Below are 55,853 nucleotides of genomic sequence, written 5' to 3'. Positions count from 1 at the left end.
AATTGAAGACTGCAAAAGACTTGAATCAAGTCAAAGCCAATTGGCAAGGCCCAACACTAACTCCCCAAACCCGACGCCTACCAGCACCATTGGCAGTACAGCCAGCTCTCGTTTGAGATTGAACAGCCCCACACGACGGTTCACATAAACAATTAGCACAAGTGTAGGAAACGTATGCAGCGCGACACCCCAAATTGCATATTTCACGCCGCCAACGGCCAGCAGCAGCGGCAGTAACACCCATAACGAGATGGCGCGAATAATGTTATCCATGGCCTGGTACTTCGTGAGCCCCAAGGCAAGCCAGGCTTGATGCGCCACGCCATAGCGCAAGATGAAGAAAGACAGTGAGAGCACGGCCATCATGTTGCCGGCCTCGGCATAACGCTCATCATATAACCAGTGAATGATGAGAGGGCTGATGACCCACAACAGCCCGCAAATAAACAGCAAGGCGATGTCGATAATCAGTCTGAAGCGGTCATACAAAGCGCGCAGCCGTACGGTGTCATTGCTTCTTGCCGCCTCGCTGAAAGCTGGCAACGCCACGGCGCCAACCAGCCTCTGCGCGCCGAGAGTAATAGCCCCCAGAATCAGCACGGCAATGGAATAAACACCCAGTTCGGCGGCCGACATGCTGCCGCCGAACCAGATGCGATCGCCATTCATGGCCAATACGCCCACTGCCGACGACAACAATATCCAGCGCCCGAAGACGACCAGCTCCTGGAGCGCACTGCGATCCCACTGCAGATGGTTATGCGGGCCCTTAAACCAGAAATGCCCCAGAAGCAGGCTGACCAGGGCGGAAACCAGACCCGCCCCCACCAGCGACCAGATAGACCGGGTGAAGTAGCCGATAACCAGCATCACCAGCAGGCCGGAAATCTGGGACGCAAACTCGGCGAGCACGACTTTCTTTTGCTGGAATGCACGAACGGCCACGTCGACCTTTGTCGACTGAAAACCATAGATGAGCGCGGACAAGCCAGTAACGGCCAACACCAGCGGCAACTCCGGTGCGGCATAGGTGGATCCAGGCGACCACAGATTGATGACCTGCGCAAACCAGGCCAGGCCTGCAATCAGAAGCGTCAAGGCAAAAAGGATAAAACCGCGCACGATCTGCACGGTCCAGACGGTATTGAGAAATACCGGATCGTCACCACGCGGGCTCTGGATGATGTTCTGGCGCAAGCCCACATCGGAAAGCAAATGGATAACGACCGAAACGGTGGTAGCGATAATCATGATGCCGAACATCTCCGGCATCAGCAGGCGAGCCATGATCAGGTTGCCGCCCAGGCGCACGGCTTGAGAGGTGACAAGTGCTCCGAGATTCCATGCTCCGGCGAATATCGCTCGCTTGCGCAGGCTCAACGATGGCGATAAATCAACTGAAGGCATAACATCAATCCCGGACTCTGTGGCACGAACGTTACTATAGCCGCAATCAGGCAATCCACTATGCTTCGCTCACCACTCAATAAGTTTAAAAACTCATGCCTGAGCACTTACGCGCGTTAACCGTCATTCTGGTTCTGGCCGGCATCGTTTTTACCCTTTCACGCCGGGCTGCAGCGGACCTTATCCCCTACAGCGACTTCACGCGTCGCCGCAATCTGTGGTTCGTGTTGACGCTCCTGGTCTTCGTCTCGCACAGCTTCTGGGTGTATGCAGCCGTTGCCGCCGTCATCATGACCGTCGCGGGAAAACGCGAGCGCAACCCCATCGCGCTGTTCTTCTTTCTGCTGTTTCTGGTCCCGCCGGCCTCGGCGCAGATTCCAGGCTTGGGCGTGATCAACTACTTTTTCGATCTCAACCATATTCGCCTGCTGTCCTTGTGCGTTTTGCTGCCGGCGTTTTTTGTGCTGCGCCAGCGTGCAGACACGCTGGCATTCGGGCGGACCTGGCCTGACAAACTGTTGGCCGCCAACATCCTGCTGGCGAGCCTGCTATTGCTGCGCGAAACCACGCCCACCGACACCTTGCGCCAAGTGCTCTACATGTTCATCGAAGTTTTTCTGCCGTACTACGTGGCCAGCCGGGCACTGAAAAACCTCAGCGACTTCAAGGACGCACTGTTGGCCTTTGTCCTCGCCTCCATGGTGTTGTCGATTATTGGCCTGTTCGAATTTGCCCGCAGCTGGCTGCTGTACAGCGCGTTGATCGATGCCTTGGGCATGCAATGGGAAATGTCCGGATACCTGAACCGTGGCGGTTCATTGCGCGCCAGCGCCACGACCGGCCAGGCGATTGCGCTGGGCTTCGTGATCAGCACAGCCATCGGCTTTTATATGTATCTGCAGGAAAACGTGCGCAGCAAGTTCCAGCGCCGCCTCGGCGCACTGCTGCTGGCCGGCGGGTTGTTTGCACCGCTGTCGCGCGGCCCGTGGATCGGGGCCGCCGTCATGATCGCAACCTTCATCGCCACCGGCCGCAGCGCTTTCAAACGCCTGATTCTGCTGGCGTTGGTCGGCGTGCTCGCCCTGTCCTTGCTGGCGGTCGTGCCTGGCGGGCAAAAAGTGCTGGACCTGCTACCGTTCTTAGGCACGATCGAAGTAGAGAACATCACGTACCGGCAACGCTTGATCGATAACGCAATGATCGTGATCCAGCGCAACCCCTTGTTCGGCGCTTTCGACTTCCGCAACACGCCGGAAATGCAGTCCATGATTCAGGGCCAGGGCATCATCGATATCGTGAACACCTACATCAACGTGGCGCTGCAGGTCGGGTTGATCGGGCTGACACTGTTCGTGGCTTTTTTCGCCACGGTGCTCTTCGGTCTGCGCAAGGCAATGCGTTCTTTCTCCGACAAGGACGATGAGACGCGCCGACTGGGGCGTGCGCTCTTCGCGACGCTGGCGGGCATATTGGTGACCATCGTTACCGTCAGCAGCATCACGGTAATCCCCGTGGTGTATTGGTCGGTGGCCGGGCTGGGCGTTGCCTATGTCCAGATGGTTCGCAAGCTCAGGCAAACCTCACCTGCAACCGCTGTAAGTGCCCATCCTCAACTTCGGTAATGCCAATGCCCAGCTTGTTTCGCCGCACACCTCTGCTGCTCATCGCGCTCCTGTGCGTTGCCATCTGGCCGTTCAGGAGCTGGGCGTCGGACTGGGTCGCGAGCGTGGATGAGCGCAGCGGCCTGCCGATGCTGACACGCGGTGGCAGCCCCGTCTTGGCATCGACATTCACCTTCTGGGGAAGCAACTGGGAGTGGTTGTATTTTGCGTCCCGGTTCAAGGCAAACGCCCCCCACAGTTACTCCCTGGAAGGCCAGAACAAAGACCTGGACTTCGACTTGACGGCGCAGATTCAAAAGGACGGCGAGCAAAAGCTGACCTGGAACTTTGCCCTCGATGCGCACAGCACGAAGTCGGGTGTAATGGGCGGGGGCATCGTCTTCAAGTTTGACCCGGCACTGTTCGCGGCAGAAATGGGCGAACCGGTGCTGCTCCCCGACAACAGCGGCTGGGCCTGGGGAAACGCACAAGGACGACGCATCGAGATGCGTTTTGAGCCGGCACTGGCGAGTGTCTATTTTGAACCCGGCGACCGATCCGAGGTGCGCGCTTTTTTCTACAAAAGCACGATCAGGCCCGGCCAGCAAAACATCAAAGCCACCTTGAGCGTCTCGGGTGACGTGACACTCGGCCCGACCCTGACCGAGCGCTTTGGCCTGACGGACCCGACACGTTGGCCGAACGACAACATCGACATAAAAACCTCACCGGTCGATCTGTCGTTTCTCAATGCTGGCGAAAAACCTGCGGGCAAGCGCGGTTTCGTCAAAGCGTCCGGCGAGCAGCTGATGTTCGCCGACAACACCCCGGCGCGTTTCTGGGGCACCAACATCACGTCCTACGCGCTGTTCCAAACGTCCGACGATGCAATCAAGCAGCAAGCCAAACGCCTGTCGGCACTCGGTTTCAACCTCGTGCGACTGCACCACCATGACTCACCCTGGGTCAGCCCGAACATTTTTGGCGAGCGCGACCTCACGCATGACACTCAGCAACTCAGCGCGCAGTCGCTGAAAAAAATCGACTGGTGGATCAAGTGCCTGAAAGACGAAGGTATTTATGTCTGGCTCGACATGCACGTCGAGCGAGCCCTTATGCCGAAGGACAACATTTTTGCCTTCGATGAGCTGCCAAAAAATGAGCAGAACAACGCCAGCCTCAAGGGTTACGCGTATGTAAACATCACCATTCAGCAGGCCATGAAACGCTTCACCGAAGCCTACATGACCCACGTAAACCCCTTTACCGGCCTCGCCTACAAAGACGAGCCGGCAATCGCCGCCGTCCTGATCACCAACGAAAACGACGTCACTCAACACTTCGGCAATGCCCTGTTGCGAGACAAGGGAGTTCCCAAGCACTGGAAACTCTACAAAAACCAGGCCGATGTCTTTGCCAGCCAGCACAATCTATCGCAAGGACTGACCTGGCGTTCGTGGGAGCATGGCCCCTCCAAACTGTTCCTTAACGATCTGGAACAGCGTTTCAACGTAGAGATGATTCAGCATCTGCGCGACCTCGGCGTGAAGGTGCCCATTGCCACCACCAGCAGTTGGGGAGGTGACGGCCTGAGCTCATTGCCGGCCTTGACCAGCGGTGATGTCATCGACGTTCACAGCTACGGCGGCGCGGGCCAGCTGGAGAAAAACCCGCTCACCTCCGACGGCATCATCGACTGGATCGCCGCCGGCCAGGTGACAGGCAAACCCCTGACCGTCACCGAGTGGAACAACGAACCATTCCCGACACCCGACCGCCACTCGTTGCCACTCTATGTCGCCGGCACCGCCAGCCACCAAGGCTGGGACGCGCTGATGCAATATGCCTACAGCCAGCAATCATTCGACGGCGACTGGGTAACGGCCGATAACTGGCACGCCTACAACGACCCCGCCATGCTGGCCACCCTGCCCGCCGCCGCCTTGCTCTATCGTCGCGGTGACGTCAGCGAAGCCAACACGACGTACGTCTTCGCACCGACGCCCGACACCCTGTTCAACAAACCCGTGTCACCGGCCAATTCTGCACTGCTGCGCACGGCGATGGAGATAGGCAAGCTGCAAATCGCCATGCCACAAACGCCGGAACTGGCCTGGTTGCAGCCGGGCATTATCCCGAGCACTGCCAAGGTGTTTCATGACCCTGACCAGTCGTTGCTGGACGCCAATGCCAGCGAGTCCACGACGGATACGGGCGAGCTCAAGCGCAACTGGAAACAAGGCATCTACACCATCGATACACCCCGTACCCAGGCTGTCACCGGCTGGATCGGCGGCGAATCGATCAGCCTGGGCAACATCAAGGTGCAAGTGAAAACGGCGAATGCCAGTGTGGTGGTGCAGAGCCTGGACAACGCACCCGTCGCACAATCGAAGGATTTGCTGATTTCATTGGGCACCCGCGCCATCCCCAAGGAAGACGACAAAACACCGTTTTATGTGGAGCCTCTGGAGGGCACGCTGAGCCTCCAGGCACCGCCTGGCCTGACGCTCTTTACTAACGGCACGCTCGCACAAATGAAGAAACTGCCCGCAACCTATGTTGATGGACGCTATACGATCAAGTTCGACGACCTGCAGGCGTCCAATTGGTTGTTTTTGAGAAAAAACGCCACTCGCTGACGCTGCAATCCGCTTGCACAGGAACAGTTTCCAGGAGGTCAGGATGAAGTTTTTGGTGATTGGCGGCGCAGGCTACATCGGCTCGCACATGGTGAAACAATTGCTGCGTGCGGGTCACGAGCTGGTGGTGGCAGACAACTTTTCCACCGGCTACCGCAGCGCCTTGCCGGGCGGAAAGCTGGTCGAACTGGACATCGCCGACGCGCAAGCCCTGGACGATGTTTTTGCTGCTGAACATTTTGATGCGGTGTTCCACTTCGCTTCATTTATCCAGGTCGGCGAATCCGTCACCGAGCCTGCCAAGTATTACCGGAACAACCTCGCCGCTACGCTGACGCTGCTACAAGCCATGGTGCGCGCGAAGGTCAAACACTTGGTTTTTTCCTCGACCGCCGCCGTCTATGGTGACCCGGTATACGTGCCCATCGACGAAGAACATCCCAAGGCCGCCATCAACCCTTATGGCCGCAGCAAGTGGATGGTGGAGCAGATACTGGAAGACTTCGACCGCGCCTACGGTCTTAAATCGGTGTGCCTGCGCTACTTCAATGCCGCCGGCGCCGACCCTGAAGGACAGCTGGGTGAACGCCATGAACCGGAAACCCACCTGCTGCCACTGATCCTGCAAGCGGCCTCGGGCCGACGCGAATCCATCACCGTGTTTGGTCGGGATTACGACACGCCGGACGGCACCTGTATTCGCGACTACGTCCACGTGGTCGATCTCGTTGCCGCTCACGCACTTGCCGTGGATTATCTGCTGGCCGGTGGCGCAAGCACGGCGTTCAACCTCGGTAACGGCCAAGGGTTTTCAGTACAGGAAGTGATAGACACTGTGCGTCGCGTCACCGGCCAGGACTTCTGCGTCAGTGACGCGCCCCGCCGTGCCGGCGACCCGCCACGGCTGGTGGCCGACCCCCGAAAGGCCAACGCGATACTGGGCTGGCAAACTCAATTTGCCTCGCTTGAAGAGATCGTGACGCACGCCTGGAAGTGGGAGCAGAAGCACCCTTGGCACTGACAGTCGGCGCTGGAGCATAACGCGCCGCGCGCCGAAGGGTGACGCGCTAGTAGTAAGAGCGGTTTTGTGGCTCGGCTTTGTTCAGCACCGTACCAATCAGATTGGCTGAGCCCAGGTGATGCAGGCTTTCCTCGATCTCTTTCTTGCTGTTCATGCCGTTGGCGACCACGAGCAGGACGCAGTCGAATTTCGGCAGGACGGTAATGACATCGTCCGAGCTGAGGATTGGCGGCAAGTCGAAAATCACGATACGCGAGTTGTAGCGTTCACGCAGATCACTGATCAAATGGGTCACTGCGGGCGATGACAACACCTCGGTGGAGAGAGGAATCGGCTTACGGGTCGGCAGGACGACAAAACGCGGCAAGGTCGGGTTGACCAGAACCTCTTGCAGTTCCGCTTCGTCGGCCAGGTATTCATTGAGCGATTTATCCATCGGCAGACCCAGGCAGGCACCCACTGTCGGACGGCGCAGGTCAAAATCCACCAGCAATGCAGTCTTGGTGGTGTGATGGGCGATGCTCATTGCCAGGTTGATCGCCAGGACCGTCTTGCCTGCCTCCGGCGTCGGCGAGGTGATGGCAAGCGTACGCCAGCCGTTTTCTTCCATGATTTTCAGAACTTGCGTGCGCAGCAGATCGAACGCCCCGCCCATGTTCGAGTTCTTGTTGTACGCCACAATGCGGTTACGCTCGAGATGATCCGGGCGCAAAGGCACAACTTTGGTTTGCACATAACTGAGCGCATTCAGACCTGCAGAGTGCCCGGTTGCGGTCATGGCTTTTGGCGTGGCCACGAGGGCCGAGGACGACTGTTTTTCATCATCTTCGGTATCGGTCTTGTTAAATTCCATGGCTGTATTCCTTATGCAAACCGGCCCAAAGCTTTAAAAATCAAAAGATCCAGTGGCATGTAGAGGAAGTGCACGAGCACCAGAAAGATCACGAATGCCACTATCCCACAGATGATCAAGCGCGTTCGCCACCTCTTGCGATTCGCCAGCTCCGCCTTGGTGTGAATGTAGGGAATGGCAACCAGTACACGCCGCCCCAACACGCTACCCAGGGCTTCAGCTCCGCGCACACGCTGAGTCAGCATTTCCAGGAGCATCACCAATGCGCCAGCGCCCACAGGGGCAAGCACGAAGCCCATGGCAACCACTTTCTTGCGGTTCGGCCGTACCGGTTTTTCAGGCATCAGCGGCGACTCCAGGAGAACAAAACGCTCGGCTTTGTTTTCCTGTTCCAGGCTTTCGGAAATTCTCGCATTCATCTCCTTGGCGCGCATTTCCTCGTATTTCTTTTTCGCGTTGTCATGGTCACGCATCAGCGTGATCAGGCCGCGCTCGACTTGTGGCATTTCAATAATCTGCGCTTCGTATTCGGCTATTTTCTGCTGCGTCTGCTGCTTCTGATCGGCCAGCGACTTGATACGTGCGTCGGTGGCCGCGATCCGCGCCTGAGCCTTCGCTACATCCATACTGACGGACACTACCGAACTCCCCGCCACCGACTTGTTCGCCTCAAGTGCCGCAATCTTGCGTTTCACGGCACGCACATCGGGGTGGGCTTCGGTATACAGCGTCAGCAAACGGACGTATTCCGCCTTGAGGCTGCCCAGATCCTGCGGTTTGTCAGCGGCTGCACCCGCCACGCCAGGCTTGGTCGCTACGCCGGCATTGGCGGCGACAAGCTCCAACTCATTGAAGCGCAAATCCTCACGGGCAGCCTTGTAGTCACGATCGACTTCCTTGAGGTCGTTTTCGGCGCGGGTCAACATGTTCGTGAGCAATTCCCGATTCTCGGGCAGCGATTTGCTGTGCTCCTCCTTGTATTTCGCCACGCGACTGTCCTGGGCATTCAGGGCAACCTCGAGCTTGTCCGCCTCCTGCTTTGCGAACTCTGTGTTTTCATTGGCGCGCTCGGTGCGCTGCCGGATGTTTTCATTCAGGAACAGCGTCACCAGCTCGTTGGCCACTTTGTTGGCAATCTCTGGTTGGCGGTGCTCAAAGGAAAGACGAAACGCAATCGTCACTTCCCCGCGACCCTTGACCGCGGCGCTGACCAGGGTGACCCCGATCGTATTGCGCATTTCATCGATTTTCTCGGAAACGCTCAACTGCCGGCCTTGAGAAGAGAACAAGTTGTATTTGTCGATGATCGCTAAAAGATTCTCCCGGGTCATCACACGCTGGCGAATGACTTCGATGCGCTCATCGGCAAAGGTGCCGTTGTTTGTCGCGACCAGTTCAGGCGAGATCTGCTGCGACTCGATCAGGATCGTGCCAGAGGACTCGAACGTGGGCGGCAGCGACATCGCGACCGCGATGCTCACGCCAAGTATGGCTGCGCAACTCACGATCAACAGCACGGCGTGGTGTTTGACGATGGCGATGTAGTCGTTGACCGACATTTCGTATTCAGAGGCCATATTTCTCACACAACTGAATTTCAGAGACCGGGGTAACTGTAAATCAGTGTCATCCCGACAATATTTGCGCTGGCATCCGGCAAGCCGTCCTGCTGACGCTCCTTGTACGTGAAGGATAGGCGCGCAATCCAAAAAGGCGAGAGTTCTTGACTGATCCAGGCACTGTAATTAAGCAAAGTGTTCGGCGTCTGGCCTTTGGTGTCCTGCCAGGAGGCATCAAAACCGGTGCGTCGGATCTCATCGATGGCGTAACTGAATGTTCCCTTCAGGTTATCCGCCTCGACGAACCCGCCGTCACCGCTGGCGACCGTACTGCGACCGGCGTCGACGATTGCATCAAACCGCTCGCCGGTGTATTGCAAGGTCAATCCGCCCTGCCCCTTGGGGCCGTCACCCGAACCGGAAACCTGATTGACGCCCGCGTACACCGTACCCTTGAACTGCTCGGAGAGCTGGAAGTTCACGCCGACCGTGGGTGTATAGCTGTTTGAGGAGGACGCCACTGCAGAGCCCTTCTCAGGCTCATAGCGCCTGACGCCTAAACGGGTGAACACCTCGGTCTGCTCGCTCCACGCGTAGCTCCACGTAAAGCGGGTGGCCAGTTCGTCGTAGTTGATCAGGGTCGGAATGTCGTAAGTGACATGAGTGTAGTCAGTCTCGTTGAGCAACGTACTGCGCTCGCTGAGAGCCGTATGCCAGTTGCCGCCCAAGGTATACAGCTTTTGCGTGCCGTCGGCTGCTACCACGCCGGTTTCCTGAACGGCAGTGGAGAGCGTTGAACTCTCTTCATACCTGGCCGTGAGTCCAAAACCGCCCGTTTCGGTTTCCCGCTGCCACCCCAGTTTCAATCGGGGGTCTTCACGGTCCGTCACGATGTCGGTATCGGAAGAACGCACGACGTATACACCGAGACCGAATTGAAACTCATCCCGACCGGAAGTACCGACAAGGCCGTACTCGGGAGCGATGATGGTGCGGGTCACACCCTGCTCGCCACTCGTGAGCAACAGTGGATTGCTGTCGTACTCGACAGTCGAAGGCACCGCGATTGATGATTGCCAGGTCGCCGCATGGGCCACACCGGAACACGACAGGATCAGGGTTGCAGTGGCAACCCCGGTAGTTCGAAGAGCAAGCAAGTTAATCCTTAATGCATCGCGCAAGTCTAAGGCACGACCAGCGTATCGCCGGCCTGGAGGAGAATATTGGTGGACATGTCACGCCCGGACATCAGATCGCTGTAATTGACTGGCAGGATCTGTTGCTTGGTCCCGTTGAGTCGCACGACCTTGATTTCATCCTTGTCGGCAAACTTGTCGAGCCCGCCCGCCACGCTCAAAACCTGCAGCACTGACGTTTGACCTGATAAATGGACACTGCCTGGCTTCAACACTTTGCCCTGCACGTACACGAGATTGCCATCCGTGCTGGTGACGACAACGCTCACCTGCGGATCGGGTATGTACTTTACAAGCTTGGCAGCTATTTTCTCTTCGACTGCGGTGGTATCGAGACCCGCCACATCGACTTGCCCTGCCAGCGGGAAGGTAATGCTTCCGTTGGGAAGAACGATCACGTCCTGCTTGAGCTTTTCTTCGCCCCAAACGGAAACGGCAAGCTTGTCACCCGGACTCAACCGGTATGCAGCATCGTTTGCGACGGCATTGGAAATGCTGGGCATAACTGCCAGCGCGCAGACCACAGGTAACCAGAAACGCGACATCGGGATCCCTCCGCCTAAGTAGCCTTGCCAAGAGTCTTGCATAAAAACCGGGGTAAATCACTCTTGCTCATTTTTAGGTCAAGGAAACGATCAAGGGGCTGTTTTTTGCGTTCGACGCCGTGCGGTTTTCGTCGGCCTGACGCCTCTATTGCCTGCCGGGAAACAGCTGGCGAAGGAAGTTTTTTATTTAACAATAAGTTGTCGTTAAACATATCGACCTCGATGTCTGCCTGCCAAATTAATAGCACTCTGTTTAATAGAGCCCGTCATTCAGCTAATACATCGCCAAACCCACTAGCAGATCAAATTGATATCAATCACTAGTGTCAATGCGCCACACAATCGCCAGCAAAAACAAAAAGCTAGCTACACCTTCCGCCGGTTGGCGACCATGACAAAACCGAATAACGCGGATGAAAACAACCAGGCGGCAGCTGCTAACGGAACTGCATTCGATTGATTGGTGAGGGCATCATCCCCGCCACTCAAAACTTTACTTTGCGTACCTGAATCTGCCGTTAACTTGTCAACGGCAAGTTGCGCCATTAATCCGTCACAGGAAGAACTATTGACGGTAGCGCCCACCTTGGTGGCGGATTCTATAAGGCTGTTGATTTGATTTTTTGCTGTATCAGCGAAGCTGGTATCGCTGGCCGAAGCTGCCGCACCAGGACCGTTTGCAACGGTTGAAGGGGCACCAACCTGCTCGGCGGCGGTCATGCCCGCTTTTGGACCATACGCTTGGCAAGCATCGCCCATGCGGTTAATTTCACGGGTCAAATTGGCCGTTTGTGCGGTGGCAATGGCCGCACCATTAAAGAGCACGCAGAACAAAACGGATTTGAGAACCAGTGATGAACGCATTGAAGCCCGCCTCCCTGCACACAGGGTGTTCCTGATATCGAATGAAGGATTCGTTACCCAGCTGATTGGAGCCTATAAGCACATAGCCAGCACGTCAATGGTCTGTCACAACAATAAATTAAAATAAAAATCAAGGCAGAATGGCGTCAATAAATCGACAATTAGTCCTCATCACAACAAGGGTCTCTATCTCCTTGAAACGACTCAAACATGGGCATCAGCCCTACCGAAAACGGGCCTGAACGCTTTGCTTTTTCCTCGCCGAAACACCGGCGACAAAAAACTATCTACGCTGGCCGCCATGCATCCACTCTCGTGGACTGACGCCGGTCTTGCGCCGAAATGCCCGGGCGAGCGCCGAAGGGCTTTCATACCCCACTTCATCGGCAATCAGGGCAATGGACTTGCCTTCACGCAAGCGTTTCTGGGCCAGGCTGATGCGCCAGCTCACCAGGTAATCCACCGGGGTCTGCCCCACCACCTGACGAAAGTGTTCGGCAAAACTGGCCCGGGACATGTTGGCCGCCGTCGACAACTCAGCCACAGTCCAGGACTTGCCGGGCGTGTCGTGCATCAGGCTTAACGAGCGAGCCAAGCGCGGGTCGGCGAGACCGGCCATCATGCCGGGGCTTTGTTCGCGATTGGTCAGAATGTGCCGCAGCAACTGGATCACCAGCACTTCGAACAAGCGGTCCATCATCGCTTCGCGACCGCAAATGCCGCCGAAGGCTTCGTTGAACAACCAGTCCAGCGTACCGGCCATGGTCGGCACTTCATCGAGATCAAGTACCAGGTAATCGGGCAACGCCGCCGCCAGCGCATTCCCCGCACCGCCATCGAACGTCAGCGAGGCACACACCAGTTGTGTGTCGGACGTGTCAGCGGCAATCAATCGGTGGCGGTAAGGCCGAGGGAAGAAAATCAAGGTGGGTGTGTTGAGCTCAATCGCACGCTCATCGGCCAGTTTCAGGGTCAGCTCGCCGGATTGCAGCAGATGGAGGTGCCCGCAGGCCTGATCACCGTCAAAACCGGTGGTGCCGCAAAAGGTCCCGCTGTGGAAGGTACCGGCGCTGACGCCGAAATGGCTGAGCAAGGTGGACAAGCGATCCATGGACAGGCTCCTGGCGGCATATTTGGACGATCAGTCGCATATCATCGACGATTTGCAGCCAATAGACCAGCGCTCGTCATTAGCATGGACCCCGTACCCAGCGCACACCGCGCCGTCATCTACGGAGATCCACCATGAGCCGCATCAACACCCTGAGCCTCGAACACGCCACCGACACCACTCGCCCGCTGCTGGAAGGCGTGCAGAAAAAAATCGGTTTTTTGCCCAATGTCTTCAAGACGCTGGCGCATGCTCCCGCCGTGCTGTCCTCTTATCTGCAACAGTCTGCGACCCTCGGTAAAACGTCACTGAGCGCCACCGAGAAAGAAGCGATTTTCCTCGCCACGTCCCAGGTGAATGGGTGCGACTACTGCCTCGCGGCCCACACATTGTTTGCCGGCAAGGCCGGGTTATCCGCGCAAGACATCCTCAGCGCCCGCAGCGGACAGCTCAATGCCTTTGCCACCCTCGCCCGGCAGATCACCGAAAGCCGTGGCCACCTGGGCAGCGAGCAGATCGCAGCGGCACGGGCAGCCGGGATCAACGACAGCAAGATCGTCGAAGTGATCGCTCATGTGGCCTCGCAGACCTTGACCAATTACCTCAACAACGTCGCCCTGACCGAGATCGATTTTCCGGCCATCGATGCTTGAACGACTGTCTATTCGGGAGAACCGCTGATGAACACCGTGACGCTCTATACCACTGACACTTGCCCTTATTGCCGCAACGCCAAGATTTTGCTGGCGAGCCGAGGCATTGCGGCACAGGAAATAAACGTTCAATCGGAACCTGGGAAGTTTGAGGAGATGCTCGGCCGCAGTGGTCGCCGTAGCGTGCCGCAGATTTTTATCGGTGATGTGCATGTTGGAGGGTTTGACGAGCTGGCCAAACTTGATCGTCAGGGGGGGGTGATGTCGATGCTGGCTTGAGGCCGGTGATTTTTTGGGGGTGTACATATCCGTTGTTGTGGTAACGGCTGCTATTGGTTCCGCTTTTACAGCGGGTTACTTGGAAAAGCGCCAAGTAACCAAGCGCCTGCGCCCCTGACGTACGGTGGCTCGCCAAGGCTCGCCATGCCCTCGCTCCGGTCCTGCTCCGTGGGCCCGCCGCCATCGGCCATCCCTGGCCGGGGGCGGCTAACCCGGCATCCTTGCCGGGTTGCCCACTGCGCAGAACCTCCGCTCGGCCTTCCGACGGGGCAGATCAAGATCAAAAACCAAAGCAAAGCAAAGCAAAAACGAGGCGGCCTACCAGCCGACCTGTTTCTTTGCTCGTACGCATTCCCCCTGTAGGAGCCGGCTTGCTGGCGATGGAAGCCAACGATAACGCGGGCTGTCTGAATGAACGTGTTGCCCAGACATTTTTCGCCGGCAAGCCGGCTCCTACAGGGAATCGCGTACGCTTTTGATTTCCACCACTCATCAGGTCGAGCGTTAGCTCGCCTTCAGCTTTTGATCTGAGCGCCCCCTCGAGAGGCCGAGCGCAGGTTCTGCGCAGTGGGCAACCCGGCATGGATGCCGGGTTAGCCGCCCCCGGCCAGGGATGGCCGATCGCGGCGGGCCCACGGAGCAGGACCGGAGCGAGGGCATGGCGAGCATTAGCGAGCCACCGAACGAAAGGGGCAAGAGCCCTTGGTTACTTGGGGCTTTTCCAAGTGACTCGCCGTAAGGGCGAAACCAATAGCGGCCATAACCGCAGAAATGGATATGTACACCTGAAAGAAAATAGTCGCCGGATAGACCGCTATCGCCGGCAAGCCAGCTCCTACAGGGACCGGGTACATCCGCAAGAGTCGGGGCATATGGGCAAACACACAAAGGGCGCTCTATGATTGACCCCTATGACCACGTCGATGCCGATCCGCCAACCCTGCCCGCCCGGTGCCTGCAACTGCGAGCGTGAACCGCTGCTGGAAAAAGCGGGCGCGGACCTGCGCATCCTGTTCCTGACCCGCACCGAGGAAAAACGCCTGCTCGACCGCCTGGAAAACCTCCAGAGCCTGAGCGACCTCGAACGGATGCAACAGCGGATGTTCGAACAACTGGGCATCCGGGTCGAAATCGCCCCCGGCTTCAACGAAGTCCGCACCATGCGCGGCATCGCCATCTCCATCGGCGAATTGCCGGGGCTGTGCCGCAAAACCCGCCAGGCGATCCCGGCCGCGATTCGTCGCGGGCTGGAAAAACGGCCGGAAATCGCCTACGAACTGCTCAACGCCAACGACCTGCTGCGCGACGCTTGACGGCTGAATGCCCCCCCAACAATCCCGAATGCCACGAAAGAGGATCAGCGGTCGTACGCGAATCCCGGCGCGCTGCTATGCCTTCTCAAAGGGAGAAAGACATTCAAGCCCGTCAGGATGAGGCGGGAAACAGGCGTGACCGTGGTCCCGGCGCCAGCCAGGTGCGCGAAGAGCAACAGGTGCCAATCCCTATCAGGAGGTGGCAGATGTTATTCATGGTCAGTTGGTCAATCAGTCCGCAAAACCGCAACAGCGCGATCAAGCGCTTTCTCGAGACCCAAGGTGCCCCGCCCCCCGGCGTCAAGATGCTCGGGCGCTGGCATGCCGTCGGTGGCTCGAGCGGTTTTGGCATCGCGGAAACCGACGATGCCGTACAGATTCAAAAATGGGTGCTGCAATGGAGTGACCTGATGAGCATGGAGGTTCATGCGGCACTCACCGATGAGCAGGCTGGGCCACTGCTGGCGGCGGCTGTCAGCAAGTAATAATCGTCGTGGCGGCGAGTCTTGCTCGCCGCCACGACGCAGGCGCTCTGTCAGCGTCAGGCTTTAGATCCTGCTACGTCTTGATTCCCACCCGCCGCCGCATCTCGGCAGTGATTGCCTGAGCAGCAGAGCGATACGCCGGGGGAAAATTCAATCGGGGGTTGAAACTGCCCTGACAGACGGACAGATGGCCGGGCACTGGGCACGCCGGCAAGTGAATATACTCAGCGGGAGTGGGCACATCCTCCGGAGAGCAATCATGCGAACGGTTCACGTCATCACCCCCGAAAAAACCCCGGGGCCGGTCAATGTGGTGGGTGAGGCGATCACGGTTCTCGCCGGCGGCGATCTGAGCAAACCCTTTGAAATGCACATTCAGGAAGGCGTGCAAGGGGGCGGGCCGCCGCTGCATTTCCATCCGTGGGACGAGGCTTTCTACGTTACCGACGGGCAGGTCGAAGTGACGGTCGAGGGCAAGTCCACCACCGTTTCTGCCGGCGGCTACGTGCATATTCCCGGTGGGTCGATCCATGCCTACAAAAACATCAGCGCGACCGCGAGGATGATTGGCGTGGTGTCCGATCCGCGCGGCGGCCAGTTTTTTACGGCGGTGGACCGGCTGAGGGTGCCGGAGGATTTGCCGCGAATCCTGGAGATTGCCGAAGCGCACGGGGTTACGTTTCTGATTCCGAAATCACCGCAGCCCCTGTAGGAGCCAGGCTTGCCGGCGAAGGGGCCTGTCAGTACGCCTTCGCCGGCAAGCCTGGCTCCTACAAAAAGCTGGTCAAGCGGCGCCACCTTTGGCCTGCTGCTCCAGATGCACCTGCAAATCCGGATCTATCTGCAACGCCGCCGCCAGCTCATCCAGGTAGCTGCGCTCGGCGTCTTGCTGATCGTCCACCAACATCACGCTGGCCAGGTACATTTCCGCCGCAATCGCCGGGTCCGTCGCCGACTGCGCCACATCCGCGGGATCCAGCGGCCGGGCGACTTCATCATCCAGCCATTGCTGCAGTTCCGGGTCATCGGTATGGCGGCCGATTTCAGTGCTGATCATTTGTTTCTCGGCGGCGTCGATCCGGCCATCGGCCTTCGCCGCCGCGATCAATGCGCGCAGGACCGCGTGGCTGTGGTCCTCGACTTCCGGGCCGGAGAGCAGATCCACGGTGCGCGGCGCCTGTTGCGGCGCGGCCGCCTGACTGTTTTGCCAGGCCTGATACGCCTGAAAAGCCATCATCCCCAGGGACGCCAACGCTGCGTAGTTGGTGCCCCCACCCGAGCGAGTCTGGGTCGCGCCGCCCATGCCCGAACCGCCGCCCAGCAAGCCCCCAAGCAAACCGCCCAACCCGGCGTTTGCACCGCCACCGCCACCGCCGCCCAACAGGCCACCGAGTAACCCGCCAAGACCGCCACCCATACCGCCTTGAGGTGCGCCGCCACTTTGCTGCGTCATCGAGCCCTGGCCGGCTCGCAAGAGTTGTTCGAGCAAATCGCTGGTGTTCATGACGACGTCCTCATCGGTTGGAGTTATCCAGTCAGGCAACGATAGTCCTCGTACGCCGTTGCGCCATTACCGTTTGGCTGACTTCGCTGTCTGTGGTGTTCAAGCGTTTTGGTGGGTATCCATTATTAACGCTCGGCCTGATGAGTGGCGAAAATCAAAAGCGTACGCGATTCCCTGTAGGAGCCGGCTTGCCGGCGATGGCGGAGGGTCAGTCACCTGTTGATTGGCTGCACGAACGCTATCGCCGGCAAGCCAGCTCCTACAGGGGGTTGCGGACACTCGTGAGTGAAAGGTCGGCTGGAAGGACGCCATCGCCAGCAAGCCGGCTCCTACAGGGGATCGGTGTACATGGCCGGAATGAGTGAGCGCGACGGAGAAGGAGAACATGTACGAGCAAAGAGCCAGGTCGGCTGGCAGGCCGCCTCGTTTTTGCTTTGGCTTTTGATCTTGATCTGCCCCGTCGGAAGGCCGAGCGGAGGTTCTGCGCAGTGGGCAACCCGGCAAGGATGCCGGGTTAGCCGCCCCCGGCCAGGGATGGCCGATGGCGGCGGGCCCACGGAGCAGGACCGGAGCGAGGGCATGGCGAGCCTTAGCGAGCCACCGTACGTCAGGGGCAAAGCCTTTTGGTTCCTTTTTGGCGTTTGAAAAAGGGACTCGCTGTAAGAGCGAAACCGATAGCCGCCGTTACCGCAGGAATGGATATGTACTCCCTCAAAAAAATCGCCGCCTGATACACAGCCATCGCGAGCAGGCTCACTCCCACATGGGCTCCGGCTACATCCGCAAGATCAGGACGGCTTCAGCCCCCAGAATGGACGCAAGCGCAGTCCGACAGAGGCATTCCCTTGGTGAAGGATTTCATACCCAACACCACGGTATTTTTTGACGACCCAGCTAAGATTTACAGACGGTGAACCTTATTCCCGGATTTCCGGTCGATACCTGCAACCCGACCCGGTTCGCCACCGCCCCCGATAAACGAGGGTGATGACTGGCTTGCTTCACTTTCTGGAGAACGCCCCCGTGATATCCACCCTACACATCGCCAGGCTCAAAGCATGGGGCGCCCATGGTTTTACCGCCACTGGCGTAGTCACAGCCTTCCTCGCCACCCTCGCCCTGCTGGAAAACCAGCCCACCAATTGCCTGCTGTGGCTGGGCGTCGCACTGATCGTCGACGGGCTCGACGGCGCACTGGCGCGCAAGGTCAACGTACAGTCGGTGTTACCAAGCTTCGACGGCTCGATCCTTGACCTGGTCATCGACTACCTGACGTACGTGTTTATCCCGGCACTGTTTATCTATCGTTACATCCCGTTGCCGGACTACACCCTGCTGCTGACCGTGTCGCTGATACTGGTCTCGTCGCTGTTCTGTTTCTGCAACGTCAACATGAAAAGCAAAGACAACTACTTCCAGGGCTTCCCCGCCGCGTGGAACGTGGTTGCGCTGTGCCTGTACATCATCGCCCCGTCGCCGTGGATCACCCTGCTCACCGTCATCGGCCTGGCGTTGCTGACCGTGACCCGGATGAAATTCCTGCACCCGTTTCGCGTGCGCCGGTTCATGCCGATCAACATCGCTGTGACGGCCATCTGGTTGCTGTGCAGCTTGTCGCTGGTGATCAACCATCCGGTGATCAACCCGATGGTCATGGGGCTCTGGTTGCTGATGTCGGCCTACTTCCTGGGGATTTGCATCTGGCGCACGGCGATGGAATGGTTTGACGGCTCGCGGCACCCATAAGCCATGCCTATTCATATCGTACGACTCGGCTCACCGCGCCTGCCCGATGAAGGCCTTCGGTTAGGCACCGTACGCCGCCCGCCTCGTGGCGTGCCGAAGGCTGAGTTTGCCCGCCGGGATTTTTATGATGTGTGGCAACCGCTGCTGTCCCCCAGCGCTGAATTAGTCGCCGAAGCCAAGGCGGCGGCAGATGAAAAAACCTGGGAAGCCTTCAAGCGCAAGTTCAAGGCTGAAATGAATCAGCCTGCGCCCAGCCAGTTGCTGGATCTGTTGGCAGCCCTCTCCCATCACACCTCGCTGGCCGTCGGCTGCTATTGCGAAGATGAAGCGCACTGCCATCGCTCGGTATTACGCGAACTGCTGGAAGCACGCGGCGCCAAGATTATTTAAATTCCAAAACCCCACAAATCCCCTGTAGGAGCCGGCTTGCTGGCGATGGCGTCCGTCCAGTTTCCCTTACTTTTACTGACGGACCGCCATCGCTGGCAAGCCAGCTCCTACAAGGGATCGCGTCGTTCTCAAGGTTGAAGTTCACGGCGTAATCGCCACCCTCATAACCCCGCCCCACTCCCGCCTGACCAGACGACAGGTTGATCATGGTCAATACTCAAAGGGTTGAATGCCTGTCGAATGACCCTGACGCTCGTTTACCCACGGGAGGTTTGTCATGTCTGAGCAATCACGTTTCATGCTGGTCGCCTCACCCCTGATGGAACACAGCCCCGCCTTCGACAGGGCCGCAGCGCTGGCCAAGGCCGAAGACGCGGCGCTGCACATCGTTGCGTTCGATTATCTGGAGGGCCTGGCGACCGCCAGTCTGGTCAATGAAAAGGCCCTGGAGCAGATGCGCCTGGGCTATGTCGATCGACACCGTCAATGGCTTGAGGACCAGGCGCGGCCCTTGCGCAAGATCGGGGTGCACGTCACCACTGAAGTGACGTGGGTCGAACGGCCGCTGGAGGAAATCCTGATTCACCTGAAAGAGCAGCCGATGGACGTGCTGATCAAGGCGCTGGAGCCGCATTCGATGCTCTCAAGGCTGATGTTCACGCCACTCGACGTGCATTTGCTGCGGGAATGCCCGGTGCCGCTGCACTTCGTCAGCCATGCCGCGCATGCCTTGCCGCGCAAGATCGTCGCGGCGGTCGACCCGTTCCATCGTGATGATCACTACAAAAGCTTCAACGACCGCATTCTTCACGAAGCGGCAAAACTGGCCAGCGCCTGTAATGCCGAGCTGGACGTGGTCTACGCCTATGACTTGTCATCGATCAGCGCCGATGAATTCGGCTTCGACAACGGTTCGGCGTTTTTCTCGTCGGGCAAAGCCAGGACCCTGTTCGACTACCAGGAAGCAGCCTTCAACGAACTGGCCGAACGCAACGGCATCGCGCCGCAGCAACGACACATGATCATGGGCAACCCGGTAAAGGTCCTGACCCGCTACGCCGATGCCTGCGACATCGACGTGATCGTCATGGGCCGCATCGGCCATCGCGGCCTGGGCAGGCTGATCGGCAGCACGGTGGAGCACCTGCTGTACAAAATGCCGTGCAGCGTCTGGGTGGTGTACAGCGAGCGGTTGGATGAGTAATCCGGTACGCCGCAAAACCGGAAACTCGCCACGCCCCCTGTAGGAGCTGGCTTGCCAGCGATGGCGGTCTGCCAGTTAACACGATGGTAACTGGACGGACGCTATCGCTGGCAAGCCAGCTCCTACAGGGGGCGTGGCGTTTTTCAGCGTCGGGTGATCACCACTTCAAGGTATTCACTCGGCACCACCAGCGATTTTTCACCCGTGCGGTTCAAGCGGTTGATCAGCTCGGTCAGGTCACCTTCAAGGGCCTGGGCGCCTTCGGGGGGCAGCGCCGCGAACGCCTTGTGGACCGGGCCATACCAGGTGCGGAACGTGTCGATGAAATGCGCGGCCGAACGGTAGCGGAAATTGAAAAACCGCCGTGTCACCTGAAGCAGAAACTCGTGCTCATCGAAGTGCTTATGCAGCCAGGCCTCGGAACCCCAGTTCGACGGTGGTTGTGCCCCCGGCGGAGGTGGCATGTGCCGGCCCAGGGTCTTGAACATCTGGCCGACAAAACCTTCGGGCGTCCAGTTGGCGAGGCCGATCCGGCCGCCCGGACGACAGACCCGCGCGAGCTCGGCGGCAGCCTTGGACTGGTCCGGTGCGAACATCACGCCGAAGGTCGACAGCACCGCATCGAAACTGCCGTCCTCGAACGGCAGCGCCTCGGCATCCGCCACTTGAAAGGTCACCTCCAGGCGTTCCGCCCGGGCCCGGTCTTCGCCGCGCTCCAGCAGCGCGGCGACGTAGTCGGTGGACGTGACGCGGGCACCCCGGCGCGCGGCCGCCAGTGTCGCGTTGCCGTTGCCGGCGGCGACGTCCAGCACGCGCTCGTCGCAAAGCAGGTCGCAGGCTTCGGCGAGCTGCTCGCCGACAATCTGCAAGGTGGTGCCGATCACGGCATAGTCGCCACTGGCCCAGGCGGCCATCTGACGGTTTTTCAAGGCAGTGAGATCAATGGGAGTACTCATCAAATCGCTCCGTTACGAGTTCAAACGCCCCTGGCTTATTCCGCCGTGGTGGGGTCGATGACGGTCATGACCCGGGAAATGCGGTTGGCCGGGAAACCACTCAGCCTGGCATGCTCCCGGATCAACTCTTCGTTGGGCGAGAGGTACACACAGTAGAGCTTGTCACCGGTGACATAACTCTGCTGCCACTGCACCTCCGGCAAGTCGCGCAATGCTCGGCAGGACTTTTGCGAAGCCGCTTTCAAATCCCTTTCTGACAGTGTTCCAGCACCCGGAATCTCGCGTTCAATGATGAACTTCGGCATGGCAACCTCTCATTTTTGTTATTGATGACAGGGTCGGCAGACCCTGTGCCAACTATCGCGCTGCTGACCATCGGCGTCCTGCCCGATCGTCGGCCAACCTTGCCCGATCGTCCGGAGGTTTCGCGTTGTACCGCGACAGGCTCACAATCAAAAACTGCCCGCCCACAGGGGAACACCACCATGGACGCCCTGTCCCAGACCCTGCGCGTCGTCCGCCTGGTCGGCGCGATTTTCATCAACGCCAGGTTCACTGCCCCCTGGTGTTATCAGTCACCGAGCGCGGACACCGCCGCACCGTTTCTCGAGCCCGGCGCCGAACGCGTGGTGATCTTTCACTTGATCACCGAAGGCGAGTGTTATGTCGAGCTCGGTGATGATCCTCCCCAATTGCTGACGGCTGGCGATGTGGTGGTGTTTCCGCAGGGCGATGCCCACCGCATGTGCTCCAAACCCGGTCTCGCGCCGGCCAGCGGTGCACGGCTGGACGTCGTGCTCGCGCGCCGCCCACGGCAATTGAGCTATGGCGGTGGTGGCGCGGTCACGCGCCTGGTGTGCGGTTATCTGGCGTGCGATACGCGGCTGGCGGGCATGTTGTTGACGGGGTTGCCGGCCGTGGTAAAGGTCAATGTGCGCGGCTCGAACGCCGGGATCTGGCTGGAATCTTCGGTGCGTTATGCGCTGGCCGAAGCGCGCTCGCCAAGGCCCGGTGGTGAAGGCGTACTGGCCAAGCTGGCCGAGGTGTTGTTCATCGAAGTGCTGCGTTTGTACATGCACGAACAGGCCGAAGGCCGGACCGGTTGGCTGGCGGGTGTGGGCGACCGGATCGTCGGTGCCGCCCTCAACGCGCTGCACAAAAAACCCTGTCATGCCTGGACACTGGATGAACTGGCGCGCACCGCCGGCACCTCAAGATCGGTATTGGCGGAGCGCTTTCAGCAACTGGTTGGGATTTCGCCGATGCAGTACCTGACGCAATGGCGCATGTTGCTGGCGGCCAACCTGTTACGCAGCAGTAACAGCTCATTGATGCGCATCGCCGAAGAGGTCGGTTACCAGACCGATACGGCGTTCAGCCGGGCATTTCGGCGGGAGTTCGGCGCACCGCCCGCGGCGTGGCGGCGCAGTCAGGAGAAACGAACAATGGCCCACGGCGCGGAGCCTGTGAGCCATTGAGTTGACGGGTTACGCGGCGGGGGCTTTCGCCTCTTCCAGCAACTGCTGGATCATCTTCTCCTGGGTTTCGTAGCGACCTTCACCGAAGTGGGTGAAACGCACCTGCCCCTTGGCGTCGATCAGGTAGTGAGCGGGCCAGTACTGGTTATCGAAGTTGCGCCAGATCGCGTAGTTGTTGTCGATGGCCACCGGGTAGGTGATGCCGAGCTTTTTCACCTGATCCTTGACGTTGGCGATGATGCGTTCGAAGCCGTATTCCGGGGTGTGGACGCCGATCACCACCAGGCCATCCTTCTCGTATTTCTTCGCCCAGTCCTTCACGTAAGGCAGGGTGTGCTGGCAGTTGATGCAGTCGTAGGTCCAGAAGTCCACCAGCACCACTTTGCCTTTGAGCGACTCATTGGTCAGTGCTGGTGAGTTGATCCATTCAACGGCGCCGGACAGCGACGGCATCGGACCCTGGGCATTGTCCAGGCTTGTATCGGCCTTGACCTTGCTGACCAGGTAATCGACCACTTTCGGTACGCTTTCCAGCACGCCTTTCTCGATACTGCTGACGCCCTCGGAAGAAGTGCCGGCCAGCAGGGTCTTGTCGGCGCCGGTGGAAATCACCACCGCAGCCGCCAGTACCGCAAACCCGGTACCGCGTCGCAACCAGCCGGTCACCGGAATCGACGCTTTCAAGCGATTGACCAGGCCGCGACCGGCGAAGATCAAGGTGCCCAGGGACAACGCGCTGCCCAGGCCGTACGCCACCAGCAACAGACTGGTCTGCGCGTTGGCGCCTTGCAGCATGGCGCCGGTGAGGATCACGCCGAGGATCGGCCCGGCGCACGGCGCCCAGAGCAGACCGGTGGCGACACCGATCATCACCGAACCCAACGGGCCGGACATTTTGCGGGTGTCGGGGTCGAGGCGATTGCCCAACAGCACGAACGGGCGTGCCAGCCAGCCGCCGACCCGTGCCGAAATCAGCGACAGGGCAAACAGCGCCATCACAATCAGGGCCACGTGACGACCGGTGTTGTTGGCTTGCACCACCCATTCACTGCTGACCACGGCCAGGCTGGAGATCAGGGCGAAGGTCAGGACCATGCCGCCGAGGGTGAGCAGGATCGAGGAGCGAGTGCGGTCGACCCCGGCGAACAGGAACGGCACGACCGGGAGAATGCAGGGACTGAGGACGGTCAAAATGCCGCCCAGGAAAGCGATGAGAAACATGGGGATCACCTAATGCATTAGAGGGTGGCAACGAGTCCCCTGTAGGAGCCGGCTTGCTGGCGATGGCGATTTGTCAGTCACATCAATGTCGAATGTGCTGCCGTCATCGCCAGCAAGCCGGCTCCTACAGTGGGATTGCGTGACTTCAGGCCGTTTGCTCATCCAGCAATTGGCCTTGTGGCGTGCGGCTGCCACCGTTCTCGGCAACCATCTGCCCTTGCGGCGTACGGCTCGAACCGTCCTGCACCAGCAAGTCGTTGGCGCCCTGCTCGTTCACCGGGGTCAGCTGGAAGCAGGTGCTGCTGCCGCAGGTGCTTTGTTCAACGGCGGCGTTGGCGTGAGCGGCGGCGCCGGCAAGGGCGAAGGCAGCGGCGGTCAAAAAGCGGGTTACGTTGTTCATGGCGTTCTTCCTGTATCAAAGGGGATTGGCAATCGGTCAGCGAAGGACTCAGTTGTCTTCGTTGCAGTCAGCAATTTTTCGGTAGTCCAGCACCTGGGTTTTGTTCTGGGAGTCCAGGTAAGTCAGCTGGGCATCGACAATCCCGCAGGCATTCGTGGTGTCCTGTGTCAACGACACCACTTTCTTGATGTCCAGGTGCGTGCCGTAGCTGTAGGTCCTGGCGCTGACGTCGGCTTCGGCACGGGCCGACAGGGTGCAGATGTTCAGGGCGGCAAACAGGCAAGCGGCGTAGATGGCTTTGGTGTTCATGGTGGTGTCCTCAAGGCTTCAATGGGTAGATCGTTCAATTGAGCCGAGGCGGTTGGGTTTGCCTCGATGGAACCTATTAGAAGGCCCTGAGGTATCTCGTCTGTGTCGAGAAGCGGCGCGTGTAAATCGGTACGTATCAAAGGGGCCTGCCGATACACAGCGATACAAAACCCCTGGATTTCCGGGTTTTTAAGTCCATGTGTATCCGCCGACACACCAGATACACTGCAATACAAAGGGTGGCGGGCGAGCGGGCAAAGGCTCGATAGACTGTGCGCATTCCCTATTTGAAGAGGCTTGGCCCATGGAACACGTCGATCACATCCTCATCGTGGACGATGACCGCGAGATTCGAGAGCTGGTAGGCAACTACCTGAAGAAGAACGGCCTGCGCACCACCGTCGTGGCGGACGGCCGGCAGATGCGCGCGTTCCTGGAGACCACGCCGGTGGACTTGATCGTGCTCGACATCATGATGCCGGGCGACGATGGCCTGATGCTGTGCCGCGAGATCCGCGCAGGCAAACACAAGACCACCCCGGTGCTGATGCTAACTGCGCGCAACGATGAAACCGACCGCATCATCGGCCTGGAAATGGGCGCCGACGATTACCTGGTCAAGCCGTTCGCCGCCCGTGAACTGCTGGCGCGGATCAACGCGGTGCTGCGGCGCACACGGATGCTGCCGCCCAACCTGGTGGTCACCGAAAGCGGTCGCCTGCTGGCCTTCGGTCGCTGGCGCCTGGACACCTCGGCCCGCCATCTGCTCGATGACGACGGCACCATGGTCGCGCTCAGCGGCGCGGAATATCGACTGCTGCGGGTGTTCCTCGACCATCCGCAACGGGTGCTCAACCGCGACCAGTTGCTGAACCTGACCCAGGGCCGTGATGCCGATCTGTTCGACCGTTCCATCGATTTGCTGGTCAGCCGCCTGCGTCAGCGCTTGCTCGACGACGCACGGGAACCGGCCTACATCAAAACCGTGCGCAGCGAAGGCTATGTGTTTTCGCTGCCGGTGGAAGTCCTTGGGGCGCCCGCATGAACCTTTCCCTGCGGTGGCCCCGCACCCTCGCCTCGCGCCTGTCGCTGATTTTCCTGATCGGTCTGATTCTGGCGCAAGTCCTGTCTTTCGGCGCGCAGTACTACGAGCGCTACGAAAGCGCGAAAAACACCATGCTGGGCAATCTGGAAACCGACGTTTCAACGTCCATCGCCATCCTCGACCGCTTGCCGGCCGAAGAACGCATGAGTTGGCTGCAACAACTGGATCGCCGCAACTACCGCTATTTGCTGGATGAAGGTTCGCCCGGCACAGCGATGAGCGATACGCCTATCGCGATGACCTCGATCAAGGACGCCATCGGCAAGGATTACCCGATGACGGTTACGGACATTCCCGGTCCGGTCAAACACTTCCAGGTCCATCTGAAACTGGCCGATGGCAGCCCGGTCACCATCGACGTGCGTCCGTCGATGGTGCCGTTGTCGCCCTGGTTGCCGGTCGTCTTGCTCGGCCAACTGTTGCTGATGATTCTGTGCACCTGGCTGGCCGTGAGAATCGCCATTCGCCCCCTCACCCGCCTCGCACAAGCCGTCGAAACGCTGGACCCCAACACCCACCCGGTGCACCTGGACGAAAAAGGCCCGACCGAAGTCGCCCACGCCGCCATGGCCTTCAACGCCATGCAGGCGCGTATCGCGGCGTACCTCAAAGAACGCATGCAATTGCTGGCGGCGATTTCCCACGACCTGCAAACCCCCATCACTCGGATGAAACTGCGCGCCGAGCTCATGGACGACTGCAACGAAAAAGACAAACTGTGGAACGACCTCGGCGAGATGGAGCACCTGGTGCGCGAAGGCGTGGCCTATGCCCGCAGCGTCCATGGCGCCACCGAAGAGAGCCGTCGCACCGATCTGGATTCGTTCCTCGACAGCCTGGTGTTCGACTATCAGGACATGGGCAAGGACGTTCAGCTCAGCGGAAAAAGTGACACCGTCATCGACACCCGGCCGCACGCCTTGCGCCGCGTGCTGGTGAACCTCACGGACAACGCACTCAAATTCGCCGGCGCGGCGCAACTGCAGGTGGAATCGAAACCTGGCGGCAGCTTGTCGGTGAAGGTGATGGACCGCGGCCCCGGGATTGCCGAAGAAGAACTCGCCCACGTGATGGAGCCGTTCTACCGCGTGGAGAATTCTCGCAACCGCAGCACCGGCGGCACCGGTCTCGGCCTGGCGATTGCCCAGCAACTGGCGCTGGCCCTCGGCGGGTCGTTGACGCTGAGCAACCGCGAAGGCGGCGGACTCTGCGCAGAGCTAAAGCTCCCGGCCCGCCCTTTGTAGGAGCGAGGCTTGCCCGCGAAGGCCTCGACACGGTTCTACCTGAAAACCGTGTCATCGTTCTTCGCGGGCAAGCCTCGCTCCTACAGAACCTGAACCAAGGCTAAGGAAAGCCTTTATATTGTCGGGCGCAGTCGGTGATTCGCCGCTGTGCTGTACTCGGCAACACCTCATCACTGATATGGACATTGCACATGGATGAAAACAGAAGACCCATCAAAACGCGTTCTGCGGGATGGGCCAAATACGTCACCGACCAGTTGGTGAAAAGGGACCTCTCCCCCAATCAGATCTCCGTGGCCAGCATCGCCTTCGCACTCGCTGGCATCGTCGCGCTCAATATCGACACGGGCGTCATCGGTTCGATCCTCTGCGCCCTCGGCATCCAGTTGCGCCTGTTGTGCAACCTCTTCGACGGCATGGTCGCGATTGAAGGCGGCAAGAAATCCGACATCGGCAGCCTCTACAACGAATTCCCCGACCGGATTGCCGACAGCCTGCTGATTGTCGGCCTGGGCTACGCCATCGGCTACTCTGACCTTGGCTGGTTTGCCGCGCTGGCTGCGGCATTGACGGCATACGTCAGGGTGTTTGGCGGTTCGATCGGTCTCAAGCAGAGCTTCATCGGCCCGATGGCCAAGCAGCACCGAATGGCGGTCATGACGGTCGGGCTGCTGCTGAATGCCGTCGAAGCAAGCGTTTATGCCACTCACTACGTGCTGTTGATTGCGCTGGTCATCATCGCCATCGGCTCCGCCGCGACCTGCGTCACGCGCACCCTGGCCATCTCGCGCGAACTGAAGGGGAATCCTCATGTGGATCAGTAACGCGCTGATTTCTGTTCTTCGATTCGTGATCGGCGTCACGGCCCGATGGGAAAGCCCGCCGGACCTGACACGCCAGCGTATCTATTTCGCCAATCACTCCAGCCATATGGACACCCTGGCAATCATCGCAGCCCTGCCACCGGAAGCCCGAGTGAACGTGAAACCGGTTGCGGCCGCTGACTACTGGGGAAAGAACAAATTCCTGTCATACATCTCGCAGAAAGGCCTGAATGCGGTGCTGATCGATCGCAACCCCGCGCCCGGCGTCAACGTACTGGAGCCGATTTTCGACGTGGTGCGCGCCGGCCATTCGATCATCATCTTTCCGGAAGGCACGCGCGGCAGCGAGGCGTTGCCCGGTCCTTTCAAATCGGGTCTGTTTCGCTTGGCCGAGACATTCCCTGAGGTTGACCTGGTGCCTATCTACCTGGAAAACCTGCATCGCTCCATGCCAAAAGGCAAACACGTCCCCCTGCCCATCATCTGCACGATCCGTATCGGCGATCCGCTGCAACGGATCAGCGGCGAGGAAAAACAGGTGTTTCTGGATCGGGCGCGTGACGCGATTGTGAGGTTGTCGGAATGAATCTTGATGAAAAGTTTTTGTGGTTCTTCGGCGCCATTGCCGCCCTGTTGGCGATCGCTTCGATCATCGGCCGGATACTGGCCAAGCGGGCGACGACAGAGGGCTCGGTCTCGACCATCGAAAACCTCAACCAGCGCGTAAATGCCTGGTGGGGGATGGTGATCATTTTCTTCGTGTCCTACCTGCTGGGCGGGAACGCGACGGTCATTCTGTTCGGCTTCATTTCCCTGTTCGCGCTCCGGGAATTCATCACCCTGACACCGACCCGGCCTGGCGACCATAACGCGCTGTTTTCGGCGTTTTTCATCCTGATTCCGCTGCAATACGTACTGATCGGCACCCACTGGTATTCGCTGTTCACGCTGTTGATTCCGGTGTACGCCTTCCTGCTGCTGCCGGCGATTGCGGTGCTGAGCCAGGACACCGACGCCTTCCTGGAACGGGCGGCCAAAATTCAGTGGGGGGTGATGATTTGCGTCTACTGCATCAGCCACGCGCCGGCGCTGTTACTGCTGGACCTGGAAGGCTTCCAGGGCCAGAACGCGCTGCTGCTGTTCTACCTGGTGTTCGTCGTGCAGTTGAGTGACGTGTTGCAGTACGTGTTCGGCAAGCTCTTCGGCAAGCACAAGGTTGCGCCGCTGGTGAGCCCGTCGAAAACCGTGGAAGGCCTGGTCGGCGGCGGTTTGTCGGCCACGCTGATTGGCGGCTGCATGTTCTGGATGACACCGTTCAGTTTCTGGCAGTCGCTGATGATGTCGTTCGTGATTGTGGTGATGGGTTTCCTGGGCGGCCTGGTGATGTCGGCGATCAAGCGCAGCCTCAGCGCCAAGGACTGGGGCACCATGATCAAGGGCCACGGCGGCATGCTCGACCGGATGGACTCGATCTGCTTCGCGGCACCGATCTTCTTTCACCTGACGCGGTACTTCTTCTCCGCCCAATAAAAACGCATCTCCACTGTAGGAGCCGGCTTGCCGGCGATAGCGGTAGGTCAGTCGACACATTTATCGCCTGAATGGACGCCATCGCCGGCAAGCCGGCTCCTACAAGGAATTATGCCGGGCTCACCACCCCTTCCCCGTGCATCTGCCGCAACAACGCCGCTCCGCTGTCGATGAAACCCTGCGATCCCGCCGCCCCCGCTTCGACGGCCAATCCTTCCAGCTGCTCACGTCCGTTCAGTTGGGGAAACTCGTCGATCCGCTGCAACAAGCGCCAGGCCAGCGGGCTCAGTTCGGAAAACTTCACGCTCCAGTCCTCCGCCCGGCGAACCAATAACAACGTCGGCTGAGCCGGAGGCGTTTCAGGCTGATAGTCCGGCCCCACCAACTGCACCGGCCAGGCATACGCCAACGGCCAGGCCAGTGGTGAAACCTGCAACGGTCGATCCAGCAGCAGCCCGACATCACTCGCTGGCAATGGCTCGGCGTCGGACTGTTGCAACACCATCTCGATCCACTCGTAATGCGCCAGTTCCACCATGAACGGCGGCCACGCCCCCTCGTGCAACGCAGGCGGTTCTGACGCGAGAAAGTCGACAAACTCCCTGGCGATCTCACCGAATTTCGGCGTTTGCGCACGGTGGTCCCGCAGGAAGATGCGCACCAGCGAACCCCAGCGCTCATCGCCAAGAATCTTGATCAACACCGGAAAAGTGCCGCTGAGCAAGATCGAGAGGTTATTGAAAACAAGGTCGCGATAAACCTGTGCCCGCGCCACGTCCATTCCGGCCGGCGGCGCGCAGTGATCGGGGTCGCGCAAGTAAAGCCCCAAGGTGTTTTGCTGCTGAAACAGGCTTGCGTTATCCACGGTTCGCCTCCTTGTCCTGCAAGCGGCGAATGGTCTGCAATTCGGCAACCAGTTCCGCGAATGCAGGGAAATTGAAATCCCGCTCAAGCAACGTCGGTTGCGCGCCGAACCGAGCATAGGCCTGGGCCAGCAACGACCACACCACCGGTTTCACCGAGGCGCCGTGGGTGTCGATTTTCAACGTGTCGGACTCATCGAAATGCCCGGCCACGTGCATCGCCACCACCCGGTCCGAATCGATGCCGGCCAGAAAAACCTGCGGATCAAAATCGTGGTTGATCGAGTTGACGTACACATTGTTGACGTCCAGCAACAGGTCGCAATCGGCTTCGCGCAGCACCGCGTTGGTGAACGTCAGCTCGTCCATGTCCTGTTGCGGCGCGGCGTAATACGAGACGTTTTCCACCGCCAGGCGCCGACCGAGAATGTCCTGGGACTGACGAATGCGCGCGGCGACGTGGTGCACCGCTTCTTCGGTAAAGGGCAGCGGCAACAGGTCGTACAGGTGACCGTCATCGCTGCAGTAGCTCAGGTGTTCGCTGTACAGCGGCACGTTGTACTGATCGAGAAAAACCCGCACTTCTTGCAGGAACCCGACGTCCAGCGGCGCCGGTCCGCCCAATGACAGGGACAAACCATGGCAGGACAACGGATAGCGCTCGGCCAGGCCCCGCAGTGCCGCGCCATGAGCGCCGCCGATGCCGATCCAGTTCTCCGGCGCGACTTCCAGAAAGTCGAAATCGCCCACGCGGGCGGCTTGAAGGTCTTTCATCAAACCGCGACGCAGGCCAAGTCCGACGGTGGCCTTCGTTGATGTGTTGGAAGTCTGCATGATGTCGATCTCAAAGGTTGTCAGAACGTAATCACAGTTAACCGAAACGGTGTATCGGGCCTGTGTTGCGTTCCGGCAGAAAATCGCGGCGGTTGTATCGCCGGCGGGTCTGTACACACTTCGGTACAGAGCCGCCGGTGGGCGTTACGCCAGGTCGTATTTCTCGCGCACCAGATGGCCGATGCCGATGCGATCGAGCACGTTCATCGGGCACAGGAAGGTCACGCGCACGGTGCCGGGCAAGCGGCTGATGTCGATGGAGCCGGTGATGGTCGCGCGGTTGAGCACTTCGTCATACGGCAGGCCCGTGACCGAAGCGGCACGTTTCAGGCCGTTTTCCACCGCCACGTTGAGGTTCTCGCCGCTGCCGATGAAGGTGATCGGGCCGCTCTGCTCGATCTCGGTCTGGCCCCAGCGCTCGCCCAGTTCGCGGACTTTCTGCCGTTGCAGGGCATTCATCGGTCGCGCCATCGGCGGCAGATCGTCGAGGTTTTGCAGGAGGATCGGCCCTTCCAGTGTCAGGTGCTTGATCACTTCGACCTGCACTTCGGTTTCCCCGGAGCAGTCGGTGGCATGCCCGGCGATCTCGCCGTTGCCCTGCTGGGCGTGCATGTCGCCCATGTACACACCGGCGCCCGGGACTTTCACCGGGCAGATCAATACGCAGCCTTCGCGGATCGAGTTGGTGTCCATGTGACCGTCAGTCTTGGCCGCGTGCAGTTCCTCACGCGTCATGCCGAAACGGTGCGGTGCGCCGATCAGGTATTGGCCGAAATCGGCGCAGTTGTGCGAGTCCGGCAAGTCCCGCGACGGCGTGGTGCCGATGTTGCCGAGGAACGGCCGCATGTGCGCGGCAACGCCGGGGATGTCGGCGCGGGCCAGGGACAGGATCGAATGCTGGGCGGCGAACTCCGGCAGTGCCGACATCTCGGAGGCGTTGCCCGCCAGTTGGTTGGCGATGTCCTGATTGACGGTCAGGCTGACCTGATTCTGCGCATCGAACACGATCACGTAACCGTGGCTGAAGCGGAAAGCGCTGACTTCGGCGCCGCAATTGCTGCAACGAATCGAATCTTCGCCAATGCCTTCGACGTAGCTGGCCGGGTGCTCTGTGCCGCATTTGCTACAGAATTTCGCGACGAACGGATCGCCGTTGTAGCGACCTTCAACGAAGCTCATCACGCCGGACGAGGTGGCCAGCGAGGTGACGCGCATGCTTTTGATCTTGATCGCCACGGCGTCGCCGATTTCGGCACCGGCAATGGCCACCGGTTGGGTCACTTCATGGCCGCCCTCGAAGGCCGGCGTAATCATCGGCCCCCAGCAGCCCGGCGGCGTGCCGGTGATCAGGGTGCCGCCGTCGGCCAAGGGGCCGAGCATCGGCTGGCTTGGGCCGATAAGGCCGCTGGTGTATTGGTCGACGCGCAGGCGATCAACGGGTGTGGATGTCAGGTCGGTTTCAGGCAGGAGCGTGGTCATTGTTGTCCCCTTCACGGTGTATAGGGTGCCAAGCGGCCTGTGCAGTTCATCGCAGGTTTGTATCTGGGCTGTGTTCGGCAGTGAGCCGGTTTTGCGGGAAATGTATCGAGAAGGACGTTAGATACACTCCGATACACACGTACCCGTGTAGGAGCGAGGCTTGCCCGCGAAGGCGGCGTAACAGTCAACGAGGATGTGTCTGAAATACCGCCTTCGCGGGCAAGCCTCGCTCCTACAGGGGATGTGTGTGAATCAGGCAAATGCGGGCTTTCGTCGCTCCGCCCGGCAGCCCACGGCCTGCGGACTAAACTTACTGCACGCAGGACGTACTCACCGTCCTGATCATTTCCACGACCACTGCCCAGAGGTGAATGCCTCGACAAAGAATGCCCCTGGACCGTGATCCAGCCGAAGGAGCACACGTGATGGACGAGGCCAGACTCAACGATTTCATGGGCAAACTGGTGAACGACATGGGCGGCGCGGCGATGCTCGCCAACGTCATCCTCGGCGAAGAGCTCGGGCTGTACCGGGCGATGGCCGACAGTCAGTTGATCAGCCCCGAAACACTCGCCGAGAAAACCGGCTGCAACCCCCGCCTGCTGCGCGAATGGCTCAGCGCCCACGCCGCGTCCGGTTACATGGAACACCGCGACGGCCAGTTCCGTCTGCCCGAAGAACAAGCCCTGGCGCTGGCGATCGAAGACTCACCGGTCTACGTGGCGGGCGGTATCGGGGTGGTCGCGTCGTTTTTCCATGACAAGGACAAGCTGGTCAAAGCCATGCGCGGCAACGGCGCCCTGCCCTGGGGCGAACACCATCCGTGCATGTTCAGCGGCACGGAACGGTTCTTCCGGCCCGGCTACAAGGCGCACCTGGTCGCCGAATGGCTACCGTCCCTTGAAGGCGTCGTCGCCAAACTGGAGGCTGGCGCCAAGGTCGCGGACATCGGCTGCGGGCACGGCGCATCGACGGTAATCATGGCCCAGGCATTCCCGGACTCGCGGTTCGTCGGTTTCGACTACCACGCGCCGTCCGTCACCGTCGCCAACCAGCGCGCCGAGGAAGGCGGTGTGTCCGGTCGGGCGCGGTTCTTCCAGGGCACGGCAAAAAGCTATCCCGGTGACGACTACGACCTGATCTGCTATTTCGACTGCCTGCATGACATGGGCGACCCGGTGGGCGCGGCGCGGCACGCCTATGAGTCGCTGAAGCCGGACGGCACGGTGCTGCTGGTCGAACCGTTCGCCAACGACAAGCTAGACGACAACGTTACCCCGGTTGGCCGGTTGTTCTACGCCGCCTCGACGTTCATTTGCACCCCGAACTCGCTGTCCCAGGAAGTTGGCCTCGGGCTCGGCGCCCAGGCCGGTGAGGCGCGGTTGCGCAAGGTGTTTACGGAAGCGGGATTCAGCACATTCCGCCGGGCTACCGAAACGCCGTTCAACCTGATACTCGAAGCGCGCAAGTAAACATCGCCCCTGTAGGAGCGAGGCTTGCCCGCGAAGGCGGTATCTCAGGCACACCGTCGTTGTCTGATAGGCCGTCTTCGCGGGCAAGCCACGCTCCTACAGGTGAATCACCAAATGCTACCCTTCAAACACCCCAGCCCCATCGGAGTGTTGAACATGCTCGACAGCCGCACCCGCGAACAACTCGACCGGCTCCAGCAGTTCATGACCGACCAGCCGTTCGTGGTCCTGACCGGTGCCGGCATCAGCACCCCGTCGGGCATTCCGGACTACCGCGACCACCAGGGCGTGCGCCGTGGCCGGCAACCGATGATGTATCAGGAATTCCTCAGCGCCCCGGAATCCCGGCGCCGCTACTGGGCGCGAGCGATGCTCGGCTGGCCGCGGGTGCGTCAGGCTCAGCCAAATGTGGCGCATGAAGCCCTCGCCAACCTGCAAAGCACCCGGCAGATCAGCGGGCTGATCACCCAGAACGTCGACACCTTGCACGACCAGGCCGGCAGCCACGACGTGATCGAACTGCATGGCAGCCTGCACCGGGTGCTGTGCCTGGATTGCGGGCAGCGCAGTGAGCGGGATTCGATCCAGCAGTTGATGGAAACGCAGAACCCGTACCTGGCCGGCGTGGATGCGGTGCAGGCACCGGACGGCGACACGCTGCTCGACGCGGCGTTCGAAGCGCGGTTTCAGGTACCGCATTGCCCGAATTGCGCGGGCGAGCGAATGAAACCGGACGTGGTGTTTTTTGGCGAGAACGTGGCGCAGGTGACGGCGGCCAAGGCAATGGCTGCGGTGGAAAAAGCGGCGGGATTGCTGGTGGTGGGGTCTTCGTTGATGGCGTATTCGGCGTTTCGGTTATGCCGGGCGGTGGCGGATCAGGGCAAGCCGCTGATAGCGATTAACCTGGGCAAGACGCGGGCGGATGACATCCTCGATCTGAAAATCGAGGCTTCGTGTGAACAACTATTGCCGTTGCTGACCCAGCGCCTGACACCTTAGCAACAACGCATACCTTGCCGGCGACGGCGACGTAACAGATACACCGCGTCGCCTGAATCGCCAGCAAGCCGGCTCCTACAAGGGTCTGTATTCACCTGACACACCACCAAACCTGTAGGAGCTGGCTTGCCGGCGATGGCGTCCGCAAAAACACCACAAACCTCAAGGCCCAATCGCCGGCAAGCCGGCTCCTACAAGGGTCTGTATTCACCTGACACACCACCAAACCTGTAGGAGCCGGCTTGCTGGCGATGGCGTCCGCAAAAACACCCCAAACCTCAAGGCCCAATCGCCGGCAAGCCGGCTCCTACAAAGGTCTGTATTCGCCTGACACACCACCAAACCTGTAGGCGCTGGCTTGCCGGCGATGGCGTCCGCAACAACACCACAAACCTCAAGGCCCAATCGCCGGCAAGCCGGCTCCTACAAGGGTCCGTATTCACCTGACACACCACCAAACCTGTAGGAGCCGGCTTGCCGGCGATGACGTCCGCAAAAACAGCGCAAACCTCAAGGCCCAATCGCCGGCAAGCCGGTTCCTACAAAGACCGTGCCCGCCTGACACCTTAGCAACTGGCACAACGCATACCTTGTAGGAGCCGGCTTGCCGGCGATGGCGTCCGAAACAACACCCCAAACCTCAAGGCCCAATCGCCGGCAAGCCGGCTCCTACAAAGACCCGTGGGCGATTACAGCAGCGACAAGGTGTAGTTGATGATAAAGCGATTCTGATCAACGTTACGCCCGGCATCGGTATTCGACTTGCCGTTGCGCACGCTGAAACCAAGCCCCTTGAGCGACCCAGATTGCAGCACGTAGTCCAGGGTCATATCACGCTCCCACTCGGACTGATCGCCCGCGTTGCGAACCTTGATGTCAGTCCCTTTCAGATACGCGATCGACGCTTTCAGACCCGGCACGCCCAAAGGCGCGAAGTCATAGGAATACTGACCGAAGTTCGTCTGCTCGCCTGCGCGGGTAAAGCTCTGGATCATGCGGTCCGTCGGCAGGTAAACACTGCCACCACCCGCCCCTTTATCGACCAGGCTACCTTGGTTGGGCTGCACGAAGTTGCTGCCGTCACCCACCTGTTGATGCCCCAGCGACACCGAGTGGCCACCGTTCACATAGGTGATCATCGCCACCCAGGTGTTGTTGTCGATTTCACCGTTGTTGTCCTCGGTGTAACCCGAGGTGCGGTAGCCTTGTGCGCGGCCGGCGGCGGAACTGTTGGCGCCCGTCGATGTGGTGTTGAAGTAACGCAGATCGGTGGTGAACGAGCTTTTGCTGTCGATCGGCAACACGTGGGTCAGACCGAAAAAGTTCTGGTTGTAGAAGTCTTCCATCTGCGCGAAGTAATACTGCGCCTTCAGTTCCTTGGTGATGTAGTAGTCACCGCCAGCGAAGTAGAACTTGTTGCTGTCCTGGGTGGCGCCCGGCACCGACAAACCGGTCCGGTCCGTCGAGGCGCGGCCGACTGCGTGTTCAAGCACGCCACTGGTCAGCATCAAGCCATCGATGTCATTCGAGGTGACCTGCGCACCGGTGAACGACTGCGGCAATACGCGGGCATCGTTCGACAACAGGATCGGCAATTTCGGCAGCAAGGTGCCGTAGCGGAACTCAGTTTTTGAGATACGCATCTTCGCCGTGGGGCCGAAGCTGCTCCAGGAGTCGGCAGCACCGTCGCCGTCACTCGGGATCATGCCGCTGCCCACGTGGCGACCCGCGCCGCTGTCCAGCGTCACACCGAGCAACGCTTGCGCATCCAGCCCGAACCCGACCGCGCCCTGGGTAAAACCGGACTCATAGCGCAGCACAAAACCCTGCGCGGCCTCCTCGGTTTTCGACGGGTCCGCCGTGCCATCGCGGTTATCGCTGTTGAAATACAACGTGCGCATCGACAGCGTGGCTTTGCTGTCCTCCAGAAAACCGTGCGCGGCAGAGTCGGCTGCCTGTGCGCACATCGAACCGGTGGCCAGCAAAAGTGCGGTGGGGATTGCTCGCTTGAACATACGGTGCTCCTGGGTCATTTTTTTATGTTTTTTTTTAGTTTTTGCCGACCGCTGTCCGCCACGGGCACTCAACCGCGGCGTGCACAATGCCGCGCTCGATGAGTGACCATGAGCCTTGAGGAAAGCGATCGGAGTGTTCGAGCTAGATGAGGTAAGAAAGACCCACGGTCAGCGCAAAGGCGACCAGCGAAATAATGGTCTCCAGCACGGTCCAGGTCTTGAACGTCTGGGTGACGCTCATGTTGAAGTATTCCTTGATCAACCAGAAGCCGCCGTCGTTGACGTGGGAAAAGATCACCGACCCGGCGCCCGTCGCCAGCACCAGCAACTCCGGATGCGGATAACCCAGACCAATGGCCACCGGCGCGACAATGCCGGAGGCGGTGGTCATGGCCACGGTGGCGGAACCGGTGGCGATGCGCATCAACGCGGCGAACAGCCAGCCCATCAGCAGCGGCGACAGGTGAAATTCGTGGGCCAGGCTGACGATCTGGTCGGTGACCCCGGCGTCCACCAGGATCCGGTTCAAGCCGCCGCCGGCGCCGACCAGCAAGGTGATGCTGGCGGTTGGCGCCAGGCATTCGTTGGTGAACTTGAGGATCGATTCGCGGTTGAAGCCCTGGGCGAGGCCGAGGGTCCAGAAGCTCAGCAAGGTCGCCAGCAACAGCGCGATCACCGAGTTGCCGATGAACAGCAAAAACTGGTTGAAACCGCTGCCCGGCGTGGAAATCAGGTTGGCCCAGCCGCCGATCAGCATCAACAGCACCGGCAACAGAATGGTCGACATGGTGATGCCGAAACCCGGCAGGCTGTCGCGCGGTTCACGCTCGAGGAACTGCCGTTCCAGCGGGTTTTCCGCCGGCAGTTGAATGCGCGGCACGATGAATTTGGCGTACAGCGGACCGGCAATAATCGCCGTCGGAATGCCGATCAAAATCGCATACATCAACGTCTGCCCGACCGACGCCTGATACACCTGCACCGCGAGCATCGCCGCCGGGTGCGGCGGCACCAGCGCATGCACCACCGACAGCCCGGCGACCATCGGCAAACCGACCATCAGAATCGACACGCCCACGCGGCGCGCCACGGTAAACGCAATCGGCACCAGCAACACAAAACCGACTTCGAAGAACAACGGCAGCCCGACCAGAAAGGCGATGCACACCATCGCCCAATGCGCGTTCTTCTCGCCGAAACGGTCGATCAAGGTGCGCGCCACCTGCTCGGCGCCGCCGGACTCGGCCATCATCTTGCCGAGCATCGTGCCCAGCGCCACCACCAGCGCAATGTGCCCCAGGGTCTTGCCGACACCGGCCTCGTAGGCGCCGACCACGCCGGACGGCGGCATGCCGGCGAGCAATGCCAGGCCGATGGACACCAGGGTGATAACGATGAAGGGATTGAGTCGATAGCGGGCGATCAGAACGATCAGCGCGATGATGGCGATGGCGGCATATACCAGCAGCCAATAGCCGAAGGACAGGGTCATGCGGTACTCCTCGAAAGGGTCACGTCGAATGGGTTGTGAAACTCATAAAACATTTCGAGAGGTGATTTTCAAACGAGGCGAAAGTAATTTTCGTAGAGGGATAAGGGTTGTCGTGCAGAGGTATGGGGGGTCGTGTTTTTTGAAACTGGGCCAGGCGGATTTTCATCGCGCCTGAGCCATTAATGTTGAAGTACAGCTCGCGTTTGAATCGTTTTGCGCAGTCGGTGAAATGTCGGATCGCCGCAGATGACCGATTGACTCAGTCGTTCATTTCCGCAGCGAGCACATTCACCAGCGCAGCGGCCGGCATCTCACGAATCAGCGGCGCCCCCTGCCCCGCCCACTGCACGGCAAACTCCGTGTTTGCCTGGGCGGTGGCCGCAGCGTTGAGCGCTTTGTTGGCGTCATAGGCACGTGGATAGTCTGGCAGCGCCGCGCCAGCCTTTTCGAGGCAGGTGAAGTTGCGATTGACCATGCCTCGGGCAGGACGTCCGGAAATGACGCTGGTGACGGCAGTCTGGTGCGCGCGCGGCCCCTTCAAGGCCTCGCGATAGGCGCTGTTGGCGGAGGATTCGGGGCAGAGGATAAACGCCGTTCCCAACTGGGCGGCACTGGCGCCCAACTGCATGACGGCCTTGATCCCCGCGCCGTCCATGATGCCGCCCGCCGCGATCACCGGCAGTCGGCAAGCCGCCACCAGTACACGCACCAACGCAAACGTCCCCATTTGCGAATCCTGTTTTGGATCGAATACCCCGCGATGCCCCCCGGCTTCGTAACCTTGTGCGACCAGCGCATGTACGCCGGCGTGTTCCGCGATCTGCGCTTCGGCCAGGTTGGTCACGGAACACAACAGGATGATGCCCGCAGCCTTGAGCGCATCGATGGCCGGTTGTGGCGGCAGCCCGAAATGGAAGCTGACCACCGCCGGCCGTTCTTCCAGCAGCATCTGCAACATGTCCGGGTCTTCGACGAATGAGGTGTAGATCTCACGCAGCGCCGTCGGTGCCGCGGCCCCGAACTGCGCAAAGAACGGCGCCAGAAATGTCAGCCACTGCGTCTCGCGAGCGCTGTCGTGGACAGCAGGCTGGTGGCAAAAAACATTCACATTGAACGGCTTGTCCGTCAGCGCGGCCGTCTCGCGGATCATGTTCCGCGCCTGCTCGACGTTGCTTGCCCCGATGCCAATCGCGCCGAGGCCGCCGGCGCTGGACACCGCTGCCGCCAGTCGGGGCGTGGAAACACCCACCATCGGCGATTGAAGGACGGGCAGTCGAATGTTCAAAAGGGACAGCAGTTGAGTGGACATGGCATCACCTGAAAGACAGTTGCACAGAGGTAAAAACGGACCCTTTGGCCCACGCGGCAAACCCTAAAGTTCACCGGTCAGAAATTGCGCCCTTCCACGGCCGAAGGACCAGTCCGCATCGGTGTTCTCCACCAGCGAAACAATCAGGTCGTCGGGTGACAGGCCACACTCGGCTTGCAGCCTCTCGGCCAGCAAGCGGTAGAACGCGGTTTTCTGCGTCTGTAAACGTGGTCGCGAAATCACCGTCAGTAACACCACGCTGGTCGTGCGCGTGTAACCCAATCCCGTGTCGTGCAGCACCAACTCCCCCGGACGATGTTGCGTGACGCTTTGGTAGCGATCACTGTCGGGCACCTCAAAGGCCTCGACCATCGCCTGATGGGTCACGTCCAGCAGGGTCTTGAGTTGTTGGTCATTGCGCCCCTGGATGATGTCGAACTTGAGCAGCGGCATAGCGGTTCACCTGTGCGGAAAAAACCGGGAGCGAGCGTTCGCTCCCCCTGGGAAAAACGATGCCGTGCAAGCCCGCGCCAACACGTCATCCACCCCAAACCTGTGGAGCAGAAAGCGGTGCTTACTTGGAGGTCGGCATGGCAAATTCCGCGCCCTTGGCGATGCTGTTCGGCCAGCGCTGCATGATCGACTTCTGCTTGGTGTAGAAGCGCACGCCCTCTTCGCCGTAGGCGTGTGTGTCACCGAACAGCGAGCGCTTCCAGCCACCAAAACCATGCCACGCCATCGGCACCGGAATCGGCACGTTGATGCCGACCATCCCCACCTGAATGCGGCTGGCGAATTCACGTGCGATGTGACCGTCGCGGGTATAGCAAGCGGTGCCGTTGCCGAACTCGTGTGAGTTGACCAGATCGACCGCCTCGGCAAAGTCCTTCACGCGCATGCACGCCAACACCGGACCGAAGATTTCCTCTTTGTAGATTTTCATCTCGGGGGTGACATGGTCGAACACCGTGCCACCGAGCCAGAACCCTTCGGCACAATTCGCGCCAGCCTGGGCGCCGTCAAAACCACGGCCGTCGACCAGCAGTTCTGCGCCCTCCTCAATGCCTTGTTCGATGTAGCCGGTGATGCGTTGCAGCGCCACTTGCGACACGATCGGGCCCATCTCGGCGGCCAGGTTCGTGCCTTCGAGGACTTTGAGTGTGCGGGTGCGTTCCACCAGTTTCGGCATCACCTTATCGGCGACGTCGCCGACAAACACCGCCACCGAGATCGCCATGCAACGCTCGCCGGCAGAGCCGAACGCCGCGCCGATCAGCGCGTCGACCACCTGATCGATGTCGGCGTCGGGCATCACCACCATGTGATTCTTCGCGCCGCCCAACGCCTGGACACGCTTGCCGTGGCGGGCACCGGTCTCGTAGATGTAGTTGGCAATCGGCGTCGATCCGACAAAGCTCACGGCTTTGACGTCTGGATGATCGATCAGCGCATCCACGGCTTCTTTATCGCCCTGCACCACGTTGAACACGCCATCCGGCAGCCCGGCTTCCTTGAACAATTCGGCGATCAGCAGCGAAGGCGACGGGTCGATGGGGCTCGGCTTGAGTACGAAGGTGTTGCCGCAGGCGATGGCCACCGGGAACATCCACATCGGCACCATCACCGGGAAGTTGAACGGGGTGATGCCGGCCACCACGCCCAGCGGCTGGCGCATGGTCCAGTTGTCGATGTTGGTGGAGACCTGTTCGGTGTAGTCACCCTTGAGCAGTTGCGGGATGCCGCAGGCGAACTCGACGACCTCGATGCCGCGCGTTACTTCGCCCTGGGCGTCGGTGAAAACTTTGCCGTGCTCGGCGGTGATCATGCGCGCCAATGTGTCGCGGTGTTCATTGAGCAACGCCAGGAACTTGAACAGGATGCGGGCGCGACGCAGCGGCGGCAGCGCCGACCAGGCGGGAAACGCGGCCGCTGCCGACTTCACTGCCGCGTCGACTTCAGCGGCATTGGCGAGGGCCACTTTGCCGATGACGGAGCCGATGGCAGGGTTGGTGACGTTCTGCGTGCGACCGGAAGTACCGTGCGTCACGCGGCCGTGAATGTAGTGTGCGATGTCTGCTGGCTGGTTGCTCATGGCGGGTGTCCCCTGGTGGTGGATAAGAGCCATCTCTTGTTGTTGTCGGGAGAGCGCCAGGCGGCCGATGGCGCGCCTGCCAGGGTCAAAGTAGGCCAGCAGAAGGATCATGTAAAATGATGATTAATGATCTTATGGATCAGAAATGGTGAAGGTGTTTGAGGTGTTAAACAGCGTTGCTGATTGCTTGTTTAAGCGCGCTCGTGGTTACGAGATGAAAGCTACAAAACCTTGCGCCGTTGCCTACGGGTACGCCAGAATCCGCCGGCTTGTGCGCTTTGGGGGTGCCCGGTAACTTGATTCGTGCCACTGCTCATCAGTGGTCGGGTTTAGTCGCCCGGGGGTGATTCAAAGCGTATTGGCATCCAGACAGTCAGGTCATTTCATGCCTGAACTTCATGGTAGCTGTGCGCAGGGCGCCTTCGGGTGCGCCGGTTTTGAGTCTCCCCCGGTCGACTAACCTGCGTACAGCTGCCACCCCTTGTTTAGTCGCAAGTCGGTGACGGCTCCACGTTTTTGGAGACAGAACCATGGTCAAACCTTCACCCAATCCGCCAGACACCGATCCAGCCTCCCCATACGAACCCGATTCAAACAAACTCAACGAGGCCGCCGAGCGTGCCCTCGACTACCACTTCCCGTCGACTGCCGACATCAAAGCCACGACGCGCACACCCAGCACTCTGTTTACCGTGGACCCAGCGCTCACGACCGAAACCCTGATGGTTTATCTGGTCGAGACACTGGCCTCGGTCGATGTGATGGTCCATCACTTGGTGGACCTTCTGGACGGTGGATCGCGTAATGCGCTGCTGGGCATTTCCAACAGCATCATGCTGGCGGAGATCACGGCGAACCGGGTGCTGGATCAGATTGATCCGCGAGACTAAACACCGCTAAGCGCAGCGTTTGTGGCGAGGGCGCTTGCTCCCTCGCCACAGTTGGATGTGTGTGCAGCTTCAGACCTGAAGCGCTTTCTGCAGCCACTTCGCCCGCTCCGACAGGCGCCGCTTCCAGTCTTCAGCCAACCCACGGCTTGCCGCCAGCGCCAGCAGGTCGTCGATCACCGGCCGGTGCGACAACTGCACCTGCCAGAATTCATCGATGGAAAAGCGCTCCGTTTGCCTTTCCAGCAGCTCGATCCGGTCGCCCGCTTCAATGAAACCCGGTTGAAGCACCCGGTAATACCAACCGGTGATTCGCTCCTTGGCGACATGCATCGACATACGCTCGGCGTCGAAACGATGATTGATTTTCCAACAAGGGCTGCGTGGCTGAGAGACCTGCAACACCGCACTGCCCATCTGGAACACATCGCCGATGTGCACGTTGCGCTCCGAGAGTTCGAACGCAGAAATGTTCTCCCCCAGGCTGCCCGGAAGCAGCTCATGGGCGCAGTGCGCAAAGGCCTGCGCCAGGTGCTGATAATTTTCGGCCGCATAGTGATGAACAGCCTTTTCCGGACCGCCGTGAACCCTGGTGTCGCCATGCTGGTCACCGACAATCCCGTGAAGCTCGACGCGAACGGGGCCTGAACGGCGCTGTTTGAAAATGCCCGTACGCTGCCCTTCAGGCTTCAACAGCCCCAGGCCGCCGGCGAAGACGTGATCTATTTTCGAAGTGAGTGTCATGGGTCGATCCGCATCTTTTACCGGGTTTCGGCCACTTTACTAACCACCGACAATGACCGTAAAGTGATCGTTAAATATGTCCATAATCACTTTTTATGATGGATGGTGACGATCATGGAAATGCGCCAACTGAAGATTTTCTGCGCGGTTGCCGAACTCGGCAGCTTCACCGCAGCCGCCGTCAACGTGAATACGGTGCAGTCCAACGTCACCATGCGGGTGAAGGAGCTGGAAGCCGAACTGAATCGGGAGCTGTTCATCCGCAAGAAATCCGGAGTGGTGCTCACGTCGGCGGGCGAGACCTTCCTCGGTTATGCGCGGCGCATCCTGCAGCTGACAGAAGAGAGTCGCAATGCGTTGACGGACACCGGCGTTCCGACCGGCCTGCTGCGGCTGGGCTCAATGGAAACCACGGCGGCCATTCGCTTGCCGCAGGTGCTGACGAAGTACCGCGAGCAATATCCCGAAGTGCAACTGTCGCTGCTGACCGGGACGACGGTCGAGCTGATCAAGGCAATTGAAGCCCATCGACTCGATGGCGCGTTTGTCGGCGGATTTCACCAGAACCCGGCGTTGGCGCAGGAAGAGGTGTTTCAAGAGGAACTGGTGCTGGTCAGCAGCAACCGCTTCGAGTCACTGCCCGCGCTCATCGAGAAAATCCCCCAGCAAACCGTGCTGGTCTTTCGCACCGGGTGCTTCTATCGCTCCACCCTGGAAAACTGGTTCTACCAAGTCGGGCTGGTGCCTAACCAGATCATGGAACTGGGCACCCTCGACGGCATCCTGTCATGCGTCGCGGCGGGCATGGGCGTGACCTTGCTGCCCAAAGCCATCGCAGAGAATTGCAGCGTGCGGCATGCGATTCGCTGCCACACGCTACCGGCCGAATTCGCCAACGTCTCGACCGTGTTCATCCGCAGGAACGACTCGATGATCACCTCGGCGATGAGCGCGTTTATCGGCCTGGCGCAGGAGCAGATTGCCCGGCCGGCGGCGTAAAACACTCAGTTCGACACTGTAGTTGCGAGCGGTGCGGCGTTCCGGTTTGCCTGCGAAAGCGTCAGGACATTCACTATTGAAACTGAATGCACTACCGCCTTCGCGAGCAAGCTTCGCTCCTACAGGTTAATCGAGGAGAGGCTTACTACAAGCCAAGGGCAAGCTCCGCCACACGTTCTGCTGCGGGGACGACGCTGTGGATCTTGCCAACGCCCTGCCCCGCGTACAGCGAAAGCTTCTTGGCCATGCGCGGTTTGTCGATTGCGCGGGCGCCACCGCCAATGAAACGCAGCAGGTTCCACTTGTCACGATTGGGGATCACCCGGTGCGGCGTGCCGTAGGTCCAACCGAACGAATACCCGGTCCGGTACTCGGTGTCATCCGTCGTCGCCTCGACAATTTTTTGCTTGTAGAGCGGGTGCGCATTCGACTCATCGGTGGCAATAAACGCGGTGCCCACCACCACCCCAGACGCGCCGAGCGACATCAGCGCCCGAACGTCGTCACCGTTGGTGATGCCACCAGCCGCCAGCACCGGCCGCCCCTCGGCAACGCAAAGGATTGAAGTCAGCAACGGCATGATGCCTATCGTGCCTCGATTCAAATGACCGCCACTTTCACTGCCCTGCGCCACGATGATGTCAGCGCCTTGCGCGATCGCGATTCTCGCCAGCTCCACCGAGCCCGTTTGCACCATGACCACCAACCCCGCGTCTTTCGCCCGGGGAATCATGTCGGCGGAATAGGCCTCGGCGTAAAACAAAGAGAGCAGTCGTGGTTTTTCTTCGAGGACCACCTGGAATTGCGCTTCAAACACGTCAGGGCCGCCGAACTGCGGCACCAGGTTTACGCCAAAGGGTTTGTCGGTCAGCGCTCGGGTTTCCTGTATCCATCGGCGCAAGGTCAAGGGTGGCAGGCGCAAGCCGCCCACCACGCCCAAGCCTCCGGCGTTGGCGACTGCCGCAACGAGCGGCGGGCCGGAAATCGCCGCCATCCCGCCGAGAAAAATCGGGTATTTCACGCCACACAATTGAGTGATGGCGTTACCTGCAAAATCGAATCTGGCTTCGTTCATGGCTCACAGCTCCACATGTTTTCCAAGCATCCGCTTGAGCGTGTTGTTCTTCAGGAGAAAGTGATTCTTGAGCGCACCGAACACGTGCAAGGCCAGGCCGGCCAGGAACGCCGACGCCCCGATATCAAAGAGCACATCGACCACCTGCTTCAGCGCTGCATTGGTGGGCAACAGCGCCGGAATCGAAAAGCCTCCGGGCAGCCCCACCCCTTCGCCGGCCGCAGCCCGCGAGGCCCACACCGCGACCGGCAGCAGCACCATAGCCAGGGCGAGCGCCACCGCAACGGAACGGCTGATGATCACTTCAATGGGATTGGGCGTGCCCACCGGCAGCGGGTGGTAAGCGGTGACCCTGGCCCAGAACCGATAGATCGATACGAGAAACAGGATCAGCCCCATGAGGTTTTGCAGGTGAGCCAACGACATCCGCCCGGCCTCACTGGACGCCTGGCCGATCATCACCTGCAAGCCGAGGATGGCGAGCAGCGACAACACCACGACCCAGTGCAGCACGACAGTGATGGGTGAAAACCTTAAGCCATTGTCTCGAAGTTGCATGGCTGACTCCTTTTGCAGAGAGCACAAATCAGGGTATGGAAATGACCGGCACACCCTCATCGCGATGAAGGTGTGCCGCGTCTTAGTGGCTGACCGCTTGCGATGCGCCAAGGCCGGTGCGGGCGCGAATGAGCTGATCATCGAAACGCTCGCGTTCAAGCGCTGCGCCGCGACTGCGATCAGTGACCGAGCCGAGCCAGGTAAACAGGAACGCCACGTTCATCGAGATGATGGCCGGGTAGTCGAAGGGGAAGATGGCGTCGGCATTACCCAGCACTTTGACCCACACCGCCGGCGAGAGAATCACCAGGCTGACCGAGCTCACCAGCCCGGCGATGCCACCGATCAACGCCCCGCGTGTAGTCAGCCCTTTCCAGTACATCGAGAGCACGAGGATCGGGAAGTTGACCGAGGCCGCCACGCCAAAGGTCAGCGCGACCAGGAAGGCGATGTTTTGGTCCTTGAACAAAATGCCCAGCACCACCGCAACGATGCCGATACCGACCGAGGCAATCTTCGACACACGCCGCTCGTCGTTCGCATCCGCACGGTTTTTGCGGAAGACTTGGACATAGAGGTCGTGTGAAATCGCTGAGGTGCCTGCCATGGTGAGCCCCGAGACCACGGCCAGGATCGTGGCAAACGCGACGGCGGAGATGAAGCCCAATAGCAGGTCGCCGCCCACGGCTTTTGCCAGATGCATCACCGGCATGTTCCCGCCGCCGATGAGCTTTCCACCGACAATGCCGGACTCATAGAAGGCCGGGTCTTGCCCGACGATCACGATGGCTGCCAGCCCCAACACCGCAACGATCAGGTAGAAGAAGCCGATGAAACCTGTCGCGACGAATACCGATTTGCGCGCTTGCTTGGCGTCCGGCACGGTAAAAAAGCGCATGAGGATATGGGGCAATCCTGCGGTACCGAAGACCAGGCCAAGCGACAGCGAGATGAGTGCCAAGGGGTCGGCCACCAGCTTGCTGGGCAGCAGGATCCGCTCGCCATCGTGATGGGCGGCAACCGCTTTTTCGAACAGTAGCTCGAACGAAAAACCGAACTTGCTCAACGCCAACACGGCCAGCAGTGTCCCGCCCACCAGCAGCAAGCCTGCCTTGATGATCTGCACCCAGGTGGTGGCGACCATCCCGCCAAACGTGACGTAGATCGCCATCAACAGACCGACAGCGATCACCGCGTAGTTGTAGGGAAGACCAAACAGCAGCTGGATCAACTGCCCTGCTCCGACCATCTGCACCACCAGATAAAAGCAGACCACGGTCAACGAGCCGAACGCGGTCATGGTGCGGATCCGGTTTTGATCGAGCCGGAACGAGGCGATGTCCGAGATGGTGATGCGCCCCAGATTGCGGATGCGCTCGGCGAACAGGAACAACAGCAACGGCCAGGCGACGAAGAAGCTGATCGAGTAGAGCACGCCATCAAAACCGTTGAAGAAAATCATGCTGGTGACGCCCAGTAACGCCGCCGCCGACATGTAGTCCCCCGCCAGTGCCAAACCGTTCTGGAAACCGGTGATGCCGCCGCCGGCGTTGTAGAAATCGTCCATCGATTTGGTCTTGGAGGCAGCCCAGTAAGTGATGCCCAGGGTGGTCAGCACGAAGACCAGAAACATCGCGATAGCGGTGATGTTCAGCGGCTGTTTGTCCACCGCCTGCAAGACGTCGGCGGCCGAGGCGCACGTGGTGACCGTGCCCAACAGAGAAGGCGCAATGAGGTAGCGAAGAATGGGTTTCATACGATGGCCCCCTCGCGAATTTCTGCGGTGAGGTCATCGAACTCGCCGTTGGCGCGCAGGATGTACAGGCCGGTAAACAACCAGGCGCCGACGATGAAGGCGACGCCCAGCGGCCAACCGATATTGATGATGCTGGTTGCGGAGAGTTTCTGCGCTAGAAGCTGGGGCGCGAACGCCGCGACGAGGATGAACGTGAAGTACGGGACAAGGGTGGCGGCAGTAAGACAAGCGACGAATCTTCGCTGCCGTGATACCAAATCCTGGTACCGGGGATGGTTGCGAATTCTGGCTGACTCGGATGCATGGTTCACGTTGACTCCGTGTAGCAGTGGACAGTTATTGTTGTTCCACAGCCTCAAATTCGAAGACTCGATTTGCCACTGGCTGCGGTGTATTTGCACCCTCAACCTATGCCCGGCCAAAGATCATGTAAAACGATCATTAATGATGCGTATGATCTTTTTTGATGAATTAAATCGCACCCTATGTCGGCCATTGCTTGCCTTTGCCGCACACGAAAACTAATCTGCTGAACGCTGTTTATTTGCGGTTGGTTATTGGTTTTAGAGATAGGTGAATTCGATGGATGTCACGGATCTGAAGGTGGTCGATGCGGTTGCGCGCCACGGCAGCATGAACAAGGCTGCGAGCGAGCTGAACACCGTGCAGTCCAACGTGTCCGCGAGGATTCGGTCGCTGGAGGACGAGCTCGGGGTGGCGCTGTTTCAACGCAGCGCCAGAGGGGTTCAGGTCACGCCGGCTGGGCGTCGGATCCTGCCGTTCGCCGCCCGCCTTTCCCGGCTCCTGTCCGATGCATCCTGCGCTGCGCGCGATGATGGGCATCCAAAAGGTGTCTTCGAGATCGGTACGCTCGAGACGACGCTGGCGCTGCGCCTTCCACGGCTGATCGCAAAATTTGCCAAGGCCTACCCGGAGGTTCGCCCGGTGATTCGCACCGGCACCACCTGCAGCCTGATCCAGGGCGTCATCGACTGTAAGCTCGAAGGGGCGTTTGTCGTGGGCCCGGTCAATCACCCGGAATTGCTCAGTGAGCAAGCCTTCCGCGAAGAGCTCGTGCTGGTCACATCCTGTGCCATTGACACGCTGGACGCGGTCGCCGCGGTCGACAATCTGAAGACGGTGGTTTTTCGAATCGGCTGTTCCTACCGCCAGCGCCTGGATTCCCTGCTGGCCAACCTGGGCATCCTGGCGCCTGAGCCACTGGAGTTTGGCTCGATTGAAGCGATTATTGCCTGTGTGTCGGCGGGCGTCGGGGTCACGCTGTTGCCCCGAGGTGTTGTGGCGAACGCTTTGCGCGAAGGGTTGGTCAACGTGCATGAGCTCGCACCAGACATCGCCGAGGTAGAGACGGTGTTCGTCAGGCGCCTTGATGGCTATTTTTCCAGCGCGTTATCCACTTTTCTGGACAGCGTTCGTCTGGACGGTGTCGCCCAGGTAGCGATTCCTGACCCAGCCGTTCATCAAGGCGCATAACACCAGCAATGCCGCCGTCACCAGGAACACATGATGCAAGCCGAGATGGGCGCCAATCTGGCCGCCAATCAAGGGACCTATCACCTGCCCTGAGAACTGCGCCGATTGCAGGTAACCGAGGATTTTGCCGGTGTTGTGCTCTTCGACCGAATGCCGGATCAGCTTGGCAATCGCGGGCAGGAGCCCGGCAATGGTCATGCCCATGACGCCGCGCAATACCGCCAGTTGCCACCATTGCGTGACGAACGCTTGGGGCACCATGACCACGGCCGTCAGCAACAGGCAACCAACAATCACGCTCCAGCCGCCCACCCGGTCGGCCAGCGCCCCCAACCTGGCGGCGGTCAGGATACTGCCCAACGCGGAACAGGCCATGACCACGCCGGCTATCCGCGCCTGATGATCAACCGGTACGCCGAGGTCGCCGATGTAGACGGTGATGATCGGCTCAATCGACATGTTGGCCAACAGCACCATCATCGCAGTCATGAGCAGTGCAGCGATGACCGGCCATTTCGAACCGGCCCCCTCAGGCCGGTTTTTCCTGTCCCGTTGTCTGGCGTCCGACGCTCGGTCGAAATCCTCACGAACGAACAGGATGGTGGTCATGGCGGCGACCGCAATCATTGCGCCACCGACGAAAAAGGTGCCGCGAATACCGACAAGCTCAGGTAAAAAACCGCCAACCAGTGGCCCGATCAGGTTGCCGGACAAGGCTCCCGTGGACAAGACACCGAGTGCCCAACCCGCCCTTTCGCGCGGGACCTGCGACCCGATCATGACGATGGACGCCGATGCGTAGCCACCGATGAGCCCGGCGATGAGGCGCAGTGCAACCAGGTCGGTAACGTCCCGGGCCAGCCCGATCAACGACATGACAATGGCCATCCCGATGGCTGCTCTGACCAGCATCGGTTTTCGGCCATAGCGATCAGCCAAGCGTCCCCACAACGGCGCGGTAATCGCCGTGCCGAAAAAAGTCGCGCCGAATGCCACGGCCGACCATTGCACCACGTCCGCCTGCGACGTCACGCCCAGTTGTTGAACGTACAACGGTAAAAAGGGCAACAACATGCTCAGGCTGACCAGTGTCGTGAACGAGCCGAACACACAAACGGTCAGGTTGCGGCGCCAATACATCACGTTTCTATCGGAGTAATTCACGGTGTCAAAGGCTCCGGGAATCGCTGGAGCTTTTCGCCGCCTTGGACGGATCAAACCAGTGGGCGCCGATAATCGCTGGAAGCAACGGCGTATATGCAAACCGCGCAAGGCCGATGCCGACCAGGCTTGCAGCAAAGCCTGCCACCGTTGCCCAGCCTGCGCTGGCTGGCCGCAACGCGGGCTGCGCATTGGCGATCGTTGTGTTCAACCTGTTCATCATCCGCCCTTCTCTACTTCAGACAGGGCAGACATTACGCGCGCGGGATATATCTCAAGAAGCGAATTAATCTGATCGGGTTATCTCCCATAGAGATACCCAGCGCTACGGCCAGTGGCGAAATTCAATCCGACGCCTTAATCCACAATGAACAATTTTGCGCCACTGGTGGTGAACGACCGATGCCCTTCAGCATTGTTGCCCACCTGATAACTCATGCCGGCCGTCAGCGTGAATTGTCGACCGTCCTCCAGTTCCGTGTGCAACTCGCCTTCCAGGCACAACAGGATATGACCTCTCCAGCACCAATGATCGGCGAGGTATCCGGGGCTGTATTCAACCATTCGCACACGCGTCGAACCAAACTGACAGGTTCGCCAATAGGCGTTTCCGGTCTGGCCGGCATGGGTGACAGGTTCGATCGTCGACCAGTCGGTCGTCCCGAACGGGATGGCGGTGAGATCCATTTTTACCTCATCGAATACGGTAGAGGCGCAAACGTAACAACCTCGCGATGTGGCCGATAGACACAGATGGCCCGCATTTACGGGATACAGGGTTCAGTGAATACTCCCATGCAGCCAGGTGATCTGCGAAACTGCCGAATGGCTGAACAGCCTTTGAATGGTTTAACCCTCCCGTAGAAGAGAGCGAACACATGGTCACTTGTTACCTGAAGTACGTGCTGGACCCGTACCAGATCAGCGCATTCGAACACTACGCAAAGTTGTGGATTCCACTGGTGGAAAAATTCGGTGGCCAGCACCACGGCTATTTCCTGCCGTCCGAGGGCGCCAACAACATCGCGTTGGCGATGTTCACTTTTGCGAGCCTTGCCGAGTACGAGCGCTATCGGCAGGACTCCATGAACGACGCGGACTGCATCGCGGCGTTCAAGTATGCCGAGGATAAAAAATTCATCCTCAGCTATGAGCGGAGTTTTTTCCGGCCGGTGTTTGGGGATCAGGCGTAAACCCGTTCGGAAAGTCTTTTGCCGGGGTTCCCTCAGGCCGTCATGACGGGAACAGATCCAGTGTGCGCTCGACCTCTTGAATGTCGATTTTGAAGCCGTCGCCCTCTGGCGTTCCGACCACGAAGCCGAAATTCTGCCTGTCGCGATCCGTCAGGAACTTGTAGTAGCTGACGAAACGGTTCGGTGGCTGCAGTGCCAGCAACGAACCGCCCGGCTGGAGCACATTGACGCCGTGCACCAGCTGACTGCCTTCGACCCCCACCACCGTCCGCGCCCCGGCGCAGGTCGCCACGATGGTCGGCACATCGGTTTTCAAAGGATCGAGAACGCGGAACCCCCTGCTCTTGCGCAGGTGTTCAGCGACCTCGAGCTCATTGCGCAAAAAGCGCAAGTCACCGTCGCCACCGCGCAGAATGAACACGCCGGGGTGAGCCTCATGTTTGACGTGCGACAGCAGTTTTTCCCCCATGGCCCGGTAACGCAGATGCCTGTTTCGATTGTTGCTCAAGTCGTCGAACAGCACGAGTTCACGAAAAAACGCACTGTGCAGGCGCGCCGGTTTCATGCCAAACCAGTCTTCGTAAGCGGGAGCCTGGGTAAACAACGGAAACCTGGCGGAGGGCGCGGTGGTCACCGGCACGCCTTCATCGCAGGCCAGGGAATAGGTCGGGCAGTCTTCCATCAACCAGGTTCCAAACCAGGTATTGCCGTTTTGCGTGCAGTAGACGGCGGCGCGATCGATCTCGGTGTCCACGGTAATGCGCGGGAACATACTTGGCTTGAGCGACAGCCACAGACTGGCGTTGTCCTTGTAGAGCGCGCCATCGATCATCCAGACGTCCTTGAGCAAGTAGCCACGGGTCGGCCCTTGTTCTACGTCGCCCAGCCCCTGCATGGTGCGGGCGGGATGCTCGAAAGGATAAAAACGCTTCGCCTCCCACCCTGTCACGCGGTCCATTTGACCGGGCAGGAAGAACGCCGACGGAGAATGAGTCGTCTCGCCCGGCGCAATATCCCAACTTTTCAGCGCGATGCTTTTCAAGTTGATATCGGCTTTGCGTGCGAGTCTTTTTCTCGCCATGTTTTTGTAGGCGGCCAGGGTCCATTTTTTTTGATTGCCAGCGGTCGACGTGCTGATTGGCGAGAGATCGCTTTCCATGAAGAGTCCTCCCTGCAGGCAGGGTCAAAAGTCAGGTGCGAGCGCTGTCATTATTCAGTCCTGGAAATGGCTCAGCTGGATGGAATCCGTTCCATGACGGGTTGTGTCTGCAAATTGGCATAGCGACTGCGCAAGGTGTCGAGAAACTGTTCGCCCGAGCTCTTGGCGCAATACAGGTAAATTTTGTGCAGCCCGCCAAACACCATTTCGTGATAACGGCTGGCGACTTCCTCATCGCTTGGCCCGTCCGGCAGGCCAAGGTGCAAGGTTATTTCCTTGCCTTCGACAGCAAACAGCGGCGTGTCCCAGAGGAATCTGGCTCTCCCGGTCTTGGGCAGCCGGACGAACATGTACGCGTGGTTTCCCAAGGAATCGATATCACCGCCGCGCCGTCTTTTCCATTTCAGCAGCCCGTCATCCGGACGGGCCACGCAAAGACCGATGTCGTAATAATCGAAGCCATTGTCGATGGCCCATTCAAGTGCCATGAAGGTGGTAATCGAGTTGACCTCGCGCAGTTTTTTCGCATCTGAAAAAATCGGCTCGACGTACCCGAAACGCAGCGTGCTCCAGTAGCGCTTGCCGCCCCGAGTGACGACGCAACCCAGGTGGCAGGCAACCACCTCGTCTTCCAGCATGATCAGGTCGAGCCGGCCGACGGTCTTGGCAATTCTCAAGACTTCCTGAGAGGGAAACTGCGCAGCGTGGATGCCTTGCCGTGCTTCGGCATAAGGTCGAAGCATTTCCCTGTCGGCCTTTTCGATTTCGTCATCCAGCAGCGTCTGGACCATCCGGTAGCGCGGTCGGTTCTTGCGGATGTTTCGACGCAACTCGCTATCGTATTTGGCGGTGATGTCTTCGATGGGGCGCCCCAGCGGTACGACGGCACTCAGGTAGAGGGGCACATTCAAGGCCCCCGGGGACGGCGCTTCACTGACCACCACCACATGATGCGACGCGGCAGGTGCCGATTCGTCGTCGACCGTATCGGGCGGCCCCTGGGACTTCCCGCCGATGAGCAGCTTGGCCATTTCCCGCTGCTTTTTCCTGCCGATGTAGAGAAATTCGTAAGGACTGTCGTTCTGCAGCTTGAAGCGGGCAATCTCCCACTTCCAGAAACACGCACGCCCCAGGATGTCCCGCAGCCAGGTTGCCGCGTTCCTGACTTCATAACGTAATGAAGGAGAAATCAGTTTTCGGATAACGGCCGCCAGCTTCTCTTTCATTTCTTCGTCATCCTTTGAGCTATCTGTCGTGAAATCAGAGAAAGATCCGGGCGGGACTTGATACTTTCACTTAACCCTTGATATTTAAGAAATATTTGATGGAATTACGCGTTCCCCATCAGTAACTATTAAAGATCAAGGCAGGGACTTTGCAAGCGGCGTATCGGCAGCGTAACCGTATATTTCATGACGCCAAAATTTCTACTTTTCTGGACAGGCACGGGTTCAAAAATGCCCTCCCGGCAACTGCCCCCAAATGCGCCAAGCCGGGCAAAGGGCAGACGCAACAGCGTCTAAACTGCAGGATACAAACACGCCTCTTTATACAGGGAACACGGGATGACCGGAAAAACCGCGCGCCCATGCGGGTCATGGGTCTTGCCCGCCCTGCTCGCCATCAACCTGGCGCTGACAGCGGGCTGCGCACGCAACACCGCCACGCCTCGCACTTGGGCCTCAAACGCAGGCTCACCTTGCTACGCCAAAGCGCTGCCCACTGTCGGCGAAGGTGGCTTGGCCTGGGGTTCCACCCTCGACATGGCCCGCCAGAAATCCATGGACAATTGCATTCGCTACGCCGGACGCTCCGGTGGCGCGCCGGATACCTGCCAGGTGGTGTTGGCAGAGTGCAGAAAATAATGCAGCGTCACTAACAGCGTCCGCGCCACGCGCACTTGCCCTATCCTTCTCTCCAACCCACAACTCCGGACATCGACATGCCCGCCCCCGAATCGACCCTTCTCGATAGCTGGCACCACAACGCCCAATCCTGGATCGACGCGATCCGCAGCGGCGCCATCGAAAGCCGCCTCAAGGTCACCGACCAGGCGATCCTGCTGGCAGTGGCAAGCCGTCAGCCCGAACGCGTGCTCGACCTGGGCTGCGGCGAAGGCTGGCTGTTGCGGGCGCTGGCTGAACGGGCGATCAATGGGGTCGGTGTGGATGGCGATGCGACGCTGGTCGAGGCGGCGCGGTCAGCAGGCTCTTCGCCGGTGCATCTGGCGAACTATGAACAATTGGCGCAAGCCGAAGTGGACATCGGCAGCGACTACGACCTGATCTGCGCCAACTTCGCCCTGCTGCACCAGGACATCATCCCCCTGCTCACCGCCATGAACGCCTTGCTCGCCCCCGGCGGCGCACTGGTGATCCAGACGCTGCATCCGTGGAGCGCAGCGGCCGGCGACTATCAGGATGGCTGGCGGCAAGAAACGTTCACCGGGTTCAAGGGACAGTGGCAACCCATGCCGTGGTACTTCCGCACCTTGTCCAGCTGGCTCAATGCGCTGGACATGGCCGGCTTTCAACTGACGGGCCTGCAGGAGCCACAGCACCCGCAAAGCCCTGTGCCGCAGTCGTTGTTGTTGGTGGCTGAAGTGCGGCGGTGAGTTCGTTTGATGGATGTCGGCGGGGGGGTGTTTGGTTGAAGACTCACTAGCGGATCTCAGGCGATTGCTGCCATTTACGGAAGGCGGCAATCGGCCAAAAGCAATGGGATGGACTCCTCCTCACCTCGGCATCTTGAGTGCCAGACTGAAGGTGCGAACCACAGTCAACCGTGAGAAGGAGTCCACACATGAAGCTTATGCGCATTGGGGTCGACCTG

At 59.7% G+C, this 55,853-nt stretch carries 55 protein-coding genes and 1 pseudogene; 25 read left to right on the top strand and 31 right to left on the bottom strand.

Annotated elements, in window-relative coordinates; genetic code table 11:
- Window positions 1-30 precede the first annotated feature (30 nt).
- A complete protein-coding gene (locus tag IB246_RS00280) occupies window positions 31-1,407 on the bottom strand; it encodes an oligosaccharide flippase family protein (RefSeq protein WP_008041072.1) in 1,377 nt (458 codons plus the stop codon).
- 95 nt (window positions 1,408-1,502) lie between these two features.
- Here IB246_RS00280 and IB246_RS00275 point away from each other — a divergent pair, with 95 nt between their 5' ends.
- From IB246_RS00275 to galE, 3 genes are read left to right on the top strand one after another with little or no spacing between them, the layout of a single operon-like run.
- A complete protein-coding gene (locus tag IB246_RS00275; RefSeq protein WP_008041071.1) occupies window positions 1,503-3,029 on the top strand; it encodes an O-antigen ligase family protein in 1,527 nt (508 codons plus the stop codon).
- A gap of 5 nt (window positions 3,030-3,034) precedes the next feature.
- Window positions 3,035-5,650 carry a cellulase family glycosylhydrolase gene (locus tag IB246_RS00270; protein WP_032832596.1) on the top strand — a complete coding sequence of 872 codons (2,616 nt, stop codon included), beginning with the start codon at window positions 3,035-3,037 and terminating at the stop codon, window positions 5,648-5,650.
- Between the two features lie 43 nt (window positions 5,651-5,693).
- Complete coding sequence (gene galE, locus IB246_RS00265; RefSeq protein WP_008041069.1) at window positions 5,694-6,671, top strand: UDP-glucose 4-epimerase GalE; 978 nt, start codon at window positions 5,694-5,696, stop codon at window positions 6,669-6,671.
- Window positions 6,672-6,717: 46 nt separating this feature from the next.
- Here the strand turns inward: galE and IB246_RS00260 are convergent, their stop codons facing one another.
- From IB246_RS00260 to IB246_RS00235, 6 genes are all read right to left on the bottom strand, one after another.
- Window positions 6,718-7,449: a CpsD/CapB family tyrosine-protein kinase gene (locus IB246_RS00260; protein ID WP_223437084.1), complete on the bottom strand. Its 732-nt coding sequence runs from the start codon at window positions 7,447-7,449 to the stop codon at window positions 6,718-6,720.
- An 86-nt stretch (window positions 7,450-7,535) separates the two neighbouring features.
- Complete coding sequence (locus IB246_RS00255) at window positions 7,536-9,101, bottom strand: GumC family protein (protein ID WP_008041067.1); 1,566 nt, start codon at window positions 9,099-9,101, stop codon at window positions 7,536-7,538.
- Window positions 9,102-9,121: 20 nt separating this feature from the next.
- Window positions 9,122-10,240, bottom strand: coding sequence for a hypothetical protein (locus tag IB246_RS00250; protein WP_008041066.1), 1,119 nt, complete (start codon window positions 10,238-10,240; stop codon window positions 9,122-9,124).
- Window positions 10,241-10,266: 26 nt separating this feature from the next.
- Window positions 10,267-10,824 carry a polysaccharide biosynthesis/export family protein gene (locus IB246_RS00245; RefSeq protein WP_008041065.1) on the bottom strand — a complete coding sequence of 186 codons (558 nt, stop codon included), beginning with the start codon at window positions 10,822-10,824 and terminating at the stop codon, window positions 10,267-10,269.
- Window positions 10,825-11,190: 366 nt separating this feature from the next.
- Window positions 11,191-11,688, bottom strand: a complete 498-nt coding sequence (locus IB246_RS00240; RefSeq protein WP_008041064.1) for a hypothetical protein — start codon at window positions 11,686-11,688, stop codon at window positions 11,191-11,193.
- A gap of 283 nt (window positions 11,689-11,971) precedes the next feature.
- A complete protein-coding gene (locus IB246_RS00235; protein ID WP_008033956.1) occupies window positions 11,972-12,799 on the bottom strand; it encodes an AraC family transcriptional regulator in 828 nt (275 codons plus the stop codon).
- 134 nt (window positions 12,800-12,933) lie between these two features.
- Between IB246_RS00235 and IB246_RS00230 the strand changes: the two genes are divergently transcribed.
- The 5 genes from IB246_RS00230 to IB246_RS00210 all read left to right on the top strand — a co-directional run bounded on the left by IB246_RS00230 (window position 12,934) and on the right by IB246_RS00210 (window position 16,241).
- Entirely contained in the window at window positions 12,934-13,452 is a 519-nt protein-coding gene (locus IB246_RS00230) for a carboxymuconolactone decarboxylase family protein (RefSeq protein WP_008041063.1), read from the top strand.
- Between the two features lie 27 nt (window positions 13,453-13,479).
- Window positions 13,480-13,731 carry a glutaredoxin 3 gene (gene grxC / locus IB246_RS00225; protein WP_192229979.1) on the top strand — a complete coding sequence of 84 codons (252 nt, stop codon included), beginning with the start codon at window positions 13,480-13,482 and terminating at the stop codon, window positions 13,729-13,731.
- Between the two features lie 911 nt (window positions 13,732-14,642).
- Window positions 14,643-15,044 (top strand): hypothetical protein, encoded by a 402-nt coding sequence (locus IB246_RS00220; protein WP_032832826.1) that lies wholly within the window; start codon window positions 14,643-14,645, stop codon window positions 15,042-15,044.
- A 206-nt stretch (window positions 15,045-15,250) separates the two neighbouring features.
- Complete coding sequence (locus tag IB246_RS00215) at window positions 15,251-15,529, top strand: DUF3303 domain-containing protein (RefSeq protein ID WP_008043696.1); 279 nt, start codon at window positions 15,251-15,253, stop codon at window positions 15,527-15,529.
- 259 nt (window positions 15,530-15,788) lie between these two features.
- Complete coding sequence (locus IB246_RS00210; protein ID WP_008034751.1) at window positions 15,789-16,241, top strand: cupin domain-containing protein; 453 nt, start codon at window positions 15,789-15,791, stop codon at window positions 16,239-16,241.
- 72 nt (window positions 16,242-16,313) lie between these two features.
- Here the strand turns inward: IB246_RS00210 and IB246_RS00205 are convergent, their stop codons facing one another.
- Window positions 16,314-17,033: a tellurite resistance TerB family protein gene (locus IB246_RS00205; RefSeq protein ID WP_008043694.1), complete on the bottom strand. Its 720-nt coding sequence runs from the start codon at window positions 17,031-17,033 to the stop codon at window positions 16,314-16,316.
- A gap of 1,023 nt (window positions 17,034-18,056) precedes the next feature.
- Between IB246_RS00205 and pcsA the strand changes: the two genes are divergently transcribed.
- From pcsA to IB246_RS00190, 3 genes are all read left to right on the top strand, one after another.
- Window positions 18,057-18,779: a phosphatidylcholine synthase gene (pcsA, locus tag IB246_RS00200; protein ID WP_008028178.1), complete on the top strand. Its 723-nt coding sequence runs from the start codon at window positions 18,057-18,059 to the stop codon at window positions 18,777-18,779.
- Window positions 18,780-18,782: 3 nt separating this feature from the next.
- Window positions 18,783-19,169: a DUF488 domain-containing protein gene (locus IB246_RS00195; protein WP_008043279.1), complete on the top strand. Its 387-nt coding sequence runs from the start codon at window positions 18,783-18,785 to the stop codon at window positions 19,167-19,169.
- Between the two features lie 277 nt (window positions 19,170-19,446).
- Window positions 19,447-20,373: a universal stress protein gene (locus IB246_RS00190; RefSeq protein WP_008043281.1), complete on the top strand. Its 927-nt coding sequence runs from the start codon at window positions 19,447-19,449 to the stop codon at window positions 20,371-20,373.
- 143 nt (window positions 20,374-20,516) lie between these two features.
- Here the strand turns inward: IB246_RS00190 and IB246_RS00185 are convergent, their stop codons facing one another.
- Window positions 20,517-21,329 (bottom strand): class I SAM-dependent methyltransferase, encoded by an 813-nt coding sequence (locus IB246_RS00185; protein WP_008043284.1) that lies wholly within the window; start codon window positions 21,327-21,329, stop codon window positions 20,517-20,519.
- A 35-nt stretch (window positions 21,330-21,364) separates the two neighbouring features.
- Window positions 21,365-21,634 (bottom strand): DUF4242 domain-containing protein, encoded by a 270-nt coding sequence (locus IB246_RS00180; RefSeq protein ID WP_008028186.1) that lies wholly within the window; start codon window positions 21,632-21,634, stop codon window positions 21,365-21,367.
- A gap of 180 nt (window positions 21,635-21,814) precedes the next feature.
- On the opposite strand from IB246_RS00180, the gene IB246_RS00175 reads away from it, so the two are divergent.
- Window positions 21,815-22,807 carry an AraC family transcriptional regulator gene (locus IB246_RS00175; RefSeq protein ID WP_008043287.1) on the top strand — a complete coding sequence of 331 codons (993 nt, stop codon included), beginning with the start codon at window positions 21,815-21,817 and terminating at the stop codon, window positions 22,805-22,807.
- Window positions 22,808-22,816: 9 nt separating this feature from the next.
- On the opposite strand, the gene IB246_RS00170 is transcribed toward IB246_RS00175, so the two are convergent.
- The 3 genes from IB246_RS00170 to IB246_RS00160 all read right to left on the bottom strand — a co-directional run bounded on the left by IB246_RS00170 (window position 22,817) and on the right by IB246_RS00160 (window position 24,737).
- Window positions 22,817-24,028 carry a cytochrome c biogenesis protein DipZ gene (locus IB246_RS00170; RefSeq protein ID WP_008028191.1) on the bottom strand — a complete coding sequence of 404 codons (1,212 nt, stop codon included), beginning with the start codon at window positions 24,026-24,028 and terminating at the stop codon, window positions 22,817-22,819.
- Window positions 24,029-24,173: 145 nt separating this feature from the next.
- Window positions 24,174-24,428: a hypothetical protein gene (locus IB246_RS00165; RefSeq protein ID WP_008043295.1), complete on the bottom strand. Its 255-nt coding sequence runs from the start codon at window positions 24,426-24,428 to the stop codon at window positions 24,174-24,176.
- Between the two features lie 48 nt (window positions 24,429-24,476).
- Complete coding sequence (locus IB246_RS00160) at window positions 24,477-24,737, bottom strand: DUF2790 domain-containing protein (protein WP_008043296.1); 261 nt, start codon at window positions 24,735-24,737, stop codon at window positions 24,477-24,479.
- Window positions 24,738-25,041: 304 nt separating this feature from the next.
- Here IB246_RS00160 and IB246_RS00155 point away from each other — a divergent pair, with 304 nt between their 5' ends.
- The 5 genes from IB246_RS00155 to IB246_RS00135 all read left to right on the top strand — a co-directional run bounded on the left by IB246_RS00155 (window position 25,042) and on the right by IB246_RS00135 (window position 29,440).
- Complete coding sequence (locus IB246_RS00155; protein ID WP_008028195.1) at window positions 25,042-25,782, top strand: response regulator; 741 nt, start codon at window positions 25,042-25,044, stop codon at window positions 25,780-25,782.
- Window positions 25,779-27,086 (top strand): sensor histidine kinase, encoded by a 1,308-nt coding sequence (locus IB246_RS00150; protein WP_008043297.1) that lies wholly within the window; start codon window positions 25,779-25,781, stop codon window positions 27,084-27,086. Before IB246_RS00155 ends, IB246_RS00150 begins: the two co-directional genes overlap by 4 nt.
- A 191-nt stretch (window positions 27,087-27,277) precedes the next feature.
- A complete protein-coding gene (locus IB246_RS00145) occupies window positions 27,278-27,910 on the top strand; it encodes a CDP-alcohol phosphatidyltransferase family protein (RefSeq protein WP_008043298.1) in 633 nt (210 codons plus the stop codon).
- Window positions 27,897-28,496, top strand: coding sequence for a lysophospholipid acyltransferase family protein (locus IB246_RS00140; RefSeq protein ID WP_008028204.1), 600 nt, complete (start codon window positions 27,897-27,899; stop codon window positions 28,494-28,496). Before IB246_RS00145 ends, IB246_RS00140 begins: the two co-directional genes overlap by 14 nt.
- A complete protein-coding gene (locus IB246_RS00135) occupies window positions 28,493-29,440 on the top strand; it encodes a phosphatidate cytidylyltransferase (protein WP_008043299.1) in 948 nt (315 codons plus the stop codon). Before IB246_RS00140 ends, IB246_RS00135 begins: the two co-directional genes overlap by 4 nt.
- A 109-nt stretch (window positions 29,441-29,549) precedes the next feature.
- Here the strand turns inward: IB246_RS00135 and IB246_RS00130 are convergent, their stop codons facing one another.
- The 3 genes from IB246_RS00130 to IB246_RS00120 all read right to left on the bottom strand — a co-directional run bounded on the left by IB246_RS00130 (window position 29,550) and on the right by IB246_RS00120 (window position 32,616).
- Entirely contained in the window at window positions 29,550-30,305 is a 756-nt protein-coding gene (locus IB246_RS00130) for a DUF2063 domain-containing protein (RefSeq protein WP_008043301.1), read from the bottom strand.
- A complete protein-coding gene (locus tag IB246_RS00125; protein ID WP_008043303.1) occupies window positions 30,298-31,137 on the bottom strand; it encodes a DUF692 domain-containing protein in 840 nt (279 codons plus the stop codon). The genes IB246_RS00130 and IB246_RS00125 overlap by 8 nt, the downstream gene beginning before the upstream one ends.
- A 144-nt stretch (window positions 31,138-31,281) precedes the next feature.
- A complete protein-coding gene (locus IB246_RS00120; protein WP_008043306.1) occupies window positions 31,282-32,616 on the bottom strand; it encodes an acetamidase/formamidase family protein in 1,335 nt (444 codons plus the stop codon).
- A gap of 425 nt (window positions 32,617-33,041) precedes the next feature.
- Here IB246_RS00120 and IB246_RS00115 point away from each other — a divergent pair, with 425 nt between their 5' ends.
- Window positions 33,042-34,088: a class I SAM-dependent methyltransferase gene (locus IB246_RS00115; RefSeq protein WP_008028214.1), complete on the top strand. Its 1,047-nt coding sequence runs from the start codon at window positions 33,042-33,044 to the stop codon at window positions 34,086-34,088.
- A 156-nt stretch (window positions 34,089-34,244) separates the two neighbouring features.
- Complete coding sequence (locus tag IB246_RS00110) at window positions 34,245-35,087, top strand: NAD-dependent protein deacetylase (protein ID WP_008043308.1); 843 nt, start codon at window positions 34,245-34,247, stop codon at window positions 35,085-35,087.
- A 689-nt stretch (window positions 35,088-35,776) separates the two neighbouring features.
- Here IB246_RS00110 and IB246_RS00105 read toward each other — a convergent pair.
- The 5 genes from IB246_RS00105 to IB246_RS00085 form a co-directional block, all read right to left on the bottom strand.
- Complete coding sequence (locus tag IB246_RS00105; protein WP_008040825.1) at window positions 35,777-37,102, bottom strand: OprD family porin; 1,326 nt, start codon at window positions 37,100-37,102, stop codon at window positions 35,777-35,779.
- A 142-nt stretch (window positions 37,103-37,244) separates the two neighbouring features.
- Window positions 37,245-38,594 (bottom strand): gluconate:H+ symporter, encoded by a 1,350-nt coding sequence (locus IB246_RS00100; RefSeq protein WP_008040824.1) that lies wholly within the window; start codon window positions 38,592-38,594, stop codon window positions 37,245-37,247.
- A 259-nt stretch (window positions 38,595-38,853) separates the two neighbouring features.
- Window positions 38,854-39,903 carry an NAD(P)H-dependent flavin oxidoreductase gene (locus IB246_RS00095; protein ID WP_008039784.1) on the bottom strand — a complete coding sequence of 350 codons (1,050 nt, stop codon included), beginning with the start codon at window positions 39,901-39,903 and terminating at the stop codon, window positions 38,854-38,856.
- Window positions 39,904-39,966: 63 nt separating this feature from the next.
- A complete protein-coding gene (locus IB246_RS00090; protein WP_008039782.1) occupies window positions 39,967-40,356 on the bottom strand; it encodes a tautomerase family protein in 390 nt (129 codons plus the stop codon).
- A 121-nt stretch (window positions 40,357-40,477) separates the two neighbouring features.
- Window positions 40,478-41,995 carry a CoA-acylating methylmalonate-semialdehyde dehydrogenase gene (locus tag IB246_RS00085; protein ID WP_008039778.1) on the bottom strand — a complete coding sequence of 506 codons (1,518 nt, stop codon included), beginning with the start codon at window positions 41,993-41,995 and terminating at the stop codon, window positions 40,478-40,480.
- Between the two features lie 530 nt (window positions 41,996-42,525).
- Here IB246_RS00085 and IB246_RS00080 point away from each other — a divergent pair.
- Entirely contained in the window at window positions 42,526-42,885 is a 360-nt protein-coding gene (locus tag IB246_RS00080; RefSeq protein ID WP_008039775.1) for a DUF6124 family protein, read from the top strand.
- A gap of 69 nt (window positions 42,886-42,954) precedes the next feature.
- Here IB246_RS00080 and IB246_RS00075 read toward each other — a convergent pair whose 3' ends face one another.
- Complete coding sequence (locus tag IB246_RS00075; protein ID WP_008039772.1) at window positions 42,955-43,626, bottom strand: MOSC domain-containing protein; 672 nt, start codon at window positions 43,624-43,626, stop codon at window positions 42,955-42,957.
- Between the two features lie 114 nt (window positions 43,627-43,740).
- Here IB246_RS00075 and IB246_RS00070 point away from each other — a divergent pair, with 114 nt between their 5' ends.
- Window positions 43,741-44,625 (top strand): LysR family transcriptional regulator, encoded by an 885-nt coding sequence (locus IB246_RS00070; protein ID WP_008039770.1) that lies wholly within the window; start codon window positions 43,741-43,743, stop codon window positions 44,623-44,625.
- A 145-nt stretch (window positions 44,626-44,770) separates the two neighbouring features.
- On the opposite strand, the gene IB246_RS00065 is transcribed toward IB246_RS00070, so the two are convergent.
- The 4 genes from IB246_RS00065 to IB246_RS00050 form a co-directional block, all read right to left on the bottom strand.
- Entirely contained in the window at window positions 44,771-45,700 is a 930-nt protein-coding gene (locus IB246_RS00065) for an NAD(P)H-dependent flavin oxidoreductase (protein ID WP_008039757.1), read from the bottom strand.
- Window positions 45,701-45,703: 3 nt separating this feature from the next.
- A complete protein-coding gene (locus IB246_RS00060) occupies window positions 45,704-46,258 on the bottom strand; it encodes a cytochrome b (RefSeq protein WP_008039756.1) in 555 nt (184 codons plus the stop codon).
- A gap of 82 nt (window positions 46,259-46,340) precedes the next feature.
- Entirely contained in the window at window positions 46,341-48,014 is a 1,674-nt protein-coding gene (locus IB246_RS00055; protein WP_008039755.1) for a cation acetate symporter, read from the bottom strand.
- Window positions 48,011-48,325 carry a DUF485 domain-containing protein gene (locus IB246_RS00050; RefSeq protein ID WP_008029410.1) on the bottom strand — a complete coding sequence of 105 codons (315 nt, stop codon included), beginning with the start codon at window positions 48,323-48,325 and terminating at the stop codon, window positions 48,011-48,013. The genes IB246_RS00055 and IB246_RS00050 overlap by 4 nt, the downstream gene beginning before the upstream one ends.
- A gap of 271 nt (window positions 48,326-48,596) precedes the next feature.
- On the opposite strand from IB246_RS00050, the gene IB246_RS00045 reads away from it, so the two are divergent.
- Window positions 48,597-49,508, top strand: coding sequence for a LysR family transcriptional regulator (locus IB246_RS00045; protein ID WP_008039754.1), 912 nt, complete (start codon window positions 48,597-48,599; stop codon window positions 49,506-49,508).
- Here the strand turns inward: IB246_RS00045 and IB246_RS00040 are convergent.
- The 3 genes and pseudogenes from IB246_RS00040 to IB246_RS00030 form a co-directional block, all read right to left on the bottom strand.
- Window positions 49,425-50,672 (bottom strand): MFS transporter, encoded by a 1,248-nt coding sequence (locus tag IB246_RS00040; RefSeq protein WP_008039753.1) that lies wholly within the window; start codon window positions 50,670-50,672, stop codon window positions 49,425-49,427. The genes IB246_RS00045 and IB246_RS00040 overlap by 84 nt on opposite strands.
- 43 nt (window positions 50,673-50,715) lie before the next feature.
- Window positions 50,716-50,892: pseudogene (locus IB246_RS00035) on the bottom strand (YbfB/YjiJ family MFS transporter); the annotation flags it as partial.
- A gap of 134 nt (window positions 50,893-51,026) precedes the next feature.
- Entirely contained in the window at window positions 51,027-51,356 is a 330-nt protein-coding gene (locus tag IB246_RS00030; RefSeq protein WP_008029418.1) for a DHCW motif cupin fold protein, read from the bottom strand.
- Window positions 51,357-51,547: 191 nt separating this feature from the next.
- Here IB246_RS00030 and IB246_RS00025 point away from each other — a divergent pair, with 191 nt between their 5' ends.
- Complete coding sequence (locus IB246_RS00025) at window positions 51,548-51,862, top strand: NIPSNAP family protein (RefSeq protein ID WP_008029420.1); 315 nt, start codon at window positions 51,548-51,550, stop codon at window positions 51,860-51,862.
- Window positions 51,863-51,902: 40 nt separating this feature from the next.
- On the opposite strand, the gene IB246_RS00020 is transcribed toward IB246_RS00025, so the two are convergent.
- Window positions 51,903-53,021, bottom strand: coding sequence for a glycosyltransferase 61 family protein (locus IB246_RS00020; protein ID WP_008039751.1), 1,119 nt, complete (start codon window positions 53,019-53,021; stop codon window positions 51,903-51,905).
- Between the two features lie 71 nt (window positions 53,022-53,092).
- Window positions 53,093-54,247, bottom strand: coding sequence for a hypothetical protein (locus IB246_RS00015; RefSeq protein ID WP_008039749.1), 1,155 nt, complete (start codon window positions 54,245-54,247; stop codon window positions 53,093-53,095).
- A 339-nt stretch (window positions 54,248-54,586) separates the two neighbouring features.
- Between IB246_RS00015 and IB246_RS00010 the strand changes: the two genes are divergently transcribed.
- A complete protein-coding gene (locus IB246_RS00010; RefSeq protein ID WP_008039747.1) occupies window positions 54,587-54,886 on the top strand; it encodes a hypothetical protein in 300 nt (99 codons plus the stop codon).
- Between the two features lie 77 nt (window positions 54,887-54,963).
- Window positions 54,964-55,635, top strand: coding sequence for a class I SAM-dependent methyltransferase (locus tag IB246_RS00005; protein ID WP_008039746.1), 672 nt, complete (start codon window positions 54,964-54,966; stop codon window positions 55,633-55,635).
- Window positions 55,636-55,853 lie beyond the last annotated feature (218 nt).

The sequence above is a fragment of the Pseudomonas sp. PDM01 genome (assembly GCF_014852325.1).
GTDB classification, from domain to species: Bacteria; Pseudomonadota; Gammaproteobacteria; order Pseudomonadales; family Pseudomonadaceae; genus Aquipseudomonas; species Aquipseudomonas migulae.
This window is presented reverse-complemented; position numbering and strand designations above follow the sequence as displayed.

Coding starts and splice junctions, on each gene's coding strand:
- IB246_RS00240 (WP_008041064.1), bottom strand. CDS start 11,688: ATGCGTTCATCACTGGTTCTCAAATCCGTTTTGTTCTGCGTGCTCTTT.
- IB246_RS00205 (WP_008043694.1), bottom strand. CDS start 17,033: ATGAACACCAGCGATTTGCTCGAACAACTCTTGCGAGCCGGCCAGGGC.
- IB246_RS00065 (WP_008039757.1), bottom strand. CDS start 45,700: ATGAACGAAGCCAGATTCGATTTTGCAGGTAACGCCATCACTCAATTG.
- IB246_RS00005 (WP_008039746.1), top strand. CDS start 54,964: ATGCCCGCCCCCGAATCGACCCTTCTCGATAGCTGGCACCACAACGCC.
- IB246_RS00145 (WP_008043298.1), top strand. CDS start 27,278: ATGGATGAAAACAGAAGACCCATCAAAACGCGTTCTGCGGGATGGGCC.
- IB246_RS00125 (WP_008043303.1), bottom strand. CDS start 31,137: ATGCAGACTTCCAACACATCAACGAAGGCCACCGTCGGACTTGGCCTG.
- IB246_RS00190 (WP_008043281.1), top strand. CDS start 19,447: ATGTCTGAGCAATCACGTTTCATGCTGGTCGCCTCACCCCTGATGGAA.
- IB246_RS00080 (WP_008039775.1), top strand. CDS start 42,526: ATGGTCAAACCTTCACCCAATCCGCCAGACACCGATCCAGCCTCCCCA.
- IB246_RS00015 (WP_008039749.1), bottom strand. CDS start 54,247: ATGAAAGAGAAGCTGGCGGCCGTTATCCGAAAACTGATTTCTCCTTCA.
- IB246_RS00020 (WP_008039751.1), bottom strand. CDS start 53,021: ATGGAAAGCGATCTCTCGCCAATCAGCACGTCGACCGCTGGCAATCAA.
- IB246_RS00095 (WP_008039784.1), bottom strand. CDS start 39,903: ATGTCCACTCAACTGCTGTCCCTTTTGAACATTCGACTGCCCGTCCTT.
- IB246_RS00170 (WP_008028191.1), bottom strand. CDS start 24,028: ATGTTTCTCATCGCTTTCCTGGGCGGCATTTTGACCGTCCTCAGTCCC.
- IB246_RS00280 (WP_008041072.1), bottom strand. CDS start 1,407: ATGCCTTCAGTTGATTTATCGCCATCGTTGAGCCTGCGCAAGCGAGCG.
- IB246_RS00070 (WP_008039770.1), top strand. CDS start 43,741: ATGGAAATGCGCCAACTGAAGATTTTCTGCGCGGTTGCCGAACTCGGC.
- IB246_RS00045 (WP_008039754.1), top strand. CDS start 48,597: ATGGATGTCACGGATCTGAAGGTGGTCGATGCGGTTGCGCGCCACGGC.
- IB246_RS00100 (WP_008040824.1), bottom strand. CDS start 38,594: ATGACCCTGTCCTTCGGCTATTGGCTGCTGGTATATGCCGCCATCGCC.
- IB246_RS00090 (WP_008039782.1), bottom strand. CDS start 40,356: ATGCCGCTGCTCAAGTTCGACATCATCCAGGGGCGCAATGACCAACAA.
- IB246_RS00030 (WP_008029418.1), bottom strand. CDS start 51,356: ATGGATCTCACCGCCATCCCGTTCGGGACGACCGACTGGTCGACGATC.
- IB246_RS00260 (WP_223437084.1), bottom strand. CDS start 7,449: ATGACCGCAACCGGGCACTCTGCAGGTCTGAATGCGCTCAGTTATGTG.
- IB246_RS00270 (WP_032832596.1), top strand. CDS start 3,035: ATGCCCAGCTTGTTTCGCCGCACACCTCTGCTGCTCATCGCGCTCCTG.
- IB246_RS00210 (WP_008034751.1), top strand. CDS start 15,789: ATGCGAACGGTTCACGTCATCACCCCCGAAAAAACCCCGGGGCCGGTC.
- IB246_RS00060 (WP_008039756.1), bottom strand. CDS start 46,258: ATGCAACTTCGAGACAATGGCTTAAGGTTTTCACCCATCACTGTCGTG.
- IB246_RS00010 (WP_008039747.1), top strand. CDS start 54,587: ATGACCGGAAAAACCGCGCGCCCATGCGGGTCATGGGTCTTGCCCGCC.
- IB246_RS00165 (WP_008043295.1), bottom strand. CDS start 24,428: ATGAACAACGTAACCCGCTTTTTGACCGCCGCTGCCTTCGCCCTTGCC.
- IB246_RS00085 (WP_008039778.1), bottom strand. CDS start 41,995: ATGAGCAACCAGCCAGCAGACATCGCACACTACATTCACGGCCGCGTG.
- IB246_RS00255 (WP_008041067.1), bottom strand. CDS start 9,101: ATGGCCTCTGAATACGAAATGTCGGTCAACGACTACATCGCCATCGTC.
- IB246_RS00120 (WP_008043306.1), bottom strand. CDS start 32,616: ATGACCACGCTCCTGCCTGAAACCGACCTGACATCCACACCCGTTGAT.
- grxC (WP_192229979.1), top strand. CDS start 13,480: ATGAACACCGTGACGCTCTATACCACTGACACTTGCCCTTATTGCCGC.
- IB246_RS00150 (WP_008043297.1), top strand. CDS start 25,779: ATGAACCTTTCCCTGCGGTGGCCCCGCACCCTCGCCTCGCGCCTGTCG.
- IB246_RS00110 (WP_008043308.1), top strand. CDS start 34,245: ATGCTCGACAGCCGCACCCGCGAACAACTCGACCGGCTCCAGCAGTTC.
- IB246_RS00025 (WP_008029420.1), top strand. CDS start 51,548: ATGGTCACTTGTTACCTGAAGTACGTGCTGGACCCGTACCAGATCAGC.
- IB246_RS00230 (WP_008041063.1), top strand. CDS start 12,934: ATGAGCCGCATCAACACCCTGAGCCTCGAACACGCCACCGACACCACT.
- IB246_RS00075 (WP_008039772.1), bottom strand. CDS start 43,626: ATGACACTCACTTCGAAAATAGATCACGTCTTCGCCGGCGGCCTGGGG.
- IB246_RS00155 (WP_008028195.1), top strand. CDS start 25,042: ATGGAACACGTCGATCACATCCTCATCGTGGACGATGACCGCGAGATT.
- IB246_RS00245 (WP_008041065.1), bottom strand. CDS start 10,824: ATGTCGCGTTTCTGGTTACCTGTGGTCTGCGCGCTGGCAGTTATGCCC.
- IB246_RS00220 (WP_032832826.1), top strand. CDS start 14,643: ATGACCACGTCGATGCCGATCCGCCAACCCTGCCCGCCCGGTGCCTGC.
- IB246_RS00175 (WP_008043287.1), top strand. CDS start 21,815: ATGGACGCCCTGTCCCAGACCCTGCGCGTCGTCCGCCTGGTCGGCGCG.
- IB246_RS00105 (WP_008040825.1), bottom strand. CDS start 37,102: ATGTTCAAGCGAGCAATCCCCACCGCACTTTTGCTGGCCACCGGTTCG.
- galE (WP_008041069.1), top strand. CDS start 5,694: ATGAAGTTTTTGGTGATTGGCGGCGCAGGCTACATCGGCTCGCACATG.
- IB246_RS00135 (WP_008043299.1), top strand. CDS start 28,493: ATGAATCTTGATGAAAAGTTTTTGTGGTTCTTCGGCGCCATTGCCGCC.
- IB246_RS00185 (WP_008043284.1), bottom strand. CDS start 21,329: ATGAGTACTCCCATTGATCTCACTGCCTTGAAAAACCGTCAGATGGCC.
- IB246_RS00055 (WP_008039755.1), bottom strand. CDS start 48,014: ATGAAACCCATTCTTCGCTACCTCATTGCGCCTTCTCTGTTGGGCACG.
- IB246_RS00160 (WP_008043296.1), bottom strand. CDS start 24,737: ATGAACACCAAAGCCATCTACGCCGCTTGCCTGTTTGCCGCCCTGAAC.
- IB246_RS00140 (WP_008028204.1), top strand. CDS start 27,897: ATGTGGATCAGTAACGCGCTGATTTCTGTTCTTCGATTCGTGATCGGC.
- IB246_RS00115 (WP_008028214.1), top strand. CDS start 33,042: ATGGACGAGGCCAGACTCAACGATTTCATGGGCAAACTGGTGAACGAC.
- IB246_RS00215 (WP_008043696.1), top strand. CDS start 15,251: ATGTTATTCATGGTCAGTTGGTCAATCAGTCCGCAAAACCGCAACAGC.
- IB246_RS00275 (WP_008041071.1), top strand. CDS start 1,503: ATGCCTGAGCACTTACGCGCGTTAACCGTCATTCTGGTTCTGGCCGGC.
- IB246_RS00195 (WP_008043279.1), top strand. CDS start 18,783: ATGCCTATTCATATCGTACGACTCGGCTCACCGCGCCTGCCCGATGAA.
- IB246_RS00235 (WP_008033956.1), bottom strand. CDS start 12,799: ATGGATCGCTTGTCCACCTTGCTCAGCCATTTCGGCGTCAGCGCCGGT.
- IB246_RS00180 (WP_008028186.1), bottom strand. CDS start 21,634: ATGCCGAAGTTCATCATTGAACGCGAGATTCCGGGTGCTGGAACACTG.